Genomic DNA, 57,671 nt, shown 5'->3' with positions numbered 1-57,671 from the left:
TGATGGCCAATACGATTCAATTGGCCAAGCAACAGTGACAATAAATACAACAGCAGTAAATGATGCTCCAACACTTTCTTCAACACAGACACTTACAACAGCAGAAGATACTCTTCTTGCATTCACTCTAAATACAGGAAGTGATATTGAAGCAGATACACTGTCTTATCTCGTGGTTTCCACAACTTCAAATGGAGTTTTAACATGTACAGGAGGCACTTCAAGAGATTGTCAGTACATGCCTTCAGCGAACTTCAATGGCGTTGATACTTTCACATATAAAGTAAACGATGGAAGCCTTGATTCAAATATCGCGACCGTTACAATTACGGTTTCTTCAGAAAACGATGCGCCACTAATCGGAAGTAATCAGAGTGAAACAACAAATGAAGATACTCTTGTAAGTTTCACGCTAAATAGTGCGACAGATATTGATGTACCAGCACAAACACTTCAATACAAACTTATTACAGCTCCAACTAATGGTACTCTTTCAAACTGTATTACAAGTGGAAGCTACACAACAGATATTACTTGTGACTATACTCCGAATTTAAACTTTAATGGAACAGATACATTTACATATCGAGCTAATGACACGCTAGCAGACTCTCCAACAGAGGCAACTGTTACAATTACTATTGCCGCAGTAAATGATGCCCCAGAACTGGCCGCCACACAAAGTGTTTTAACAACAGAAGACACTCCTGTTAGTTTTGACTTAAACGCGGCAACAGATATTGAAAACGATGCCCTTACTTATACAATAGTTTCAACAACTGCTAGCGGTACACTTGTCTGCGATGAAGGAAGTTCAAGAGCATGTACTTATACTCCAAGCGTAAATTTTAACGGTCAAACTAGTTTTACATATAAAGCAAGTGATGCGGGCCTTGATTCTAACACAGCAACAGTAACAATTGATGTAACTGCTATTAATGATGCACCTGTGATGGCCTCAAACCAGAGTTTTTCAACTGATGACAACACACCACTAAGTATTACACTATCAAATGCAACGGATGTTGATGGAGATAGCTTAACTTATAAGATTACATCGATGCCGACAAACGGAACTCTAACGAATTGTATAACAACAGGAAGTTACGGGACAGATCTAACTTGTACATATACTTCTAATGTAAACTATAATGGTACAGATACTTTCTCATTTATCGCCAATGACTCAACAACAGATGCCCTTAGTTCAGCGACTGTCACAATCACAGTAGCTGACAAGACTCCTTCAGCATCACCTACTATAGCTCTGAGCTCTGCTCTTTATACGAATTCTACGAATACTAATCTTACAGTTAGCTCATGCAGTGATATAAGCTTTGTCCTAATTAATGAAGGAACTAGGCCAGCTCCAGCAGATAGCTCTTGGCAATCTTGTTCAACGGCAGCTTCGGCCATTACATATACATTGGCCAATACAAATCAAGGACTCCATACTCTTAAGGCATGGTCTAAAGATGCAAATGGCAACGTATCGACAACATCAACAGACATCTCTGTTTACTATGATACGGTGGCCCCTACAATTTCGCTTTCGACAATTGCTAATCAAGCAGGCTCAAATGGAATAACACTTTCATGGGATGTTACAGAAGATAATATTTCAGCTGCACAAACACATACAATCGACTATTGGAATGGTAGTGCTTGGGTAAATATAACTTCGACACTTAATGCAAGCGTCGGTCCATTATCAAATACAACCTTCACACAAGCATGGACAGTACCTGCCCTAGATATTGAAGACGCTAAAATAAGAATCTCTCTTAGCGACCTAGCTGGAAATACTAACACAGTAGAATCGAATACATTCTGGATTGATTCGACATCGCCACAAATTGCCCACGACACCTTTACATCATATGGACAAAGTTCAACTAAAACATTTTCATGGACATTAACTGAAAAGCATATTGATGCTGGTGCAAATGACTTCACTCTAAGATTCTTTGATGGAAATTCTTGGCAAAACCTAACGGCCGTAGCAGCGGTAACAAGTGAAAATATTTCAAAAAGCTACTCCACTGATATTACCTTAGGTAGCGAGGCCAATAATGCAGTCTTTGAAGTAAGCTTTACAGATGCAGCAGGACATAGCACGACTGTACAGAAATCTTTTGTTATCGATGGGACTGCTCCAACGATTTCATCGATTTCATTAAATGGTGGAGCAACAACTACTGGAAATAATAATGTACAAGTCGATCTCACTGCAGCTGATTCCGCTTCAGATATCACATATATCTGTCTTAAATATGATGATACAACTCAGCCGGCAAGTATTAGTGATGAATGCTTTACAACTCTACCAGAGGCAAAAAGAGCAAAAAACCTAACAATTACGAGTGCAGATAATATTTATGTAAGAATTGGTTTTGTAACTAATAGCTATAGTGTTTATGCATGGGCAGCGGATGCTGCTGGAAATATTTCGTCAAATACTCAGGTAGCTGGTGTTGATAAAGAGTCGATTAATTATATGCCGGGTACGCCACCTGAAATTTTTAATATTAGTGCAACAAATACAAATACACCGAGTTCACCTGCAACGCTAACACAGCTCCAGGCGCCAAAAGATAGCGATGTCTACGTCAAATGGAAGGCCCTTGATAACGAAGGACTCGCAACTAACCCGATTAGTATTTACTACTCATATATGGATGGGACAGAAGAAAAATACGCGCTACTACTTGATAATATTGCTAACGCGCAAGGAAGTGGTTGTACGATTTCGGCCCAAGAAACAGGCTGTATCAAGCTTACGGCCCTATCACCTACAGATGCTGTTTATAAAATTAGAGTTGTGGCACTTGATAGCGATGGTAGTGAAACCTTTATGACTTCGGCGCCTCTTAATGAGTCTAACTTTAGAATTATTGCAGGAAGTACAGAAAAAGGTGTTGGTGGAAGTGGTCGTTCAGTTATTTTTAAAGATGGAAACTCAACTTACGAAATAGACCAGTTCTCTACAGCTGTAACTGACCGTGGTGATATTTTCTACCGTGACCTTGATGCAGGCCTATTATGGGTTGACCCTGCCACAGGTATTATTAAAGAGCTATTACCTACAACAGGTACACCAAGTGGAGATGGCGGACCAATTGAAAATGCGACTATTGGTTTTGCTAGTGCCATTACACTTGACTACAACAATGGACTTCTAATTGTCGATAAGGGAAGTATTAGACGTATTGATATGAATACGACCCCTTGGCAAATATCGACTCTAATCGGAGGAGGAGCAAGTTCAAATCCAGGAACTAGTTTTGCACCAAGTGCAATCGACATTGCAAGCTTTCATCGATTTCTAGGTACACTTATCCCGTTACCAAATGGTGATCTCTACTTTAGAAGCACTTCAAGTAATACTGATCGAAATTGGTTTCACTTCGACGCAAGTGAAAATATCGTTAATCGTATACAAATCGACGGCGTTGGGATCTATTCTGATGAGACCTATAGCTGGTCAGGTAGAAGTGTTACAAATATGGCCATTGCATTTAATGCTGTAAACTCAGCACTTGAACACATGCATGTGACAGTTCACAAGCCAGTAACAGGAAATACTCATTATCGAGTGGCAAGACTAGATTATGCCTCAGGAACACCAACAACAACTTATAATGCAATTGCCCCTTATGATATCTATACAGGATATCGTTCTATCTATAAAACAGGCCTTGATGGAAAAATCTATTTTGATTATAACCACGGCCGAAACCTCATGCTCTATGATCACGTCACTAATACGTACTCAAGAGTACTAGGAACAGACTCGACATCAAGTACACCGTGTGCAGATGGTACTGCCGCCACATCATGTCCAATTGACCTTCAAGGTTATTTTGTGAACCAACAAGGAAAGATCTATTTTAATGATCATGGGCTTATTAGAACTTTAGATGACAGTGGTAATATCGTTACTCTGGCCGGTCAATTCTCATCTTCGGGAGATGGAGAAAGTGCCCTTTCAGCTCGTATATCAGCTTCATGGCAAATTGATTGGGGTAAAGATAACGGCCTAGACAACACTATTGTTGTTGGGGATTATGTTTCCGGTACATATCGTGAGTTCACAATTGGCGGAACCATCGAAACTGTTGTTGGTGGCTACTCAGCTCGATCTTACAGCTTTTCAGTTGATCGAACAACGGGAGATATTTTTGATGATGTAGGCTCAGGTGTTAATCGCTACAGCAGAACAACATTAACAAATACTCGCGTTATTGGAAGTGGTGCCACTTGGTATTTTGATGCAGGATCTGATGGCCTAGTTGGAACAGATATTAAATTTGATTGGTATAATGAGCAAATTCTTGGAGTGGCAAATGGCCAGCTTATGCTTCACAAGTCACGATATAATGGCACAACAACATCAGATGCATTTATTAAACTATATGACATGAATGATAGTTATCGTCAGTCACATTTTTCAGGGATGCCTAGTACAGAGCGAGGAAGTTTCTATAGTGCTGGAACGCCTCTAGCAACATCTCGCGTACCAACTTATGGTGGAATGGTAAATTCACACTATGACTCAACACTAGGTTGGATGTTTAAGCAAACAAGCTCTGCACGAGTCATGGTTAAAGGTGGCGATGGAAATATTGTTGACTATACAATGCTACCAAGAACGACTAACGGCTTCACTCACGTACGCCACAATTCAAAGGAATACTACTATTACTGTGCAAGTAATAAACTTTGGCAGTATAATTTTACGGATGATATTGAAACTGAATTAAGTTGGGATGCACAAGTTGATTGCTATTCATCACAGAGAAAAATTCTCTACAACCCAACTAATCATTCTGTTCACTTCTTAGTAGTTCAAAATGGCCTATTTGCAGTTGCAGAGTATTTTCTTTAGATATTTTTTTCTTTACGAATCATGGCCATGGCAACTTTAACACCATCGACGGCCGCAGATGTAATTCCACCAGCGTAACCAGCACCCTCACCACATGGATATAAACCCTTGTGAGATTCTGATTCAAATGTTGCACGACTTCTTTTTATTGTCACAGGCGCAGAAGTGCGTGTTTCAGGAGCAAGAAGAAGAGCATCGTTATTAACAAAGCCTTTCATCTTCTTATCAAAAGACTCTAAGCCTTCACGAAGGCCTTGAGCAATAAATTCAGGCAAGATCGTTGTTAAATTATGAGAGAAGATTCCAGAAGGACAAGAAGTCTTTGGAAGATCTTTTGATACTCTCCCATCAAGGAAGTCTTGGACTCTTTGAGAAGGAATTTCTTTTCCACTCGCATTTGCAACAGAAGCCTCATAGGCCTTCTTTTCAATATCACGTTGAAAGTAGTGGCCATTTAAAACATCATCTAGCCCAAAGTCCTTACCAGCGTTAACAGAGACAACAAGTGCCGAGTTTGACCACGGCGAGTTTCTAGCAAAGTTACTCATTCCGTTTACAACAATACCATCAGCATCTGTTCCTGAAGACAGAACATAGCCACCAGGACACATACAAAAAGAATATGTTCCTTTATCTACTTCTTTATTATGATAAGTAAGTTTGTAGCGAGCGGCCCCAAGATCTTCTTGAACAAAGCGGCCATATTGAAGGAAATCAACTTGCGAACGACGGTGCTCAATACGCACACCAACAGCAAAGTCCTTTGCCTCCATCGCAACTTCTTTATCTTTCAAATGATAGTAAATCTCTTTTGCTGAGTGACCTGTAGCGAGAACAACATTATTAGTCTCCAGAATTCTACCGTCACTAAGCTTTACACCTGCAACTTTCTTATCTTCTTCAAAGAGAACTTCATCAACTTTTACATTGTAGTGAATCTCACAGCCCTTATCTTTAAGATGATCAGTAATTTTCTTAATTAGGCCACGAATCTTATTTGACCCCAAGTGTGGATTAGAAACATAGGCCGTCTCAGGAGGTGCACCAAAGTCAACAAAACGATTCATTACATATTGGACGTAAGGAGACTTAATACGTGTAATTAGCTTCCCATCAGAAAATAGCCCTGCACCACCTTCTCCAAAACACACGTTATTATCATCATCAAATTCATTATAACGCCAAAAACGAGCGATATGCTTCATTCGATTATGAGCACGATCTCCCCTTTCGATAATAACTGACTTTATCCCATATTCAGCTAAGCGAAGAGCACAAAAAAGCCCCGCTGGCCCTGCACCAATAATGACAGGCGTCTGTGAAAAGTTATCGAGAAAATTGAATTGTTCACGGTAGGCCGCAAACTCTTCTCCAGGATAAATAATTTCTACTTTATAATTATAAATCGGCTTCTTACCGCGATTAGCGCCACGAGCATCAAGGGCCTTGTTATGGATTCGATAATCCGCAAAACCAGGAAAGTTCTTATTTAGATAAAACTCTAGGTCTTGATCGTAGTCTAATTTAAAATTTGTAATTTTACTCATTCGTACTCTTTCTTTCTATAAATGATAAAGTTATGTGTTAAAATAATCAGCGTATATTATAACCTATGCTTCCTAAATTAAAGGATTAACATGGCCAAAATTTCCCAAATAATCATTGGTGACGAGCTTCTAAACGCAAAAATTAATGATCTTAACTTGCAAATACTTGCAAAAGAGATCGCTCCACTTGGATTTGACTTCAAAAAGTGCACGGTACTAGGTGACAAATTTGATCAAGTAACTCAAGAAATCAAAACCCAGGCCGCTGAAAACGACTTTCTTATCATTACTGGTGGGCTTGGGCCAACAAAAGATGACTTAACAAAATCCATTGTGGCAAATAGCCTTGGGGTTGAACTTGTGGAAAACCTTGATGCAGAGAATATAGCGATTAAGCAATACGAGGCATTTGGTAGAACATTTTCACGTGAATCAAGCAATTATCATATGCTACCAAAGAATACTTCTCCAATATACAATCCATCTGGACTCGCTCCAGGAATACATGCAAAACTTGGGGACTGTGAAATCTTTTGTACTCCAGGTGTACCAAGGGAATGTGAGTCCATGATTCGAGACAGTATTGTTCCAATGCTTAAGGATCGTGCAAAAAGTGGCCACGAGTTATTCGTTTGCCGAACACACAGCATCCCAGAAGAAACTATCTTCTTTAAGCTTTGCCCAAACCTTTGGGAAGATCTAGAACAATTTGGAAAAGTAAGCTCTCTTCCAATTGTATCAGGTGTTGATATTACGATTAACCTAAAACCAGAATTTCAAAATGAAGAGTCTCGTCAAAAGATTCGCAACATCATTGAAGCAACTGAAATTAAAAACAATATTTGGACTTACGGTCTTCGCTCAATTGAAGAAGTGATTGTTGAAGAAGCAAAAGCAAAAGGACTAACAATTGGCTTTGCTGAAAGTTGTACAGGTGGGCTTGCGAGCTCAACGATCACAAATGTTTCAGGATCGTCATCAGTCTTTCTAGGTGGCGTTGTTAGTTACGCCAACTCAGTGAAAGAAAATATTATTCACGTCAAACAAGAAACTCTAAGAAGTCATGGTGCCGTAAGTATTGAGACAGCATCAGAGATGGCCCAAGGTTCAAGAGAAGCTCTAGGTGTTGATATTGCCGTTTCATATACTGGAATCGCAGGACCTGGAGGAGCAACACCAGGCAAACCAGTTGGTACTGTTTGCATCGGTGTGGCCACAAAAGAAGGTGTTTCAGCTGAAAGATTTGAATTTCGTGGAGACCGAATGCGTTTGAAAAATAAATTCTGCCAGCAGGGTTTAATCTTACTGCTTGCGAAGGTACGCGACCTTTAAGGTACGCGCCACCTTTTCAGGATTTCAACATCTTGCGATCATGAGTACTTACACTAAGAGGGATTTCAAAAACACTCCTTTTTAAAGAAGTGCTAATTATATTAGATAAGTTACTTGAAAATCTTTGTTCATAATAAGACACCTCATCTGCATACTTAAAATGTGGCCTATAGTTTAACAAGCGAGCTTCAAAGCTTGTGAAGTGTAAAGAACTATATGGATAATCAATACATCTTTCTACAATATTTACTCGAAGAGGATTTTGATAAATATAACGATATACATTTTGTAAATAATCCTGATTGGACACGATTGTCCACTTATAGCGATTACTGAATTTATGATTTATTACCCTTGCATTACGACTAATTAGTTTTGAAAGTTTAAGATTAAAATACATCATAAATCTATCAAGATTCTCATTAGGAGTTGTAACAAGTAAGTGATAATGATTATTCATTAAAACGAAACAATTTATTTCAACATTAACATTTTTCCGAGCATAAACTAATGCCTGCTTAGCTAAATCCCAAGTATGATACATTGGAAGAGGAAAAGGAACTTTATTATTAGTTCGAGATGTTACGTGATAAGGAAACTCATTTTGTCTTATTAATTTAGGTCTAGGCATTCAAACGTTCTGTCGCATCTGACATGACAAATAAATAAAAACGACATCACTTTATTTTTTTATTCAATTATGAAACATAGTACGCGCCACCTTTTCGAGATTCTAGAAAGTTATCTAACAAAAAGGAGAAATCTTCCTCAAAAAACTCACAAGAATTAAGATTACTAATATAAAAGACTTCATTCAATAATCAATACTAATGAAAGGCAACGAAGTATAAACTTTAGGCTTAAGTATAGAAGAAACTGGAGACCAAGTGATTAAAATCTCGAAAAGGTGGCGCGTACCGAAATAAGGGGGGCAGCTCAGTGAACTGCCCCTCCCCCCATCTCAGCGCTAGCTTTAGGCAGCTTTCTTAATTTCTTCCATTTCCATGATTAGGGTTGAAATTCGTTTACCTGCGCCCTGTAAACGTCCGGCCAGTAACCTTGATAGATTGAGTATCAAGAGTGAAAAGATTCGAGGATTGGTTTTGTACAGGCCGAATATGTCCGAGTAGTTCATGACGAGAACATCTGTATAATTATCTGATTGAACAGTACCATAACGTTTATTTTCTTTAAGAAGAACCATCTCACCAAAGAGGTCACCCTTCTTACAACGAGCAATTTCTTTCTCATCAACATTAAAAACTTTTGCGGAGCCACTTAGGATAAGGAATAATTCCTCTCCAATGTCACCGTGTTTGAAAACATAGTCACCTGGCTTTAGCGTGAGAACTTTACAGTGCTCACATATAGTCATAATTTCGTTGTCGTAAAGGTCGAAAAATAGCGGACAACCTTTAACGATTGATAATACACTCATTTCTCTTCTCCAAATTAAAAGTCAATTTTACTTCTTACCTAATTAGGCAACGTTCTTCTTATCAGAGTCCACTTTCTTAATTGGAGCATCTTCACGCATGTATCTTTCGATACTTTGAAGAACTTTAAGTACACCTTGCATTGTACTCTGCTCCTTAGCATTACCTCTTTGTAGGTGATACCAAAGATTCTGCATTGAAGTTTCAACCTTCTTAAAGATCTTGTAACGCTTTTCCGGAAGAGGGAAAAGAGTGTTTAGGAAAGTTAAAATTAGAGAAAAGAAAATCCCCGCAATCGAAGTCTTCATCGAGAAGGCAACGTTGATAACGAAACGAGTAAGGTTATCTGAAGATTTTTCAATATTATTAAAGTCAATGGCCGCAATTTCAGGAAGGGCCATGGCAATACCAATGAACGTCCCGAAAACCCCAAATACAATAAATAGGTTTGGAAGAATATCGATCATACGGGAAGCACCATCGATAGGAATATGTCCATATAGCTTTGTCCAATTCTTATCATCACTCATAATACGATCTGTAAGTTCAGTATAATTTGGCGGAACAGTTGATTTAAACACCGAACTCTCTCCGTGAATCGAAGCAATAAGGCCGTGTTTAGATCCGATGTACTGATTCAGTGAAATACTTGATCCATCTGAGCTATCGATTTCTTTATCAATTTCTCTTTGTTGCTGTTGCATGGCCTCTTTTCCGTCATAATGACGATTTTGAATATTGGCATTATTACTGAAACGAAGAGCATTATCTGGAAGGGCCGCATTTACACGTCCTAAAAGATTAGACATATAAGAATCGATATCATCGATTGGTATATTCTTTTGTTTGTCATCATCAATTGCCGCATCAAGCTCACGAGTAAAACGAGAGTAATAAGCATCATCATCTTTACTGTGACGATATGCTAGATAGCGGAATACTAGGGCAGACACTAGAAGCCCCATCATAAATTCGATAAGATATGTACCGAAAAATCCTAATACTAACTCAATCATACGTACCTCTTTGTTAGGTCTACCAATCCTCGACTATTGGTATTCTATTTCACTTGTGGAGACAGTTGCAGTAACCTCTCCATTGCTTTTGGATCATCTTTTAATGTAAAGCTCAGCTCAACACGTTGTGACTGTGAACAACTATACTGACCACATTTCATGTCTTCGTTTGCAAGTGGTACTGCAAAACTAGCTGGCTTTCTTTCTTCAACAATAAACCCTTTTGGTTCGATTAGTTCTGCAGCAATCGACTCACGCTGTCTCTCAATTACTGTCTCAAGAGGAATCGGTCTTGAGAAACCATAACCAATCGACTTCGTCACATTTCTCATATAGAACTTATATGGGTAGTTCATACCATCGCTATAGATATAGTTTGAAATAGCTAGGGCACGACGTGACGATAAGTTTAAGTTATAGTTATATGAGTAAGCTTCAGCCAACATTGGATCAAGTGCCTTACCAGCAAATAGTGGCGAGGCGTGACCTTCAACATTGAAGCTATCAAGTTGCTCTCTTACTGTATCATCAGCAAATAAAACTTCAGAGTACAGTGGAATAAGCGACTTAAGTTTCTTCTTAGCATGCTTACTTAGTCTTGAAGAACCTGTTTCAAATAGTAAGTTCTTATCCATTAGAAGTGTTACGTTACCTGTTTTTGGATCAACCGCTGCATCAATATTATTATTTCTAAATTTGTCAGCAAGGTTTCTCGCAATATTTGCACGTAAGTTCTTCTTCTGATCTTCAACTTTCTTAGCAATCTTCTTAACTTGTTTCATAAAGTCTTTCTTATCATTTACTTCAGCTAGACATGAATTAAGTTTCTTATTAGCACCATCAAGTCCATTACCAAGTTCAGTAACTTTCTGATTCAAGGCACTTGATCCAGTCTCACAAGCATTTAGGTCTTCACCAAGAGAGGCGATTTTACGACCAAGATTACCATTTTCATCATTCTTATTAGCAAGGGCATTTTGTAGGTCACTTACCTCTTTACCAAGACCTGCAACTTTCCCTTTTAAATCATTATTTTCTTTTCCAAGCCCGGCCAGTTCACCCTTTGCTTTTCCAAGAGCTTCTTTAAGACCACCGTTTTCTTTTCCAAGACCGGCCAGCTTACCTTGTGCTTCACCAAGTGCTTTCTTAAGACCACCGTTTTCTTTTCCAAGACCAGCTAGCTCACCGCGAGCTTTCCCAAGAGCGTCTTTAAGTCCACCGATTTCTTTACCCATACCGGCAAGTTTACCTTTGGCCTTACCTAGAGCTTCTTTAAGTCCACCGTTCTCTTTACCAAGACCAGCAAGCTCCCCCTTAGCTTTCCCAAGAGCATCTTTAAGTCCACCGATCTCTTTACCCATTCCAGCAAGTTTACCTTTTGCTTGTCCAAGAGCTTCTTTAAGTCCACCGTTCTCTTTACCAAGACCAGCTAGCTCACCGCGAGCTTTCCCAAGGGCATCTTTAAGTCCACCGATTTCTTTACCCATACCAGCAAGCTTACCTTTAGCTTGTCCAAGGGCCTCTTTAAGTCCACCGTTCTCTTTACCAAGACCAGCTAGCTCACCGCGAGCTTTCCCAAGGGCATCTTTAAGTCCACCGATCTCTTTACCCATACCGGCCATCTTACCTTTAGCTTGACCAAGGGCCTCTTTTAGACCGCCTATTTCTTTACCCATACCAGCAAGCTTACCTTTTGCCTGCCCTAGAGCTTCTTTAAGTCCACCATTTTCTTTTCCAAGACCAGCTAGCTCACCCTTCGCTTTTCCAAGAGCGTCTTTAAGTCCACCAATCTCTTTACCCATACCGGCCATTTTGCCTTTTGCTTGACCAAGAGCTTCCTTAAGTCCACCGATCTCTTTACCCATACCGGCCATTTTCCCTTTTGCCTGACCAAGTGCTTTCTTAAGGCCACCGATTTCTTCACCCATGCCTTTCATCTTGCCTTTTGCCTGACCTAGAGCTTTCTTAAGTCCACCATTTTCTTCTGACATACCTGCAAGCTTACCTTCAGCTTGACCAAGTGCCTTTTTAAGGCCACCGATCTGCTCACCCATGCCTTTCATTTTACCTTTTGCTTCACCTAGAGCTTTCTTTAGCCCTCCGTTTTCTTCGGCCATACCAGCAAGCTTCCCTTGTGCTTGACCAAGGGCCTTCTTAAGCCCTCCATTTTCTTCTGACATCCCTTTAAGCTTTCCTTCAGCTTGCCCTAGAGCATCTTTAAGTCCACCATTTTGTGCCATTAGAGACTTCTTATCACCTTCAAGTTTTCCAACCATCGCTTTTAAGCGGTCAACTTCACCAGCAAGGCCCTTATTCTTAGCATCACCTTGAGCAAGTTTAGATTGAAGGTTTTTAATATCACCTTTCAGTCCTTGATTACTCTGTTGTGAACGAGCAAGATTTGACTTAAGTCCTTTTACATCATCATTAAGTCCTGCAATCTTACCGTCACGAGCTGCAACATCTGAATTAAGTTTCTTAATTTGAGAGTCTTTTTGGGCCTTCATTGAATCCATCGCCTGCGCATGTTTTCCCTTCAGGTCTTTGATTTGATTATCATAGGCCATTTTTTGATCGGCCTTATTCTTTTCAAATTGTTTAGTTAGGTCTGTTAGCTCACGCTTGTGATCGGCATTAAGTTTGGCAATCTGCGACTGAGCGTCTTTTTTCACACCAGCAAGTTGCTTTTCTTTGGTATCAAGTTCACTTTGATATTTTTTATTTAAATCAGCGATGCGTGATTCATAACCAGCTTTTTGCTTTGCTTCTGATTTCTTATGCATCTTCTCTAAATCAGTGATCTTCTTAGCGTGGTCTGAATTTAGCTTTGCAATTGTCTCTTGAGATTTCTTGATTGTACCAGCTAATTGTTTTTCTTTAGTATCAAGCTCAGACTGATACTTCTTATTTAAATCAGCAATTCTCGTTTCATAACCTGCTTTAGTCTTTGCTTCAGTATCTTTGTGCATTTTTTCAAGATTATTAATCTTTTTAGCATGATCAGAATTTAACTTAGCAATTGTCTCTTTAGATTTTTTAATCGTACCAGCAAGTTGGGCCTCTTTTGTATCAAGCTCAGACTGATGCTTTTTATTTAAATTTGCAATTTGAGTCTCATAACCCATTTTCGTATCTTGTTCTTTCTTTTCATAAGATTTTGTCAGATCAGCGACTTTCTTAGCATGATCAGCATTCATCTTAGCGATTGTCTCTTGTGACTTTTTCTTTTGACCTGCTAATTGTTGGTCTTTGGATGTAAGTTCTGACTGGAACTTCTTATTAAGATTTGCAATTTGAGTTTCATAACCCATCTTTGTATCTTGTTGCTTCTTCTCGTAAGACTTAGTGATTGTATCCACTTTCTTAGCATGATCAGCATTAAGTTTTGCAATCGTATCCTTAGACTGTTTAATTTGTCCGTCTAACTGTTGTTGCTTAGATGTAAGTTCTGATTGGTGCTTCTTATTAAGATTTGCAATCTGAGTTTCATAACCCATTTGCGTGTCTTGTTGCTTCTTCTCATATGACTTAGTTAAGTCATCTACTTTTTTTGCGTGATCTGAATTAAGTTTAGCAATCGTTTCTTGTGACTGCTTCTTTTGACCAGCGAGTTGCTTTTCTTTAACATCAAGTTCACCTTGATACTTCTTATTAAGATTAGCAATCTTAGACTCATACCCCATTTTTGTATTTTGTTGCTGTTTCTCATAAGTCTTAGTTAAATCAGTCAGCTTTTTCTGATGATCAGAGTTAAGACGAGCTATCGTTTCTTGAGACTCTTTCTTTTGACCAGCAAGTTGCTTTGCTTTTGTATCTAGTTCAGCTTGATATTTCTTATTTAAGTCAGCGACTTTCTTCTCAAAGCCAGCTTTTTGAGTTTGCTCTTTTTTCTGAAATTGCTTTGTGATATCTGCAACTTTATTTTGGTGTTCAGCATTTAGAGTTTTAATTTCATGCTCTTTTGTAGAAATAATATTAGCGTATTTCTTATTTAAACTTTCTACTTTTAGAGTATGGTCTTGGTTAAGCTTTTGAACCTCTTGCTCTTGGGCCTTCTTTTGTTCAACAATCTCTTTTTCAAGCTTTTCTTGAGCAATAATACGCCCTTTAATCTCACGATTTGCCTTAGCAATTATTTCTTCATTCTTACGCTTTACTTGCTGAAGCTCTTGAATTTTCTTTGTGTCTTCTGTAACTTTTTGAAGAGTGTTAGCTAGTTTCGATCTAACCTTTACTATTTCATTATTAACAAGCTTATTTTCTGCCTGTTGTTCCTGAACCTTCTTTTGCTCAACTTCTAATTTTGTTTCAAGCTTAGTTTTCACCTGAGTAATCTTTTTGATATCTTGAGTTTGCTTAGTAATTTCTTGCTCTAACTCCTTAAGCTTTTTTTCTTGCTGAGTCTTTACTTGCTCAACACTTGAAAGTGTTTCTTGAATTTTCTTTTTCTGCTCTTCTACCTGCTTCTTTTTCTTATCTAGCTCACCAACTTTAGAATAAAGAATATTATTCTTATCCTGCGCCTTAGCTAGCATTGAGTCGCGTTCTTCTATTTGTTTTTCAAGATCAATTAGTGATTTCTCTTTGAATTCAAGAACAGTTTTAATTCTTTTTTGCTCTTGTTCTTGTTCTTTAATTTTCTCTTTAGTTTGCTCAAGGTTCTTAGAAAGTTTCTCGTTTTCTTGAGACTTTTGTTTCATCTGCTTAACAATTTGTTGAATTTTCTTTTGAAGCTCTTGCTCCTCTTTCTTTTGCCTCTCCATCATACGAGAAAGTTTATCAAGCTGGGCCTCTTTAGAGCGTAGGTCATCTTGATTCTTACGAATCTCTTCAAGACGCTTCTTCATCTCTTTAGCTTTTTCGTTGATTTCTTTCTTTAGTTCCGTATTTTCACGAGAGATCTTTTTTGACTTATATTTTTCTTTATCAAGTTGTTTTCCAACTTTTTCAACAATTGATTCTTTCTTTGTCTGGTTCTCAACCATCTCTTCCATGATCTTCTTATTCTTTTCAAGTTTCTCAACAAACTTAGAAAGCTCGACCATTTTCTGGTTAATCACGTTCTTATAGTCAGTAACCTCAGTGATTGATTGCTCAATCTCATTCTTGGCCTTCATTTCTTTGATTTTCTGCTCTTTGGATACCATTCCTTCAAGCTGCTGCTCGTGCTTCTTCTTCTCCTGCGCTTGCTGAAGTGACTTAACACCAACTTTAATCATGGCAAAAACGAACATTACAAGGAATACAACAGCAACGGTTGTAAACATATCTGAGTATGAACTCCAGATTGACCCGTCGTCTTTTCTTTCTTCTCTTTTCATAATCCTACCCTCGAACAGCTCATAGGATAGCGATTCCTAGAGTTTATTAAAGGCAATGGCCTCTAGGTCTTTGGATTATCTGAATAACTTAAATATTTACACGAACTTAACAGTACTAGAGAGCATTTTTGGGGCCAAAAACCAACTTGCAAGTTGAACACCAAAAGTGGCAAATATTGTGGCCAACGTAAATAATATTGGCCACTGCCTAATATCTGAGCCATACGCTCAGGATAAAACCAATGGATTTATACTGTAACCACCTAATAACTCATTTTACTTCGTTTTTACTGCGGCATATTTTAACCTTACTTTATATTAATCTTAAGTAGTTACGTGATTGAGACGATAACTATTTGGGATAGTAAATGAAGAAATACACGGAACAGTTTAAATTCATTCTGATGTTTACGCTATTGCTTATGATGGCAAGCTCATGCGTACCTCAGGCAGCTAATAATCGCTCTACATCAAGCAGTGACAGCGATGGTGTAGAAACAGAGATCAACGATCCAAGCTTCGATGACTCAAGGGCCTATATTCAATATGCAGGAAATGCTTATGATTCTGTATTTGAAATGGATAATTACTTTGATGACAAACTTACACTAAGAGGGCGTGGGATTCACAACTATGTGAAAGAGAATCTCAATAAAACGTACTGTGCAGTCGTAAACTTCCCTAGTATTGAAAATGGTACTCCACTTGTTGCAGTAGGCTTCCCTCAGTACACAATCAATGTCTCTGAGAACTCAAAAGAATATTTCTTAAGATTTACATATCGAACAATTGATAAGTCAATTACACAAAGTTATTGTGACAATCTTGATGTTCAATCATTTATCGTAGGTAAGGCCTTAAATTCAACAAAAGTAAAATATGATGTCGACGATGTTTGTCCAACATGTTCAAATATCACGACAACATCAAGCTCACTTCTTTTAACAACAAGTGCAGGAGATGACCTCACAACAGCACTTGGTAATAGCATTTCATTCAAGCTATTCTTCACTTATATCGGAACACCAGATAATGGAAACCTTTGCTCGCAAGACTCACAATGTACAAGTAACGGAAGTGATTACTGCTGTCTAAACGGACAATGCGTTCAAGATTTATCTGCAAAGACAGAAAATATCCCAAGTACAATTTTAAATGAGATTGATCTGAATCCATCAGCAATCTACAACTATCCTAATTACTATAATATTTGTACAACAGGTTCAGTTCCTGGAACAGATCCTGGTGATGAATACACTCCTGATGAAGAAGCAGCGATTCGCTTTAACCGATTAAAACAACTTTATCAGTGTACGACTCCATTTGATGGTGAACGAGGTATTTGTACAACAATCTATGAAGGTGCTCGCACTGATCTAGAAGAAAATTACGAAACTAATATTGATGACACAAATTTTGCTACAATATACAAGGGAACAAAACCTTTTGCTAACTCTATCCATGAAGTACGCTATCAAAATGGTGTTATCTATAAAGAAGGTGCACCTATTGTTGCTGGAACAGTGAGTATTTCTGGGGAAAACGATAATTTAACAGATACAACTAAACTTAAGATCACAACACCATATAGTGAAACGAATAAGTACAAAAATCTTGAGATTGATGCCTACACTGATGTTTCATGTAAGCGTATTAATAATTTCCAGGCCCAATGTTATAAAGTCTATAAGCAAGGACAAAATGAAGGGATGGCCACGGACCACTATCCAGGAACACAACGCTTCCAAATTCCTTATTACGCAAATCTAAGCAATAAACTAGTAGTTGAAGTCGATGAAGTAACAAGAACACAAAATACTTCATGGACCCTTTCTGTTGGAGCAATTAATGAAGTTGTCTTCGGAAATAACTACATTGTTCAGGATTCGCAAACAGTTAAGATAATCTTCTATGTAAACTTAACGACGTATCCGACAATCCTGACATCGAAAGAAGCTGCTCAACAAGAAATCGCTACATATTGTAAGTGTTCACTAACACAATGTGCGCTTGAAGAAGTTAGAGATACAAATGACGTGGTTGTTAATTACCAATGTTACCTAGTTTCAAATCAGCCGGAAGCTCCTCTACAACAATCATTTTATCTATCGGCCAAAACGGCACCGCAGAGGTACTTTGATAGTAATGGTGTCTCTAAGAAAGACTTAACATTAACAGATGTAATTCTTGAGCCAAATCTTGCGCAAGAAGGGACAGCATTTGCTTATACGAGTGGAGATAAGTCAAAACCTAATAACTTAAATGATTATGTTGGTTTTAATGAAATCTATGGAAGCTTTGATCTGACAAGTACTGCAGCAAAGGCAGCAAAAGAGATTTCAGTTAATGAAGGGACAACATATGATATCTTCGTATCAGGTGGTAACTATTCGAGTTGTTCATCTTGTGGAAATGATTACTACGCTTCAAGCTTGAAGTATCTATCAAACGAATTCACAAATGGCCCAGCTGGTTACCAACCAGACCTAACAACATCATCTAGAAAGAAGACAACAAAGTATCGTTCAGATGACTTCTTATTTGGCCGTGCATGTTTTGTTCCAGCAACAATGCTTGCTTGGACTCACCAACCTTACGAAGACCAACAAGACCAAAGACTAAACCGTCTGAAGGCCCAACACTTTATGGTTGCCAATGGCTATGATCGCGACTGGTATGGATTCAACTATGGATCTGTTATTGGATCATTTGACGGTGTTAAATGGTTTGCGGTTGGTTCAAAAAGAAGAATCAAAGCAACTAGCAATAAGCTCTTTCTAGCAATTAATGCAAAGTTTTCTGATCAAACAGTAGAAAATAGTTATTCAGTTACAGTACAAGACTCTGTCATTAATGGAAGTACAAATATTCCGACAACGGACTACGCAACAGATGGTGCAACTTGCCAGCAAATTCACTCTTGTAACACAGATAATGAATGTGTTTCAGCACTAGGGTGGGATTATGCATGTGAGAATATTTCAACACTTTCATCTCCCTTTCCAAATTTTGATGTCAACGGAAATGAAATTCCACAAGAAAGCGATATTGATCGACTACTTTCTCTAACAGGTACATTTTCAGGTGGAGTTAAAAGATGTGTTTACCGAGGGCGTGGTGCAGCTTGTCTTCCAGAATATAACACTGTTAACAACTCTTCACAGTCTTACACAACAGTTGGTTCAAAGAGGCTACATGGTTGTTCATTTAACAATCACTGTCAGCCACTTGAAGGTGCCAATAATGATAAGTTCAACAATAGAATTTCACGTAAAGCAACTTCACTGGCCTTCCAAAATGGACAAGTTGATACAGATGAAGATCTAGTCTCAACAGTTGGACTAGAAGCTCCGGCCCTTGGTCGCCCGTTCAGCTATATTGGTAATGAAGTTCCAAACTCAAACGCAAAGAAAAACCTACTACTAAATAATGTACAAGGACTCTGCTTACCAGGACGCGATGCAAACTTAGAAGATGTTGTGGTTTCAATGGATCGTGAATCTGTTCTTGTTCCAGACTTCATTGGTAATATGGGAAATACTGTTACTGATCTACAAAATAATGTGAACCCTAACACATTCCTAAGTTGCCCTACTTTTGATACGACTGGCGACTATATTGCCTTTGATCGAATAAATGATGTAACAACAAGAACAAGTGATCTTCAACTACTATCAAGATCACAAAACCTGAGCACGTATTTCTTAGAAATCTTTGAAGGGTTGACTAATAATGAGCTTCTAAAAGATCTTGAAGACGAAAATGCACCATATGTTGATTCGCAAGCTCTTCCTGTTAATGCATGTCTTAGAGCTCCTGGCTCAACATGTTTTACAGACCTTGATTGCTCAGCATCTAAATTTGTCACTGATAATACAAAAGGTGTCTCAATCGATGATCTTATTACGGCAACAAGTCAGTATGAGCTTTCTTTCTGGCAAACGCAGCAAGTTTGTTCACAACCAGCACGTGTTGGCGATGATGACTATGACATCAGAAATAATCGCTGTTGTACAGAGATGGGAAATACATTTAAAGTCCCTACTCTTGATATCTTTGGGAACCCAATTTCAAATGACTCAACAATCACTAATAGCGATGGTGTTGATTTAACAAGAGTTCCAGGTGCAGAGATTGGGGCCAAGACAGCAACTCGTTTTTCAGGAAATGTTCTGACAGAGTACGAAAGACAAACAGATGGTATCAACACAATGACAATGGCAACTAAGGATGCCGGAATCCCAGAAGCAAGTGCCTACTCTCAGTTTAAGGCCCTATCAACATATGGAAAGAAAATGTGTTGTAGCGAGAACTGGGTTCGAAGCTTTAACAAAGAAGTGAATGGTGGTGGCCATGAGTGGGGACCAAGCAAAATGCAGGCACATGGCCAAGACTCACTTGAAGACTTTAAATGTTACAACTATGCTGACCAATCAAAGCAAAACTGTAGCGCTAATGAAGCTCAAAATACATCAAGCTGTTCTCTCGTTGATATTCCAGATGCAATTGGAGAAGATATCACAAAGTGGCTTGGTTATTTTGAATTAACAGGAATTCCAAATATTGTTATCAAAGATCATATCTCAGGTGTTGTTGATATGACTGATAATAAGTGTAGTAAACCGATTTACCGAGATGATACAGCAACTCCAGAATATGGTGTCGATGGCTACATGCTTGCAGACTCTGCGGACTATGAGCCATTATCAAAAGCAAATGAATTCAAGCCAGTATTTGAAAGTGATGAATTTGCTTGTTGTATGCCAGCGGGAACTCAAATGCAGGCCGGTGATGATGCGAATCTTTGTTGCACTGGTTATATCAACCCGCAAAATAATAAATGTCAGTTAAAGAATTATGCTAACGTTTCTGCTTATACGAATCGTTATGTATCAAGCGAGCTTCAAAACCTTCCTGACTCAGACTTTGAACCAATGACTGGTCATATGAAAGATCGTGAAAAACTTGCAATCGTAGCATGTCAGCAGAGTATGTGTGCTGACGGATATGTCGGGTTTGGTTTAGCACATGGACAATATGGCCTACCTGAAGAAACTCTTGCCGATGCCGATGCAGCAGGAGTTGGTAACGTTAAGCGTTTTATGCAAAATACTGATAACGATAATGAATTAGGACGTGTGGATTACTTTCTAGAAGGTCTAAAGTGGAATGCTCACGTTTACTGTCTTCCGGCCAATGTTGCTAGTGAGCTTCAAGGTTCAACACCGGCCGTTCAAGTTCTTAACTGTAATTAAATTTAATATCATCAATAATCTTATTGAGGAGTGCCTTGGCCACTCCTCTATTATCCTTAGCGATATAAGGATGAATTTTCATGCTAAGGCTTAGTTGTCCATTAAATTCCATGGCAACAATACCAACGGGAAAATTCTTTGATCCAGGAGTTGTGGCAAACCAAACCTCATCTTTTCCAAGAGACTTATAGCTTTCATCCTCAACATTCCAAGCACCAATATTTGAGAATGTCCCAAGCCAAAAATTCTTTGATGCAGAATTTTTAGAAAGTTTTGCCATATAGTTTCTACCAAATAGTACACCTATATGGTGGACCCACCAAAGCCCAATATGGTTGAGAGTTTTAACTTTTTCAGAAAAGCTATTTCTAATTTCACTATAATCAGAATTTGCATTTAGGCGCAGCTGAACAAATGAAGTGTGATTTTCGTAAGGATTATGCTTATTAACAATCCCTCTAATATTGATAGGAAGTAGCCACGAGTAGCGCTCATTTTGACATTCATCTTTGATGAGAGAGAAAACATGAAGATTAATAAGTTCTAAAAGTACAACATTTTGAGAGAGCTTATTTTCCTTTAGAAAGTTATTAAACGCCGTTGTTTCTTCATGATTGAGTACTCCTATCTCAAATTCATAATTATCTTTGGGCCTAATATCATTTTGCTCTTTCCACTGAGGAGGCTCAGCAGGAGAAATATCAGTGGCCTTTAAGGCAAGTTTCACATGCTGCCAAAATGAAATCTTCTTCTTGTAATTTGAATAAATCGGCCCTCTTTTGGCGCCGAGCTGAGTAAGATAATATGGAATAGAAGCACTTCCATCCATCAAAGAGTGGGAGTACTCGAAATACTCAGGTGACAAGAGACTTCCCTCGTGCCACTTTGCCCGACCAATAACACATTGATCATTTTCTCCCCTTTCTTTTAATAATTCATACCAAACACCGACCCAGTCACGACTAAAGTAGCGTTTTGATATAATATTAAAAGGCCAGATCACAGAAGACTTCCTTCAAAGCGAAATGATCTCTTGGGCCACAGTCCCTGATTTTCATCACTGTGGATTTCAAACATGTGACCTGTATTCTCCACAACGACCCCATCAATTAATGGTGAGAACTCAATTGCATCCTGTCCCGTGTAGAGATTACAAATATGATACTGTTTTAAAATCTTAGTCTCTTTTAAATATTTAATAATCGCGGAAACGATATCTTTTTTTGCGTCATTACTCATTTGTGACTGAAAACAAAGGTATTGAATTTCTAATGTTTTCAAAACTCCATTATCGACCTTAGGTCTCCCCATCATTTCAACAATATTAGTTAAAAACTTCTTAGCGAGTTTTAAATTATATAATTTATATGAGCGGCCAAGATCTCGATTAGAAATCATGAAGATAGATAAGAGATTTCCACCATCAAAAACACCATAGTAAGCATTTCCTTCGACGTCATCAACCTCTTCCATTAGGTCTAAGTCATGGGCCTCTTGGGTATAGAACTTTGAGAAATCAGAAAAAGGAATTTCTCTGACATCATAAAACGTTGGATTAAAAATAGCAGGAATCACTACGGAATAGACATGGTAGTTGTTGATATAACGATAGTTATAACCACGCCCTCCTTTTGTTAAGGAAGCAATGGCCTTTTCATTGTCTGAAAGAATAGCAGTATAGGCCAACTCACAGCGTCGATCATCTGAAAGCTTTGGCAAAGCAGCAATAACATCAGCAAAACACTTTCTCCACTGAACTTTTGCTCGACGTCCCCCCTGAGGAGAGACTCTTAGGTCACAAAAATAGGCCACTGGACGATAGTCACCGTCAACATAGCGTAAGTGTCTTACAATTGTTCCGACACCACAAATGCTTAAGTCCTCATTTAGAAATAAGAAAGTCCAAAAGTGATTGCCTTTTCTTTCATAAAACTTGAAGAAGTCATTGCCACGATCAAATGACAATGCTTCATCTCCGGTTTCCATATGAATATCTTTATAGAAATTTAAGATCCCTTCGTTATCTTCTTTAGTCGCAAGCCTTATGTGTGAGTAAGGGGCAACGACCTCTTCCAAGGTCAACATACAAACGCTCCTTGCTAGCGAGACTAGCTATAAGATTTAACTTTTTTAATTGAGCGAGCTTTTAGTAATCTCTTTAAAAGGAACATTACAATGCGACCAAAAGAAAGGTGTACATTCATCATTGTTCCATACTCAATCACTTCATCATCAGGCTCACTCATACCAGGTAGCATTTTAGTGTAGCCTTTATAAAGTCTAAACGGGCGTATTGTATTATAGATCTCACCAAGCTTTGGCTTGGCACTTGAGTAAGCATAAATATAAAAATTACGTCCCATGCGTGATGCTTCAATATACATCATTAGCCAGAAGTAAACTCCTAGCAGACGACAACGCTGGTAACGTGACATCCAAAGCGCAGTTGCTTCAAACAAATCATTTTCGAAATCAGGAACGTCTTTTTGTAATTTCGCTAAGGCTTCATCAGGTAAACTTTTAACAACACGAGAGTCACTTCCCAACGCAAAAGTAAAACCACCACACATTAGCCCGTGTTTATTAAACAGTGCAAATGTCTTATTTCTAGCAAGAAAGTCTAAAGGAAATTTAACACCAATTCTTTGGTATGCGAGTTGTTGAAACTCTTGTAATTCATCGAGCTCATTAATACACCTAAGCTCCGATCGATAAATACGCTTAACACGACGCCCCGTCCCAACAATAACACCTGGCAATACAGCTAATTGTCTAATCATTACTCTCTCCTGTTAGAGTTTTTGATGGGGACATCTTAGAAATAAGCTTAAGCATAAGTAAAATTACAAAAGATTATTAAAATTTCCCCAATTTCATCCTGCGAACTAATAATACCTATAAATTTGCACCCTTAGAAAGGGCCTAGTGAAATCTTATTCAATTTCTAACAACAGTTTTGGGAAATTCCGTCAAAAGAATAATATTTACAATAATTATTAGTGCCATTGTGCCACCTTGCGAATATGTCCAACGATGAATAATTTCAGTATTTAATGCTAAGGGACATGACTTGTATCAGCACGATTGTTAGATTTCCCAATTCACAAAAGGAGCAAAATGAAGACGATAATGTCCTTACTACTATTAAGTTTCATGGCCGTTTCTAGCTATGGAGCACAAATCAATAAATCAGCATTTTCTGGCAAGAATTTTTGGTATATCGATCAAATCGATCGAGTTGAGATTATTACAGATCTATATAAACAGACAAAAGCTGAATACGCCCTATGGGAAGTAAAGAAGAAGCGCATCGGTGTTGACGGTGACAAGATATTTAATGAAGCAATTGAAGCTGAAAAGGCCATCGCTGATGTTGATGATGCTCTTTCACAGTCTAGAAGCAACATGGAATTCTATGACCGTGCAAGAAAGCTAATTGCAAACTTTCAAGATACTCACTTTGGACTAAGCACTCATATTGCTCCTCCTTGGATCGTATCAGGTTTTAATACAAAACTAGTTGAAGATAGCGGAAAAGTTATCTTCGTATCTAAATATTCAAAAGTAATTGAGAAGTCGGTTATTGAAACACAAAACTACTACCTTAATAAGATCGAATTAGGTGATGAGCTTATTAGTGTAGACGGTGTAAAAGTAAGTGATGCAATTGATGCCCTTATTCCATACATTGATGCTTCAAGCCCAGCGTTTGCAAAATCACGTGCAGCTGCAATGTTAATTGAACGCTACTTCCTATACCCAACTAAACCATACTTTGACATTGAGTTTAAAAGTGCAAAAACAAAAGAAACTCATAAAGTTCGTCTACCTTTATACTATTCAGGTGACACAAGTATTGTAAGAAAGAAAGATATCTCTTTCTACCTAGATCAAAAAGGTTTCTTAAAACTTAAAGAACTACGCTTTAAATGGGATAACCAAAAGAGAGAATTCGTTAAAGATACGAGCCTAAAAGTAGAAACTCTCCCAGAGGGTCTACCAGCAGGAGCAATAGAGCTAGAAAACTGGACATCTGCAAATGGTGGCGGAAGTCCAATCGTTCGCTCTGCTCTAATTCTTAAAGAAGCAAAAGCTTATGCTTATATGCAAGTAAACTCTTTTTCAGTATCAACTGTGTACTTTAAGGGAGAGAAGCTATCTTTCATTGAAGCTCTAAGGAAGAATGTAAAGTTCTTTAAAGCTCAAAACCTAAACCTAATTTTAGATATTAGAAATAATGGTGGCGGAAACGGTGGCTATCCTGCTCAACTTCTATCGATGCTAACAGAGCAAGGCCAATCATACCCTAACGCAACTTGGGCCTCAGCTGTTACTCGTTATATGAGACAACTTATCGAGTACTATGGTGTAGAAGAAATTTTCAAAGACATTGATGGTAGTGATTGGACAATGCAGTCAGATGCTTTCTTTGAAGCAGCAAGTGAAGGAAGAATGCTTTCACGCGCGACACAAAACTATGATATTACGGCAGACCCACAAGTTGGTGGATTTGATGGTAAAATCGTTGCCCTAGTTTCACCAAATTGTATTTCAGCATGTGATATCACAAGCATCTTATTACAAGGCTCAAAAAGAGCGAAATTAATCGGAACTCATGCGAACGGCACAGGTGCAGGCTACCGCTCAAATGACGTGTATAATACGCAATTTAAGGACCGCTACAACGTATTTTCGACTCAGATTCCAAATATGCTATTTGGCTATGGAGTTCAAGGCCATCAATTTGGTGATCTTTTAGGAATTGACTCTGCCTATGAGTTAAATTCTGAAAACGTTCCAGTTCAAGCAGATGTAAATTATGTTGAGACAAAAGAAGACTTAACTAACTACATGTCAGGTTGGATTGAAAAAGCAATTGAAGTTTTAAACGCTGAATAATTAAAATATCAAGGCCACGTTACTTGCGTGGCCTTATAAACATTCCAATTTCTCTACGGTGTGAAGGAAGATGACAGACAGATACTTCATACTTCTCATCATCAGTAAATACCTTGATCCATTCATCAACCTTTTTAAGATCGTTGATAACAGGTGTCTTAATCGTTAAGAAAGCACCCTTAATATTCTTGTAAAAGTCCATAATACGACGTGACTGATTTGTATTGAGGTCACCATTGAGGTTTAAGTCAGAAATGAGCCAATCACAATGCTTTGGTAATTGGGCCCTCGTGACATCAAAGACACTCTTTTTAATATGTGAGAATTGCTCACCAAATTTTGATTCGATAAGTGGTGACATCAGAGCGGGATCAACAGAAACAAGTTTTGCACCTTTTTCAAGGACGTAATATGAAATCCCACCTGGCGCACTTCCTATTTCAATAACTTGGTTATCAGAAGTTATCTCCTCTTCAAATAGACGAAAAGCCTGACAGGCCTTATGATAGGCCCTGGCCGGAACCTCTTCACTGATTTCACACTCCTCTAGAAAGAATGTATCGATTGGCGTCTTGATCGTTTCAAAGTGCCAAAACTGGTTTTCTCCAACACTAGTATACTCGCCTTCAGCTGGTTCTTGATTGTATTTTTCAATGAATGTGGCCTGCCTACGAGCAAAAATAACAGGTCGATTTACAAGCTGTGATTCATAATCGCTAGGGCCCTTCATACTCACAAACTCTTTATTCGAAAAGCTTAGATGAAGCTCTGGATGCTTTAGCTTAATTTCTTCTAAAAGAAGGTCCTTAAGCTTTGGATGGTAGAAGAATAGATAAAATGCGTTCATGGAAGAAATATTAACATGAATGACCGTAATGGGATACAACAACCAAATTCTTAATAAAATTCTAATAAATAGAGCTAATTTACACTTTGGAAAAATACGAGAAATCTGCCAAGAATATAAGACGCCCACTCAAAGGGCGTCTAGATATTTATCTAACTATAGTGATGCCGGTGATCTAAGATTTTCTTTAATTTGAAATTGCGTAAAGATATTTTCCTTATTGGAACCTTCAGAGTAAAAGTTTTGATAAGGGATATCCCCATTAAGATTTGCACTAACACTTCCCTTATTTGGGTGAGCTCCAAAAAGACGTGTCAGTAGGTAGTCATTTTTAATCTGGTTATTAACGTTATAAGCAATATCTTTAAAACGCCATAGAGGTAGCTCATGCTTGTACTTTGCAAATAGTTGCTTAGAGCCTATTTCCATACAAGCAGCAATCATTGATCTTCTCTTTGATGGCCTAAAAATATACTTCCAACGATACTTCTTCTCACACTTCTTTTTAATCTCAGAAGTATAATTTCCTGTTGACCATTCTTTTAAGAAGTTTGCATATGACTTATAAAGCTTGTGACGACAGCTACTAAATAGTGATCGAAGTCTGACAAAGAAATTCTTGGACTTGCCACCACAGGCCTCTTTAAATACTCCGTAGATTTCATCAGAGTTACGATTTAAGAAGTTAGCGATATTTGCGTTATCCATAGTGATCGTCGAAGTAAACTCAGCTGGAGCGCGAACTTGGTAATGATCAAACATTGTTGCAAAATTCCCATAGCTATTTGTACGAGCTCTTACAAGATCCTTCATCTTGTCTTCAGTCTTTGATACTGCCCAACTATAGTCCTTATTGACCTTACTTTGTTGATCAAAAGTCATAGTAAAAACATTATTGCTAAAAATATCAAAGTCACGTCTGGCATGAATTAGCTCTTCTTCAGACTGATAATTGATATTAACTTTCTTTGATTCAACGCGATCATTAGAAACTAATTGGTCATAACCAATAAGCTTACCTAAGACGGCACCAAGAAGTTTTGAAAAGATATTTTGTGTATACGATAATCTTTCATAACGATGAGAGAAGAATTTATAAACTCGCCCGTCCTTTACAACTTCTGTTGATTCAGTTTGTGAGTTCTTTACTCCACCAATAATGAAAGCAAGATACTTTGACTCCTTAAGTTCCTTTTTACGATTTTCATAAGAAGTGATATTATCGGCAAGTGTTGAGTAATTGAATTTACCAAAACGAACAACACCCTTAAGCTCATTTAATTTATCGCTATTTCTAAGATCATCGACATATAAAGACATATATGCCTTATATGACTTTTCAAAGCTGTAATTAAAATCATAACGAAATAAAGTTAATCTGATTAGATTTAGGAAGTCTGCCATTAAAGTCACATTCGCACCGGCAGAAATTAATTTAGAATCCTCCGCACTTAAACGAATAATCTCATTGGCCTTAGCATTATCAGCTGGCCCTAGACGTTGGATTTCAACCGTCGACTTTCTTTCATACTTGGCCAGCGCACCAGCAGCAACACCAATCCCACTATATGAAGCAGTCGCGGCAGCGCCTGCAGCAAAAGTTAGAGCATCTTCTTTTTTAATAAAATCATAATCGCCAAGCTTAGAAAAATTTTCTGGCCTTAGATACTTATACATAAAAAAGAGACGATCAAATTTTGTCTGAAGTGCATCTTCCACATTATTTGCAAAGTGGTTAAACCTCATTGTTCTTTTGAGTGAAAGATTACTATAAGATTTAAGCACAGACGGAGAAATGTTAATAATTCCCTTCGCTTGAAGTGCTCCAAGGAAGTTTCGAGCAGAAATTTCAATAATCATTTCATCATTAACGAGATAGCGATCTTCATCAAATAAAGATGGGGCCGCACTACGATTAAAAAGAACTTTAAATCCATGAAAGTCTCCAGCGTGTCGCCAACCGACAAGGTTAACTCCACCAAAGAACCCATTGGCATCATGACTTAGACGATCACCGATTGCCTGATAATTGGCCTGGTAATTATCATAGATTTGACGATAGATCGGAGAAATATCCGCCAGGTCAGTATCTGAAAACTCAGACTCTAACTTGTGATTATCGACTGAGAAATTAGAAAATGTAACAGGTTCAACGACATCTTCTTGAGCGAAGACATTCGTTGCTCTTGCTTGAAATAGAAATGTGAAAATTAAGAGAATAAGTGTTTTCTTCACTCTTTCCTCTGTATTACTTAAAAAGTTCACCACGTCCCCCTTTAGTGATCACCCAATACCCAAGGCTCACTAGCGGAAAAGAAACGGGAACGAACGTGCAATACAGATTCTTTTAGCCTAAAAGGGATTCTACGTTCATTATTCGACACAATGCAAGATTTTCTTATTATTTATTGTCATTTATTAAGTTTTGAATAGTTACCCAAAAATATTGATAGATTTTACTTATCTCAAGTTAATATTAATTTAATGGATTTATTAGGCCAGGCCGACGATAATGAATACAAGACAAATGAGGTGACTAATTGAAATGGTCAACTTAAGCTAACTAAATAAAATCAAGGAGAATTATAATGGCATTTGAAAGTATTGATGGAAAACAAGTCCCTAAGACATCTTTTAAAATTTTTAAAGACGGTGGATTAGTTGATTTAACATATGATGAAGTATTTAAGGGTAAACGAGTTGTGGTTTTCTCACTTCCTGGTGCTTATACACCAACATGTTCATCGACTCACCTTCCACGCTACAATGAACTTGCTGGCGCAATTAAGAAAGAAGGAGTTGATGCAATTTACGTCCTATCGGTAAACGATGCTTTTGTTATGGACGCTTGGATCCAGGATCAACACGCTGATGAAATCGGTGTTCTTCCAGATGGAAATGGTGAATTTTCAAAGGGAATGGGTCTACTAGTTGATAAGTCTGATATCGGTTTTGGTGCAAGAACTTGGCGCTACTCAATGGTTGTTAACGATGGAGTTGTTGAAAAGTCATTTATTGAGCCAGATAAACCAGGTGACCCATTTGAGGTTTCAGATGCAGACACAATGCTTAATTACCTAAACCCAGAAGCAAAGAAACCAGAGGCAATTGCAATTATCACACGCCCAGGTTGTCCTCACTGTCACCGTGCCAAGGAGCTATTGACTGAGAAAGGACATAAATATAATGAAATCATTCTAGGCCAACATACATCTAATCAATCTCTATTTGCCATCACAGGGCAAACAAAGGTTCCTCAAATCTTTATCAATGGAGAAAGAATTGGTGGGCGAGATAAATTAGAAGAATTAAACGAGCAAGGGAAACTTTAAATAAAGAGGCCGCCTTTTTGGCGGCCTTCTACATTATTAAATCAAAAATAACATTTCAAAATAAGTTGGCACAGGCCATAGATCATCAGGAATAATACTTTCTAAACGGCCACAGTGATCTGCGATCATTTCACTAATTGGCATTAAATCATATGCTAATGAATGAGCTACTTTCTCCTCATCGTGTACATCAGCAAGTCCAGCAAGTGCATTCTTCAAGTTTCTATTTTGTTCAAAAACAGCTTCTAAAGAGAATTGAAGATCTTTTAAAATTTCAATCTCCACTGACGCTTCAACTTTAATGGCCTTTGATGCCGCAATAGAAGAAGTAAGTTTGGCCTTATAATTAAGTGCAGCTGGAATAACGAGCTGATTAACCATATTTGAAAGAGTATTAAACTCAATATTACGCTTTGTAATATAAGTTTCAAGTAGAACATTGTAGCGAGTATCAAGCTCTGATTCACGGTAAATTCCATGCTTCGTTAAAAATGCTGTTTCTTCCCTATCCACAAGAACATTTAAACTATCGGCCGTTGTCTTAAGATTTGGAAGTCCTCTCTTTTGTGCTTCTTCAAGCCATGCTTGAGAATAACCATCACCATTGAAGATAATATCCCAAGATTCATTAATGAAAGTATGGCAAATATCAAGAAGGGCCTGATCAATTGAGACACCATCGCGAATTTTAGTTTCAAGTAAATTATTGGCCTCATCTAAAACGGCCGTGACTGCACCATTAAGAATGGTTAATGGAAAACCAATAGATTGATCTGAACCACATGCACGGAATTCAAATTTATTTCCAGTAAAGGCAAATGGGGACGTTCTATTTCTGTCTGTATTATCTTTAGGAAGTTTAGCAAGTGCACCTGCTCCAAGGTCGAGAATTGTTTGAGACTCAGGAGAAAATTCTTCACCTTCCTTAATGGCCTTAAAGATTCTTTCAATCGTTGAACCAGTAAAAACTGAAATGATCGAAGGAGGTGCTTCATTAGCACCAAGACGATGATCATTACTATGAGAAGCGATTGAGGCCCTTAAAAGTTTAGCGTGGCGATGTACTGCTGCGATAACAACCGAAGTAAAGGCCAAGAAACGATAGTTTTGATGTGGCTCACTTCCAGGGTCGAGAAGGTTAATTCCAGTATCACTTGCTAGAGACCAGTTTAAGTGTTTACCTGAACCATTAATCCCAGCAAATGGTTTCTCATGTAAAAGAGCGACGAAGCCATGACGGATGGCAACGTTCTCAATCATGGCCATAACCATATGGTTATTATCTGCTGAAACGTTTGCATCTCTAAAGATTTGCGCAAGCTCAAATTGCCCTGGGGCAACTTCATTGTGACGAGTCTTAGCAGGAATCCCTAATTTATGAAGCTCATAATCAAGCTCTTCCATAAATGCTAAGACGCGCTCATTTATAGCACCAAAATAGTGGTCATCTAATTGTTGGTTCTTAGTTGAAGGCGCACCAAAAAGCGTACGTCCAGTCATAACCAAATCTTCTCTTAAGTTATAATAGCTCTTATCAACGAGGAAATACTCCTGCTCTGCCCCACACGTTACAATCACGCGATCAACATTCGTCTCTCCAGTCAGTTGAAAAAATTTCTTTGCACTTTCTCCAAGAGTAGAAACTGAACGAAGAAGTGGAGTCTTAATATCAAGGGCCTCACCGTGGTATGAAACAAAGGCCGTTGGAATACAAAGAGTTTTTGACTCTCCAGTTCCAATTAAGAACATTGGTGAAGTTAGGTCCCATGCTGTATAACCACGGGCCTCAAATGTAGAGCGTGATCCACCATTTGGAAATGATGAAGCATCAGGCTCCCCCTGGATTAGCTGGCTTGCAGATAATTTCTCAATAGGTCTTCCTGTTGAGTAATCGAAATCTAAGAAAGCATCGTGTTTTTCAGCAGTCGAGCCTGTTAGTGGCTGAAACCAGTGGCAAAAGTGAGTAGCGCCTTTATCTAGGGCCCACTTTGTTACGGCCTTAGCAACGATCTCTGCCTGTGCCTTAGAGATATGAGAGTTTGAGTGAATTGCCTCGTTAATTTCTTCCTTAATTGAGTCAGGTATTTCTTCGGCCGTTTGAATATCAAACGTATTTTCACCGTAGTAATCTGTTACTTTTTGATGCTTACCTGATTTATCTCTGGGACGTAGAAAATTTAAACCTTCAATTAGATTATTTGGGACACTCATTTACTTCCTCTCCGTGGCAGTATAGATGGATAACTCCCTATATTATAAGGAGTAAAGAGGATTTGTGTCCAATGAAAATTTATTTTTGTATCGAGATGACCTGAGTTTCAAACACCTGATTATGATCGATTTCAGCTGCTTTAATTTTGGACATACAAAGTACACATCCTGCCATTAAAACAAAGATCATTTTTACGATTGCTTCATATGCATCCGGTGGTAACATTGCTAACTCCAAAAGTTTAGGCTAATTTAATTGACTAAATATTAGAGCATAATGGCAAAAGAAATGCTGATGAGCAATAAAAAATTCATGCGTAGTACATTTTTATACCTAGGCCAAAGCGAGCTTCCAGAGGGCTTTATGGCCGACAAGCGCAATGACTTCAGACTAAGTCGCTTCTGCTTATCTTCACTAACAGGCCTTAAAGATATATCTATTATCAACCACTTATATTTAGAAAGTGACAAGAGCAAGCTGGTATCAATAAGCCACACCAAGGAGCTTGCAGCTTGTGCGCTATGCACAAACAAAGACGTTAAATCTGTCGGTATCGATATTGAGTGGTCCGATCGTAAGATGCGAGAGGGTACATTCAAATATTTTGTCTCTCATGAAAGAGAGCTTAAGCTCCATACGCCACTTGAGATCTGGTGTATTAAAGAAGCGGCCTTTAAGGCCTACTCACCTTTCCATGATGATGAAAAAGAAAAGGTTCTTGTTCTAACTGACTTTGAAATTACCGAACAAGGTATTTTACAAGGGCCAAATGACAGTAAGCTTATCTACGAAATTATCGAAGAAGAATATCAGGGCAGGCCATTTAAGCTTGCCCTGACAGAGTATTAATTTTTTATTTTAAAAAACTTTCTAACTTCTTTTCATCTTCAATTTTTATTTCTTTTATCTCTTTTAACCCATTTCCAAGCGTCACTCTCAGAGTCATAAGCTTTCCTGTGCGAGCGATTAAGAAATCTATCTGATCATTTTCCTTATACATCTCCGCAATTGAATCATATGCCTTCTTATCAAGCCTTAAAGAATTGATGGCGATAAGTTCATCTCCGGCATTAAGTCCGCCCTTATATCCACAACTGTCTTGGCGAATAGACTTAACAATAAGCTTACCACCTTCTTCAGCGATATTTGCACCAATATCTAATTTAGGAGTTGTCCACTCAACACTTGCACCCATGCGCTTTAGATAATCTTCAAAATCAATTTCTTCCACACCTTCGACAAGGAGTCTAAACTCATCACTTACTTTCTTAGAAACGAGACCTTCTAAAATTTCAAAGAAGCCTTCTTTTGTTAAACCAACAGCAGGTCTTTCTTTATAATCTGCCCATAGTGCACGAACAAGATCATTTATGCCCTTTCCTTCAATTTTCATCAGTGTATTTAGAATAAAGAAAACGAGTCCACCCTTTAGGTAATAACTAACTGATGAGTTCTTAAAGTTTTCACCAGCACGGTAAAGCTTTATCCACGCATTGAATGAAGAGTCTTCAAGAGAGTGATAACCACGTCCAGGAGTTCCAAGGTAATTATTAATATTCTTTTTCATACACCCTAAGTATTCTTCTAGAGAATAGAAGCCACTACGGTAAGTGATTAGCTGATCAATAAAGCTTGTCATTCCTTCCGTTAACCAATGCATACGAGTGTAATTTTCATTCTTATAATCAAATGGCCCAAGTTCAACAGGACGAATTCTTTTTACATTCCACAGATGGAAGTATTCGTGAGCAACAAGCTCCATATATTCTTTATAACCCTTCTCTTTTGCTAAGTGATAAGGACAAAATTGAAGAACAGTCGAGTCTAAGTGCTCAAGTCCACCAAAGCCACTTGGACTTAAGTGAGTGATAAAATAGTAATGATCATATGGAAGCTCATCACCAACGATCTTTGCCGTCTCTTCAACGATTGTCTTAATATCGTCATTAAGCTTGTCCATCACTTTGTGTGAGGACTGCGCATGAGCAAAGTCGCCGTAGAAGGCAATATGGTGTTCCTTTTCTTGGTGCATGAAACCATAAGTTTCATGGCAGCCAATTTCAATTGGAGTATCCAGTAGTTCATCAAAGTCAGCCGCTTCATAAATAAAGTGGTCTCTTTTCTCAGAGATATCTTTCAGTGCCGTAGTCACCTTTGACCACAGAGGATTAATTTTAATTTCAACCTGAGAGCTTCCTGTCTCCCCTTCAATACCAATAAAGACACTAGGTCCGTGTAAGAAAGCATGAGTGTTATCGACATGAGATGTACGAACAGTTAACTCATGACAATAGATCGTATAAGCTATTCTAATTTTTCCATCTTCAGTAAATGAAGCAGACTGAAAACTTGGGTGAGCAAGATCGACTCTCCACTCATTCTTTGAAATTTGTTCATGAAAAAGACGGTTTCCTTTTGAGTCCTCGACTTTGATTTCTTTGATATTTCGAGCGTACTCTCTCATTAAATATGAGCCAGGAGACCAAGATGGCATGTAAAAGCGCACCTCGTTCGTCTTTTTATCAAGCACAGCGTCTAAAGAAATATTAACTAAGTGAGTCTGGGGATTTGGAATATCGATTATATATTTAAGCATTTAACGCTCCTTTTATAAGCTTTGTTATACCACCAATTTATTTCAAGAAAAACCTCTTGAAAAGGATTCGTTTACTTGCTAAAAGCCCTCTAACAACACAATTTAATGGAAACTCTTAATGGAAAATCAATCTGACAACGTACAGCAGTCTGCGCATTATAACATTGAGCGCTCGAAAATCATTCTCCCGCAACTGACTTTCACTCAAGTAGCACAAGATCAACTTAATCTTATGCTTGAAAATGATTTCACACTACAAGGGAAGTACTTAAGAATTCTTATTAGCGGTAAAGGATGTGATGGATTCAAATACTCAATTGGATTCCACAACTTAAATGACGATGACTTTCTTATTCCTGTACCAAGCATGGATATTGAAGTGATTATCGATCCATTTACAGCTTTCTACCTAGGTGAAACTCTCATTGATTATCAATTTAATTATATCAACGACGAAGAAGGCTTTATTGTCACTAATAAGCAACAAGAGGAATTTCAAGGTAAGTTTTGGCGAAAAGACAAAACAAAAATTCCTCCAAAGGCCGAGGTTCTCTAAATAATGGACTATCGTTACCTTAGGGCGTTTACACTTACTGCAAAATACTTAAGCTTTTCAAAAGCGGCCGCAGAGCTGAAAATTGCACAGTCAGCAGTGTCAAGACAAGTTAAACTCCTTGAAGAGTCCATGAATGAAGAACTTATCATTCGTTCGAGTAAGAAGGTCATTCTTACGAAGAAGGCGAAACAACTTCTTAAGTCTATTGACCAATTTGAAGATAGCTTAGGAAATATTTTTGAAACGACCCAGGAGCGCCCAGTACATATTGGGATTCTCGACGGGCTTCTAGTTAATTGGTTTAACCCGATTCTTGCAAAGTATGCAAAAAATTATAAGAGAGATATCTTCATTCACGTGGCCGACAGCCCTGCCTTAAGACGTGGAATAGAAGATGGTGTATACGATATCATCTTCTCAACAGATAACTTTCAATCAGACCTCACATCTTCTTTAAAACTTTTTGAAGAGAAGTTCGTCATCATTTCAAATGAAGCAATTAATAAGAGAAAGCTTCACGAGCATACGTGGATTGTTTTCAGTGAGCTTGATCATCTACACAAGCTATCGACAAAGGCACCACCAAAGAAGATTATTGTGGACTCACTAGAGAGTATCAAGGCCCTCGTCAAGCACGGTGTTGGAATCGCTGTTGTCCCAGACCACACGCTTTCTAAGCACGATAATTTTGTGACAGAGCCTGTTAGCGGACTTAAGAATATGAATATCTATATGACCACTTTGAGCTATAAGAATAGGCCTGCATTTTTAAAAGAATTTATTAAGATTTTAGAAACGAAATAAAAAAGGCGAACAGTGTTCGCCTTTTTTTTATTTTCTTTTGATGTCCTTGATACCAACAATACCAATTAGGAATACTTTATTTGAGATAAAGTGAAGAGTCTTAGCTCTTTTATTTTCAAAGTTAAAAAGCCAGTCCTCTCCAACTCTTTCAACAGATGCCGAATACCTCTTACGGCTATCATTAACACCACTATAAAGTGTATCAATTTCAATATCACCACCGTCTGATGGATTTAGGTTGCTAACAGTAATCCTAACAACATCACGATCGCTTCTTCTAACAAGGACCACTCCTCTCATTACTTGCTCTAATGAATAAGTGTCTGTTCCAATGATTTCTCCCTTATCTGAGAATTCCTTTTTATAGACTGATGTAACCTCTCCGATTTCTTCATCAACATTTACACCTAAGTGATAGAAGCTCTTATCTTCATCATTTGTAATATGAACAAGTTTAACCTGCGCTGCCATAAGTGAAGTCGTGGTAACAACGGTTAAAAGAAGTAATTTCATCAATGATTTCATATTCATCTCCCTCTCAATTTGATAAGGCATATTGCCATTAATCACATGCTAATGGGAGAGAAAATTTTACAACTATGTAAGAAACACATGTATTCAAACATTAGCTAAAGCTAATACCTGAAATTAGCCTAGCTTAACGTGTTAAAAATAATAGGCCCACCAACGTGTTTGAATTCATCATCACGTAGATCGGCGAACTCATAACCCGATAAATGGTCATGTAATATTTTCAGGATATACTCGTTAATATTTTCAATCTGATCAAGGCCGAAGGTTTGAGCAAAGCCGGCCACCTTTTGCGTAATATAATCATTCTTGAAAATACCAGAGCTTAAATTAGATTTCTTAGAGAACTCTCTAAACTCTTCAATTGAGACACCCATCTTGCGAGAGTCATCCTTGTCAAATTTATCAAGGCTATAGTTGATAAGGGTAGAAAGAATAATGGCCTCAAAGTCAATTGAGTTAATATCGTAATTCAGATAGAAATTATCAGAAAGCATGCCATCATCTTTAAGAGATAGATAAGTTTCTTTTAATGTCTTAATGAAAGGCATCAGCTCAATGAGAAGCTTGCACTTACTTTGTAGCTTCTTCCAAACCTCAACATTATTTACCACAACGATTTTATTATCATTGTCTCGATACTTCACAAGGTCACTAAAGAAGTCATCTAGGAATAGATCAAATGAAGCACCTAAGAAGTTCTCTTCAGAATCCTCAAAAAGGTGATTTCGAAGGGCCTTCTTCACATCCTTTTGTAGAATACGAATTAGTGAGTTTCCGATTTTATAAATATCAGTGAAATCAAAGTACTCGAAAATACTTTCGTCATCGAAGCTTCGAATATCTTTGATATAAGACATACCAAGAAGAATAAGCTCACGATTTTGATTACCTATACGAGTCATAGCAACAGGGCCATCTTTTAATACACCATAATATTCCATGCTAGCATTGAGCATACGAATGAAGTTGAAATGTAGGTAGCTAAAGCGCTTCTCATCCTCCACCTTATTGAGCTCATCATGGATACTTCCAGCATTCTTTTCAAAGGCAATAATCGAATTCTGGTGCAGAGTTTGCATCTTTCCCTTAGTCGAAATATTTCCAGTTAGTGGCTGCTTCTTACTGATAAAGAGGTCGATATGGCCAATTGATGGAAATGGATTGACCACTTGTAGGGCCTCAAAATAGTCAACGAAACCGTAGTCTCTAAGCCTCTCTTTCTTATCTTGGTACTGATTCTCATTATAGATCATATAATCTTCAGAGATCATCTTAAAGAGGTGTTGGTAAGCGGCCTCAACACCAACTTCGGTATAGAGGTCTTTGATGAGCTGTCGAACCTCATCAACAATATCGCAATCTTCATCGAATTCAAAAAGCAGAAGATTGTCTTCTGTTAAGAAGTAGTTGTCGTGATCATCTGGATAAAGAGGATCTTCAACATCAAAGGTCCAAACATTAAAGCGACCTTTAAGAAAAAGAATGAACTGGTCTGATTTTACAAATTCATAGCGGATATCTTCATCTGGACACTTGGCAACAGTGCTAACCCACGATGTAAATTCATTGATATCGAGTTCATCTTTTGTCCAAAGGTCGATATCGTAAAATGTTTCTCTTTGCTCCTTAGAAAGTAATTTTAGAGCATGAGACTTAACTTCGATTGGCAGGGCCTTTACAGAGACATAAAGAGGTTGAACAGGAAGTTTCTCAAGGCTTTCTCCCTTTGAGATATAGCTATTTACAAGCTCCATTGAAGTGTAGGCCTTAGATTCCTTAAGAATTAAAGAGATAACATCTGTTGCTGGTAATTTATCTTCGTGTTTTTTGTCGCTCATATATCCGCCATTATATCAAATAAGCCTTTAATTTAAGCTATTTAACATAAGTTGTTAACCTAAATCTAAAGTTTGTACTGCATGACAGTAAATAACTAAAAATATTAAGAAGAAAAAGCACTTCTAACATGAAAACATGATATTCGTCATATTATTTCCCCTATAACTTATTTAATTTAGATATATGAAGTGATAAGATGGATTTAACCAAGAAAAGGTATAGATTATGGAAAAGAGACAGTGTGTAGATTGCCCATCAAGAGAGTTAGGAATCTTCTGTGGGTTATCAAATGATGAAGCCGCTAAAGTATCACTTACAGCTTCTTCTCTAAAATTTAAACGTGGTGAAAAGCTATTTTCTCAGGGGAATCGCCCTGCGGGAATCTACTGTGTTCAGTCAGGTAATATTAAGCTGACAAAGACAGGCGCTGATGGAAAAGAGACAATTGTAAGAATTGCTCAACATGGAGATGTCATCGGTCACAGGTCACTGTTTACTGCTCAAGATTTCAATGGGACGGCAACGGCCATTGATAATGTTTCTGTATGCTTTATTGATAAACCAAGCTTATTAAAATTAATTAATGATAAACCGGCAATTGCTCTTGAGCTAATTAATAAATTAAGTCGCGATATGGGAATTGCTGAAGAGCGCTCAAGTGCTTTTCACCAAAAGAATGTTCGCGAGAGAATTGCTAGACTTCTCCTCGACCTTGCTAAGACTCACGGTAACACTCTTATCAATGGCGAAGTTCAAATCGAACTAAAGCTAACAAGAGAAGAGATGGCCACGATGATTGGAACGGCCAACGAAACACTAATTCGCATAATTTCTGAATACAGAAAGGATGGACTAATTGACCAGAACGGTAAGTTAATCATCATCAAAGACGCTGCTGAATTAGAAAAAAGAGCAGAAGGTGTTTATTAAAGTTTTACTATTTTAAGTTTATAAAAAAAAAATAACTAACAAGAATAAAGAGATGGATATCCAAAGTATCACAAGCAAGAGTCAGTCTTGCGAGGCACAAGTGTGTCTTCACTGCTCTGAAGAAATTGCCCCTGGTGAGCTGATCACTAATGAAAGAGATGGCAAATTGGAAAAGTTTTGTTGCTATGGGTGTATGAGTGTCCACTCTCTTCTTCTTAGTAATAACCTTGAAGACTTTTACCGTTATCAAAATGAGCAGGGCTCTCAAGCGAATAGCTTAAAAGAGCGACCTAGTAACTCGACAAGTAAATTTGAATATATGGATAGCGAAGCCTTCATTCGTGAGTACGTCACAATCGAAGGAGATAAGCTTAAGGTTCACTTCTTACTAGAGGGTGTCCACTGCTTTGCTTGTATCTGGCTCATTGAAAGAATTTCAAAATTAGAAAACTCGGTCATCGAGGCCCAGGTTAATATTGGAAACAACTTAGGTAGCTTCACAATTGATACAAAGAGGCCCTACTCGATTGCAAAGCTTGCAGCAACACTTGCGCAACTTGGCTACACTCCTCACCCATTTAATATTGAAAAAGATCAGGAAAAGAAACTAAGTGATCGTCGCGACATTCTGCAAATTGGAGTCGCTGCTTCGGCCATGAGTAATATCATGATCTATGCAGTATCCAACTATGCAGGGGCAACAGGTGATTACGTTAAGTTATTTGATGGAATCAGTTTTGCTTTTTGTCTTCCTGTCATTCTTTACAGTGCCAAACCAATTCTAGTTAATAGTGTCAGTGCTATTAGACTTAGAAGTACGAATGTTGATATTCCTTTAGCAATGGCCATTGTCTTTGGCTTCCTACTGTCTGCAATTAACTTCTTTAGAGAGTCAGGCCCAGTTTACTTTGATTCAATTACAACACTTGTCTTTCTAATTCTTCTTTCTCGCTACTTTGTGAAGATGCTGACTCAAAAGTCCATGTCAACAAAGGGAATCTCTTCACTCTTTCTAAACACAGGTGTGAAGAAGGTTGAAGGCGATGAAATTAAGCATGTTTTTTCTAATGAGGTAGAGGTTGGAGACCATGTTGTCTTTGAAGAAGATGAAAGAATTATCTATGACGGAAAACTTGCTAGTGAGAAGGCCCTTATTCTTAACTCAATCAACACTGGGGAGAGCCGCCCATTAGTAGTCAATAAAGGTGACTTTATTGCAGCGGGAGCAGTAAGCTTAAGCAATGACCTAGCACTTGAAATTAGTGCCATTGGTACACAAACCAAACTAGGTAAGAACCTTTCAGCTATTGAAAATAATACGATTGTTAAAAATCCGGCAAATGTATGGGCACAAAAAATCTCACGCTATTTTACAATTGGAATTATCATTCTAAGTATTGTGGCACTTATACAAGGCCTAATGACAGGAAATCTCTCAAGATCATTTGAGGTCATTTTAGCGATATTAATTGTTGGTTGCCCATGTGCATTTGCCATGGCCACACCAATAGTTGTTGCAACTCGAATAAACAAGCTTAAGTCTTATGGAATCTACGTTAAAAATGAATTAAGCCTTGAAGAGTTAAATAATGCCAAGAATATCATCTTTGATAAGACAGGAACTCTGACAAAAGGAAAATTTGCAGTAAGTAGCTTCACTAATCACTCAGACTTAAGTGATCAAGAGATTCTTGCCTTAACGTTTACTCTAGAACGAGCTGCCCAACACCCTATTGCTTTTGCTTTAAAGAAGTATTCAAAACAAAAACTATCGAATACTGATCTTTCAAAATATGCCGATATTGTTGCTGAAGTCTTAACAGGAAAAGGTGTTAAAGCACAAATCGAGAATACAACTTACTTTATTGGAAAGGGTGTTCTTGATGGTGAGATTGCACTTTATGCAAACGACGAAATCATTGCAACTTTCAAGATCGAAGATAGTATCAGACCTGAATCAAGAGATCTTGTAGGCTTCTTACAACAAAGAAATATTGATATTCACCTCTCAACAGGTGATGCCTCTGAGATGGCCAAAAAGATCGCAAGTGAAGCCGGCATTAATGAGTCTAGCCTTTATATCGAACAAAGCCCAGAACAGAAGCTAGAGCTTGCTGATAAGCTAGAAAATGTTGTCTTTGTTGGTGATGGCGACAATGATGCTCTGGCCATGATTAAGTCCAATGTATCCATTGCCATTGGTGCACAAGCTGATATTGCTCTTAGAAGCTGTGATATCTATCTGCCACAAGAAGATCTAAATTTGATAAAAGTCTTATTTAAAGTTGCACGTAATGTGAAAGGTACACTACGCCGAAATATTATGTTTGCAGTTACTTATAATATCGTGGGAATCACATTGGCGCTAATGCATATTATTACACCACTGCACGCAGCGATTTTGATGCCAATCAGTTCATTAACAGTTCTACTATCGAGCACTCTTCCATTAATCGGATTTGATAAGAGAATGTTAAAAAATAAAGGAAAAAGCTGATGGAAGTCATTATCGTTCTATTACCGATTGCAATATTCTTAGCAGTAGGATTCCTATTGATTTTTATTTGGGCAACTAAGTCAGGTCAATATGATGACTTGGATACGCCATCCATTAGAGTTTTATTTGAAGAAGAGAATAATAATATTGTTCACAACCAAAAAAAGGAAGAATGATTATGAGCATGAGTACGAATGCCAATCTAGAAGAGTTCTCGTATAACGATAAGATATCGAAAGCTTTTCTAATGGCGACAGTTTTCTGGGGGGCGATTGCACTATTTATGGGTGTTTTCATCGCTTTTCAATTGGCCTATTGGAAACTTAACCTAGGTATAGAATGGACAACATTTGGCCGTCTAAGACCACTTCACACAAATGCTGCGATTTTTGCATTTGTTGGAAACGGGATGTTTCTAGGGGTTTACTATTCAACTCAAAGGTTATGTAAGGCGAGAATCTTTTCAGATTTCTTATCTTGGGTACACTTTTGGGGATGGCAGCTGATTATTGTTTCAGCAGCACTAACACTACCACTGGGTATTACAACAGGGAAAGAGTATGCCGAACTAGAATGGCCAATTGATATTGCCATTGCAGTTATTTGGGTCGTCTTTGCTGTAAACTTCATTGGTACACTAATTAAGAGACGTGAACGTCATATGTATGTGGCCCTTTGGTTCTACATTGCAACAATTGTAACAATTGCTGTACTTCACATCTTCAACTCTCTTTCTGTACCAGTTAGCTTTTTAAAGTCTTATCCTGTTTACGCTGGTGTTCAAGATGCGATTGTTCAATGGTGGTATGGGCACAACGCTGTTGCCTTCTTCCTAACAACTCCGTTCTTAGGAATCATCTACTACTTCTTACCAAAAACAGCTAATCGTCCGATCTATTCATATAGACTTTCGATTATCCACTATTGGTCTCTAGTATTTATTTATATTTGGGCAGGTCCTCACCACCTTCTATACTCATCTGTTCCAGACTGGGTACAGACACTTGGTATGACTTTTTCAATTATCCTATGGATGCCTTCTTGGGGTGGGATGATCAACTTCCTTCTAACACTAAGAGGTGTTTGGGATAGAGTTAGAACTGAACCAATCTTAAAGTACTTTGCTACTGCTGTAACATTCTACGGTATGGCAACATTTGAAGGACCACTACTTTCGATTAAATCAGTAAACTACATCGGTCACTTCACTGACTGGGTTGTAGGTCACGTTCACGCTGGTACAATCGGTTGGAACTATATGCTAATCGTTGGTGTCCTATATTACTGTGTCGAAAAACTTTGGAAGACAGAGCTATACTCTAAGAAAATTGCAAACGCACAATTCTGGTTAGCAACAATCGGTCTTCTACTTTATATGATGTCAATGTGGGTTGCTGGTATTACTCAAGGTCTAATGTGGCGTGCAGTAGATGCGACAGGAAAACTTGTTTACCCTAACTTTATTGAAACAGTTATTAAAGTTATTCCAATGTACTGGGTACGTGCATTTGGTGGTGTATTTGTTCTACTTGGTTTCTTCTTAATGATCTTCAACCTATGGATGACTTATAAGAAAGCTAAGTATGCAAACAAAGACAAAGAAGAATCGCAAGAAGTGTTTAAAGCGGCACCTATTTCAGCTCACCCTGAAGATGCAAATGCTGAAACTCACAGAAAGCTTGAGGGGCTTCCTGTAACTTTTACTGTTCTAACTTTAATTGCAATCATTGTTGGTGGAGCAATTGAAATTATTCCTTCAATGCTTTCAAATAAATTTGTCGAAGTAGATCCAAGAGTTAAACCATACACTCCTCTAGAGCTTATGGGACGAGATATCTTCGTTAAAGAAGGATGTTACGTATGTCACTCTCAACAAATTCGTCCAACAGTTGCCGAGAAACTTCGTTACGGAAACCCTTCAACTGCTGCGGAATCTGTATACGATAGGCCATTCCAATGGGGATCACGTCGTATTGGACCAGATCTAGCTCGCGTTGGTGGAAAATACAATGATATGTGGCACTACCGTCACATGATCAACCCACGTGAAGTGACAGCTGGATCAATCATGCCTAATTATGATTGGCTAACTAAGAAAAAAGTTAACTTCAAAATGCTTCCGAAGAAAATGGACGTTATGGTTGCCCTAGGTACTCCATATAGCGAAGATGAAGTAACAAATGCAATTGATCTTGCAATGGAGCAAGCAACTCAAATCACTAAGGGATTAAATGAGTTTGGTGTTCCAATGAAAATGCAAGATAAGGAAATCATCGCACTAATTGCGTATCTACAAAGACTTGGAATCGATACAAAAGAATCGAAGTCAGAGGAATAGAGATGAAATCTGAAGTAATGCAAAATATGCCGTGGGAATGGATGCCAGCAGTGTCGCTATTCATTTTCGCGGCCATCTTCTTGGGCGCCTTCTTCTGGTCGATGAGACCGGGCTCAAAAGAGCTTTATGAAGAAGTTGCCAACAATGCACTTTCTGACGGCGAGGCAGTCGTTAATGAAAACAAAGGAAGCAACAATGACTAACGAAAATAACAAATCGAAGCAAGAAAATATCGTACTTGAAGATGAGAAAGATCTTGTTATGGATCATGAATACGATGGTATTCAGGAGCTTAACCACCCTCTACCTAGCTGGTGGACAGGAGTTTGGGCACTTTCATTTATCTTCTCTATCCCATACTTTATGTACTACGTCCTAATGGACGGGCCAACTCTGATGGATACATACAAAATGGATATGGCACAAATGCAAAAGATCATCGATGCTGAAGCAGCTAATACTGCTAACTTTGATATCCAAGCATACGATAGCTATGTAGCAACACCTGCTGCAAAAGAACTTGGTAACACTGTCTTCATTGAAAACTGTGCCGCTTGCCACTTAGACGATGGTGGTGGGGATATCGGTCCAAACTTAACAGATAAGCACTGGATTAATATTACAAAACTTGATCCAGAACAAATCTATAAGTTTGTTGTTCATGGTAATGAAGATATGGGGATGCCTGCTTGGGGAGACATCCTAAGCAAGGAAGACATCATGGCCGTTACTGACCATGTAATAGCACTGCAAGGAACAACTCCTGCAAAAGCTAAAGAGCCACAAGGTGAGCTACTTAGCGAATAAGAAATAAAAGAGAAAGAAATGGCAAAGAAATCACAATTTGAATTACACGAATCAAGACTAGGTACAACTGATGATAGTGGACACCGCGTCTTCCTGTTCCCAGAAGAAGTAAAAGGCATCTGGAAAACCAGGCGTGAGATATTCTATTGGTTTCTGATTTTTGTCTATCTCGTCTTGCCGTGGATATATATTCAAGGAGAACAAATGATTCTCCTTAATATCCCGGCCAGAGAATTTTCATTCTTTACATACAAATTTTATGCCCACAATGCGCCTATTTTAATATTTGTGATACTCGGTTTTTTATTTTTCATCGGGTTTATCACAAGTATTTTTGGGCGCGTTTGGTGTGGTTGGGCATGTCCTCAAACAGTTTTTATCTCCTCTATTTTCCTCAAGCTTGAGGCCCTTATTGAAGGGAAACCAAGAGCGAGAAAGAAACTAGCTGAAGGGCCATGGACGAAAGAGAAAGTTATCAAGAAATCACTTAAGTGGATTGCCTTTCTTGCCGTCTCTCTACATATCTCACATACGTTTTTGGGATATTTTGTAGGAACACATCACCTACTCTCTGTCAGTTTTCAAAATCCAGCAGAAAACTTTACACTATTTACAATCATGCTCCTTATCACAACGATTGTCCTTTTAGACTTTGGTTGGTTTAGAGAGCAGTTTTGTATTATTGCTTGTCCTTACGGAAGAATGCAGTCTGTAATCATGGATGAGAACTCACTGGCTATTCTTTACGATGAAAAGCGTGGTGAACCAAGACGTCAGCCTGGAATGAAACCGGAAGAGCATGGTGATTGTATCAACTGCTATGCGTGTGTTAAGGCCTGTCCAACAGGAATTGACATCAGACGTGGTGTGCAACTTGAATGTATCGCTTGCACAAATTGTATCGATGCATGTGACGACATCATGTTAAAAACGAATCGACCTAAGGGGCTAATTCGTTACGACACTCAAAGTAATATAGAAGGTAAAGGCCGCCATATTCTCTCGATTAGAAATATCGGCTATCTTGTTGTCCTTATAGGTCTAGTTATCGGATTTATTTATAGTCTGTCTTTATCACAAGGAATCACAACAACAGTCCTTAGAGGACCAGGAGTACCGTTTACTGTAAGTACACCGACAACAACGAGAAACCACTTTCATATCGTCATTGAACAAAGTGGTGAAATTGTCGAAAGAAATATCGAAGTTGCAGTCCAAGGTATAAAAGAAGGCTCTTACGAGTTAAAGATGCCAAGAAACCCTTTCGTTTTCAAATCGAATCACGAAAGAAAAATTGTCTTCATTGTCTTTAACAATGAAGTGCTAACTAATGGAAGCTTAAAATTTAATTTTATCATAAGAGATCTCGACACAAATGAAGAGATCATAAAAGAGGCGGTACTCGTTGGACCAGCTAAGTAGTCTACAGGGAATCTCACCATACGTTATCATAAGCGCAGGTCTTACAATGGGACTTGTTGCTAATTTCCACTGCGTGGGAATGTGTGGTGGAATTACCATGGCCGTCTCTAAGTCCTTTAGTCAAAACATGTCCTACCAAGTAGGAAGACTCTTGGGCTACATGGCCACAGCACTGGTTATTCCAGTGCTTGGCTTTACAATCTTAGATATCAAATCAAACCCTTACCTCATGCTATTTTCTGGTTTGAGTATTGGTTTGATCTTAATCTGGATGGGACTTAAAAGGCTTTTTAAATTTTCAAATTTTAAATTTGCTCAAATAGTTTCACAAAAATTACACAACTTGAATGCCAAGCTTTGGCCAAAGATTTCAAAGAAAGTCGGAAATAAACCTCACCTCTTTAATTTCTCAATTGGGAGTATCAGTGTTCTTCTTCCATGTGGGCTTCTATGGGCGATGTTAGCACTAGCGATAAGTGCGGCCTCACCTGCACTAGCGGCACTCTTTGTTTTCTTCTTTTGGCTAGGAACACTTCCTGGGCTGGTCCTTGGGCCAAGTGCCATTAGGAAGATAAAATTCCCAAGCAGAATTCAAGCTGGTGTCCCTTACCTATTTTTAATTATTGGAACTGCTACAATCGTCTACCGCGTGTATATGATGTGGAGTCCAGCGCCAGGAGCGCCAACATGTCACTAAAGAAAATGATAACTAAATTTTTTCAAGATCCAGAGTTCTATGCATTTAACTTTTTGCTCTTTACTGTGATCATCCTCTTTCCATGCCTACTTGTTGCTTTAACTGTTAAGTACTGGTCTTGGTAAGAGGGTGCCATGCACCTTTGGTTTCGCACCTGCTAAATACGAAAGTACAAAGAGATTATTTAGCAGGTGCGAAACCAAAGGTGCATGGCACGCTTATGGAATAACTGTATAATCAACGCTTCCGACTCCTCCATCGCGACTAGCATCGGCACCAAGTCCACCAGAGGCATCAGCAAGTCCAAGCCAATTATTCGTTCCACAATTTACGTGAATACGGCCACCACCGCCACCTGATCCGCGATAACCTGTCGTATTTGACCCACCAATTGTCGAAATATTTCCACTACCATCACAAGTAAGACCTTTTACATAAACCGAACCACCAGCTCCAGAGCCACCTGTTGCACCAGAGAAATTTCCATTAACACCATTTGAATCGACTGCAGCGGAAATATTAACATTAGCATCTGAAACTAACCAGATGACACCACCACCAGCACCACCACTGTAATCACCCGAGTCATCACTTCCACCACCAGATCCTGGCGTATTTGGCTCAGTTGCACTACCATATGTAATTCCACTATTTGTACAATAACCATTACCACCGGCTCCAGCGTGTCCACCCGCTCCAGCTGGATTATTTCCACCTGAACAGGCAAGTCCACCTGCCACTCCATATCCATTATGACCAATTCGGCCAGGAAGCTCCCCTTTACCAAGAGAAGAAATAGAAGCATTTACATTAATATCACCGATTGCATACACATCAGGAAGCCCAGCTTCAACAGCTCCATCAAAAGTGACAACACCACCTGAATGGATTTGAGTAATATCTTTACTTGCAGAAATTAAACTAGAAGTTTCTGTTGAGAAATTCCCACTAATATCAAAACCTACATCAGTATTATTCCCATAAGTTCTAAGGGTCATAGCTGTATCAAGAATAAAGTTTCCGGCACCAGTAAAGCTTTGCACCCCACCTAGAGTTAGATCATTACTAACTGTACAGGTCGTTGCGAAGTCACCTGTTGTACAAATTGAATCCTGATCCATTAATGATACATAGAATGAACCCTCATCAATACCATGATCGTTATTTTTCATATCAATTGTTCCACCATATTGATATACACCACTAATATCTGTCATCGTGATTGCAATTCGCCCCGCGCCACCATGACCACTATATGATCCAGTTGCAGAACCACCTTGAGCGGCCATTGATCCATTTCCAGTAATTGAACCAGTATTAATCCATATTGAACCACCAGAGCCACCTGAACCATAGTTACCTGATATATAAGTACCATTTCCACCATTAGATAAAATTGATCCTGTAAAATTTGTTAAGTTTGAAATAGAAAACTTAACGGCACCACCACCTTCACCACCGGCAGCATGTGCATGGCGTCCACCACCAGAACCGAAATCAGTTGGCGCAGTTTCATCACCATAAAGATTTCCCCAAGTATTGGCACTATAACCTTGCCCACCAATACTTCCATAACTAGCTCCACCGCCATGATTATTTCCACCACTAGAGTCTTTACCTCCACCAGGGCCTGTCGTACTCGTATAACCTCTTTGTGAAACATCAACTGTTCCGGCAAGATCGAGATTTGTAGCAATAAAGTCAGCAAGGTTAACTTTCATCGTTGCCCCCGCTTCAATCGTAGCATTTCCAGAAATATCGAATGTGTACTTATCACGATTTTGTGACTGAATCGTTGCTCCAGATTTCACAAGTAGATCACCAGTAACGTTAATATTTGTAGCGCTATCATAGAGATAAATATCATTATTTATTGTTAAGTTACCAGCAAAGAGATCACTCGGTAGCCACTTAGCATTGTTAATTTCACAAGTCGTTCCACTTGTTCCAACATCACAGAATTGATCTAATGTTGAGTAAGCTAGATATAAAGTTCCAAAATCTCCTGGATGAGTTGAAGAACCAGGCCCATAGTCGAACATTCCAGAAAATGTATTAGTTGAAGTTGTAAAATCAACTGATAATCGGCCGCCTGATCCTGAACCAGCACCACGTCCACCAGAGTTACCACCTTTGGCCTGAATATTTCCTGTACCAGTAAAACTTGTGTTAGCAGTAATCCAAATGGAACCACCAGCACCACCACCCGCAGCGTAAATACTTGCACCTGCACCAGCATTGGCATCGGCCTTAATCTCACCATCAACATTTACTGTATCAGCAATAATTTTAATGGCACCACCACCATTACCACCTCGGTAATTTCCAGATGAACCACCACCTGAACCAAAAGTGATAGGAGCAGTTAAGCTACCATATGGACTATTTCCACCTGCAGTCGATGTTGCGTTTTCACCATTACCACCATTTCCACCGTGGGCCCCGCCCCCAGCTTCATCATTACTATTAGTGAGTCCAGGAGAAGGCCCAAAACCTTCTTCAAGACGATTTCTAGAACCGTAGTACCCAAGTCCGACAGCACTTATTAGGCCACCAGATTGAAGATCAAAAGCAGACGTTTCAAGAAGAGATAGGTTCGCATTAATTGATGATCCATTCTCAATTGTGATGGCCGTGTCGGCCGCAATTGAAATCGATCGAAGATATTCTGTATAAGTGATACTTGAGCCAGCTTGAAGGCTTAGGCTTCCTGTTAAATCAATTGAGAAATTTCCATTGTGACCAGAAATTGCAAGTCCTGCACTTGGAGATAGAATAAGATTCGCACCAGTAAGAACAATATTATTTCCTAATGGTTTAGTTGAAGCAATTGTACAAGTAGTTGCAAAATTACCACTATCACAAATAGCATCGTTAGTTGAAAGTCCTAAATGAAATGTTCCAGGGCCCCCGTGCTTACTACTAGAGCCACCATTAGTATTAACAATACCTGTTAAGTTATAATTACTACCTGCAAGTTCAATTGAGAGCCTTCCACCAGAACCACTACCACTTCCGTAGTAATACAATTTACCTTCGCCACCAGAAACAAGAATATTTCCACTTCCAATAATTGAATTGGCCGCTTGAATCCAAACAGAACCTCCGGCACCACCACCTGAAGCATAAATAGAAGTAGTCGCTCCGTCATTTCCTTGTGCTAGAATACTCCCATTTAGAATAATATCGTTGGCCACAATCTTAATGGCGCCTCCACCATTACCACCAGAAATATTCTTAGAAGCTCCTCCACCTGAACCATAGTCAACAGGATTGGTTGCACTACCATATGGAGATTGACCACCTAGAGTCGAAGCATTTTCTCCATTACCACCAGCAGATGCGTGAGCACCGCCACCGGCTTCATCTGTATTATTTGAAAGTCCAGGAGAGATCCCAAAACCATCTTGACGGCCAAGACCGGCCCCAAGATATCCAAGCCCTTTTGCGTTGAGGCTTGATCCTGTTTGGAGCTCAAGTGTTTGGGCCTCAAGATTTGTGAGATTAGCTAGAATCGTTGCATTTGTTTCTAATGTTACATTTCCATCTGCGAGCAGTTCAATACCACGAGCATTGGCAGGATATGAGATACTTGAGTTAGGCTTAAGAGTTAAGTTACCAGTTAGGTCAACTGCAATACCCGGATTAAGGCCATCAATAGACAGAGAAACACTATCTGCAATTTCTAAGTTATTTGCATTGATTGTATAATTTGCACCAATTGTTTTACTTTGATTAATAAAGCAAGTTGAAACGAGATCACCACTATCACAAATCGCTGAAGGATTTGATAGAGCTAAATAAAACGTTCCATCTCCGGCCCTTTTCTTTCCAAGGCCACCTGTCGTTAAAACATTTCCAGAGAAGCCATATGAAGCACCATTAAACTCAATAGCAATACGGCCCCCAGAACCACTCCCTGCTCCGTAGGTATATGTCATACCTGCACCACCTTTTGCTGTAATTAATCCTGTACCAGAAAATGAATTGTTAACCTGTAGCCAAATTGATCCACCAGCTCCACCACCAGCTGCATAAATAGAGCTAGATGCCCCATCAGTACCATTAGCAGTTAAGGAACCATTAACAATTAAGTCATCTGTAATGATTTTAATGGCACCTCCACCATCTCCACCATCTCGCCCATTTGAAGAGCCAGCACTTGATCCGTATTCAATTGGAGCGCTGGCAACACCATAAGTAACGCTACCACCTGTAGTTGATCCACCTTCTCCATTTGCACCAGGAGATGCGTGTCCAGCACCACCAGATTCATCAGTACCATTTCCTAAACCTGGAGAAGGGCCTTTTCCATCGGCACCACCATCTCGTCCTCCAGTGTAACCACGGCCATTAAGATTAATGGCACCACCAGACTGAATATCAATATTTGTCGCATTAAGTTCAGTTATATTCGCCGCAAGTGTTGCGCCAGATTCAATCACAAGATTACTACCAATATTAAGCTCTATACTAGTTGCATCTGGTGTTTGTACAAGAGCGCCACTTTGAAGAGTTAAATTTCCTAAAATGGTATAAGTAACATTGGCCATTAATGTTTGTGTGTCATTGATATAACAAGTAGTAAGGACATCTCCACCACCACTACAAATTGGATAAATATTTGGGATGTTTACATAAGCAGTTCCCTCAGCAACACCACGTCCAGCAAGATGACTAACCCCTGCACTAACAGTTGCTTGGTTCGCGATAATAGAGATTCTACCTCCTGCTCCGTTTCCGCCTGAATTCGTGTGACCAGAAGTCCCACCTGTTGCTGTAAGAGTTGCTGCCAAAATTAAGTTGTCAGCTGAAAGCCAAATTGAGCCTCCGGCACCACCACCTGAGATATCACTACTTTCTTGGCCATTGCCACCATTGGCAGAGATTGAACCTGAAATATCTAAAGTATTTGTCACACTTAACTTAACGGCACCACCGCCGCTTCCACCAATACGTGAACCACCAGCACCTCCACCTGAACCGTAATCAACAGGAGCACTAATTGAACCATATGCAGGAGCTCCGGCCGTCCCAGCATTACCATTAAAGCCATCAGTTGCGTGGCCACCGCCACCACCATTATCATCAGTTCCTATACCACCAGCAGGTCCACCACCGTTGCCCATCGCACGGCCACCAAAGTAACCCTTATTATTGGCGTTTATAGAACCAGAGATCGTTGCGTTTGAAATCGTTGAATCTGAAATATTAGCATTTAACGTACCGGCCATGTTGAAATTATTTGCAACAATATTGCTAATGGCCGTCATTGCATCCATTGATAAGACACCACCTGATGCAATCGTAAAATTACCTGCAGCATTGTTAAAGGCAAAGTCGGAATCAAGGCCCTTAATACTTAGGTTTCCTGTTGTATCAATTGTTAAGTTTCCGCTTGTAATATTCGTATCACCACCGATGACTTTGGCAGTATTGATAGTACATGTTGAAGAAAAGTTTCCACTATCACAAAGTTGATCATTACTTGCAAGCCCTAAATAGAAGCTACCATCAGAAGCACGTGTTCCGACACTTCCACCTGAAACACCAATCGTCCCATTAAATGTATAGACTCCAGAGTTTTGATAGATTGCAAGACGTCCAGCTGATCCAGCACCAGTTCCCTGAGAACCATCAATGGCACCAGCATTCCCACCATTAACAGAGATCGTTCCACTTCCCGTAATTGTGGTTTGAGAAGTAATCCACAGTGACCCGCCAGAGCCACCGGCACCTTGGTCACAACAAGTCTGAACACCTGTTCCACCTTGAGCAAGAATATTTCCATCGATATTTATATTTGTCGCAATAATCTTTACGGCACCACCACCGGCCCCACCGGCTTGAGCATCACCAGCACCACCACCAGAACCAAAGTCAACAGGTTCAGTTCTTGAACCATAGACAGTTGTTCCACCACTAGAGCGGCCATCACCACCAGGGCCAGCATGTCCAGCTCCACCAGGATCAGCACTTGAACCAGAAAAACCAAAACCACCAGAAGGACCTGTTCCATTGGCCGCCCCACTGGCTCCTCCTGCATAACCTTTACTTGAAACATCAATACTTGCACCCGTCTGGATATCAAGAGTTGTGGTACTTAAAAGAGTTAGGTTAGCAGAGATCTTCCCACCAGATTCAATCGTCGTGCTTCCATCAACTTGCATAATTATTTTTTCAACTGCATTTGAAGAGATGTCTCCACCACTTTGAATCACAAGATTACCAGGAATATAAATGACTGTTGCATCGGCCATGGTTTGAAGATCATTTACATAGCAAGTTGTATTAACATCTCCACCACCAGAACAAGTTAAGCTTGTTCCCGAAGATGCAATTGCTGCCGTTGTAAACGTTGTGCTTTGTTGTCCAATCGTATTACTTGAAGTATCGATATAACAAACTGTTAGGCTATATTGAGTTGAAGGATCAAGGGAAGAAATCGATTGCGTGAGATTAGTATTTCCAAAATCAACACCTGCGCTACAATCACTTGGTGCCGTAGTACCTGTTACAATTTGATACTTATATGCTTGAAGATTTGTTGTGTTAATGACTGCGTAACTTAGAGCAATATCGTAGCTATTAATTGTATCGATATTTAGAGAGTGTAAGTAGCTTGAAGTTTTTGAGAAGTTTTTTGATTCAGGACTAGATATATTTCCAGCATTATCTGTAACTGTCGCACTTACAGTTACTGCACCATCTGCCTGGGAGCTGAAATCAAATGAATCACTCCAATTTCCTCCCGTACACACTGTTGATTTTGTCACTACGTTTCCACTTAAAGTAACATTACCATCTTCAGAACAAGTTCCAGATAAAGTTGCACTAGGGCCAAAGACCTCACCAGCAGTATTTGTCATGGTCACACTTGGAATCGAAGTATCGTAATTAACTGTGGCACTGATAGGGTTATCACTAATATGGCCACCAGTTGTGGCCGTCCAAATATAAACCGTTCTTGATCCATCAGCTCCAGCTGAAAAAGTGAAATCAGTCGGCTCAGTCGTCACCCAACTTCCACCTGCACAAGTTGAAGTGTCGGCCGGTTTTGTAGCTTGAGTTTCAGATAAACACCACATGGTTGCATAAGTATCATTTCCAACACTAAGCCCTACTGTTAAATCATTTGAGTCACTAGAAGACATGACAAGTGTTGGATCAGGCATCGAAACATTCTTTGTAAGAGTAATCGTTTCTTGAACTGAAGAGTTTCCTGCGCTATCAGTATAGACAACATCAAAGTCGAGGCTACCATTTGGAATTGCTGCAGTATCCACATCAACATTCCAGACACCACCAGAGCATGTTGTCGTTGCATTTGTTGCATTTGATATTTGAACTTCACCGTCGTCTTCACTACAACTTCCACTAAGAGTAAAACTTGTTTGATTTGATTCATCAATAACGGTAGCGGGAGGAGTTGTGATGGCCGTTGTTGGTGCAACGGTATCAACTTCAATTGTTCCAACAATTGGGTCTTCAGAAATATGATCAGCGCTATCTGCTGTCCAAACATAGAGATCACGACTTCCTTCACCAGGTGTGAAAGTATAAGTTGCTGGAGGAGTTGCCGTCCAGGTCCCACCATTACAAGTGGCCGTGTCTGTCGGTTGAGTTGTTTGCGTTTCAGAAATACAAAATTTTGTCGCACCATCTGTATTTGCGACACTAATACCAACTGTTAAGTCATTACTGAACTCCTCACTACTAGAGTCTGAGTCTAGAAGAGAGACTGTCGGAATAGAAATGCCACCACTACCAACGCTAATGTACTTAATCTTCGAACAGGAGCTAAAAGCTATTGCTATTAGAAAGAGAAAAACGTGCATCGATATCAAACCTGTTAAATAATTTTCATCACTCAAACAAGTTTATCGACATAAAGTAAATTTTCTTAACAATTTTTAGTATTTAGCATAGCTAGCTTAAGAAAGTGTTCACAGAAACTAATAATATTGCACACTTGCAAACCAATTCTGTTGTGATATCAAAATCTGGCCATGGCCCTGATTTAATATCACAGATTTACAAACTGCCAACCCTAGCTGCCATTTAGGTGCATGGCACGCTTACTTACAATCTCGCATCCTCTGAAGTAGTTCGCTATCCTGTTCTTGAATTCGAGGCCTTAGGTACTCAACAATAGAAGAGTTTTCTTGTAGGATACGAACTAAGCGGCATAGAAAGACATTATCCTCGGCACTTTCAACAATCGACCAACCATCAACGACATTATTTGTCTCGTAGAAGAATTTAAAGAAGAGCTCTTTATATTCAAGTTTTACATTCTTACCGGCCTGAGCAACTAGCTGCTCACCTAGTGCCTTATCGTGAACAGAGAATCCCCAAGTAAGCCTGTCTCCACTACCTAGATCAAGTGTTCCCTCATATGTTTTAAAGAAGACACCTTTCTTCGTAATTCGCACTAGTTTTCCAGAGCGAGTCCCATCTGATTTAGGGTAATTTAAAATCCCCCAACCCATAAGAGCTGCAATAATGGCGAGAATAAAAAGTGTGAAATAGATTTTCTTCTTCAAATGAACAACCTCGTTAAATAATTGATACTTCTATTGTAGTCATTTCCATCATTAGTTGTAAAAAACTTAATCTAATTAAGGCATCTTTATACCTCTTAAGTTTGATGGAGCGTCCGTCTGCGTTAAATTTCAACAAAGCCAAAGAGCGAGGTTAGATGTGTTCGACTTCATCGATTTAACAGATACCCAGGCCGTTATTCCAATTCTAGGCCTGTGCCTTTTGCTATGCCTGGTGGTAGCGCGATTCACTAAAATCATTGGTATCCCCAAAGTAAGTGGCTTTATTATGCTTGGGATTGTTTTAGGTCCCTATGTCACAGGAATAATCACTCACGAATTTCTTGAAAAAACAAATTATCTGTCAGACCTGGCCCTAGGGCTAATTCTCTTTAATATTGGTGGGGAGTTTAATAAATACCTTTTGCGGCGACTAAGTAACGAGCTCATTAAAGAGACTCATTATAAGGTCTTTCTCATGTTTCTTATCAGTAGCATCCTCTTTGCCACTTGCCTGCTGATATTTACCGGACTCTCCGCGGCCAATATATTTATCATTTCGGTCATGCTTGGAATTATAAGTATTGAAGCAGCACCACCTACCACAGTACTCGTCATGAAGGAGTATAATACTCATGGGCCAATTACCGATGCCATCATGATCCACCTAGCAGTCGTAACAGGTCTAACTATCGTTGGTAGCCTATTCTTTACTTCAGTATTCCAGGCAACAGGTCTTTGGCCCTCATCAGTTTCTTCCTATCAGGCGATCCTTTCCATGGCCAAAGAGGTCATTGGATCAATTGCTGTAGGAGTTGCCCTTGGCCTACTTTTAACATGGCTTGAGAATTTTGAGAATAAGATCGGTAACTTCCTCTTCTCAATCCTTACCATGATTCTCTTTTCTCAGACCTTGGCCTATTTTTTGAACTTAAATGTTCTCTTGATTTCTCTCGTTCTTGGATTTACTGTGACTCAGGCCTCTTCAAAAGGAAGGTTGATTCACACAACGGTAAGAGATATTGGAAGTTCACTTTATGCAATTTTCTTCGTCTACGCTGGTACTCATATAAATATTGCAGGACTAATTTCGGAAAATGCGCTCTTTGTGATCATGTACATTGTCATACGGACCCTTTCTGTTTATTTTGCTCATCGTCTCTTTGCCAAGCGTGTAACATCTAATGATTACAGTATGTTAGGTCATTGTCTCTACTCTCACGCTGGGACAGCAATTGCCGTTGCCATGGCCATTCAAAAAATCCCTCACGTTACAAGCGACATAATTTTTCATACCATAATCTCCAGTATTTTCATCTTTGAAATAGCAGGTCCACTAATCCTCAAAGAAGCACTAAAACGCAGTGGAGAGGTCTCTCTGGAGTCTCTAAATGATGGGCAATTTAGCTATGGACAAGATCGCCGTTCAATTTTCAAAATTACCAAAGATTTTATCGCGAACAGCCTCTCTGGACTAAAAAAATAGTTTTGTCAGGATTAACAACCTGAGTTAAGATGCCTATATGGATACGACTATTTCAAATAATGAAAATAACGATGTGGAAACATCGAATAAAGATATAACTGAACAAGTTTCACAAGAAGAAAACGAAACAAAAGAAGAGATTACGAAGACAAGAAAAGACCTACATATGCCACGTAGGATCTTCCACTTCTCGATGGGCCTTATTGCGGGGATGATTTATAAGCATTTTCTAACTCACGCTCAGGCCGTCCATATTCTTGGTATTGCCACATGTGTTTTCTATATTCTTGAACAGATTAGAATTAACTACCCAGAAAACCGCTTAATGAAATTAGGTAGTCGCTACCTTTTACGTGCTGAAGAGCAACTGAAAGAATCGGCCTCAATGCCGTATCTAATGGGACTGCTTCTAACGATCTTAACATTTCCAAAAACTATTACACTTGTTGCTGTTTTCACACTTGCAGTTTGTGATCCTTTAAGTGCCATTATTGGCATTCGCTTTGGAAAGACAAAGTTAAAAGATAACCGCTCTCT

General features: G+C 38.9%; 36 protein-coding genes (2 of these 36 running past the window's edge). 19 read left to right on the top strand and 17 right to left on the bottom strand.

What is annotated here, in order from left to right; translation table 11 throughout:
• Positions 1-4,888: the 3' portion of a tandem-95 repeat protein gene (locus tag ACRXC1_RS06565; protein WP_433657445.1), read on the top strand. It extends 1,892 nt beyond the left edge of the window; the window shows 4,888 of its 6,780 coding nt (coding positions 1,893-6,780); its start codon lies beyond the left edge, outside the window; its stop codon occupies positions 4,886-4,888.
• Here the strand turns inward: ACRXC1_RS06565 and ACRXC1_RS06560 are convergent.
• Positions 4,885-6,435, bottom strand: a complete 1,551-nt coding sequence (locus ACRXC1_RS06560; RefSeq protein WP_392907938.1) for an NAD(P)/FAD-dependent oxidoreductase — start codon at positions 6,433-6,435, stop codon at positions 4,885-4,887. The genes ACRXC1_RS06565 and ACRXC1_RS06560 overlap by 4 nt on opposite strands.
• Positions 6,436-6,525: 90 nt before the next feature.
• Between ACRXC1_RS06560 and ACRXC1_RS06555 the strand changes: the two genes are divergently transcribed.
• Positions 6,526-7,767, top strand: a complete 1,242-nt coding sequence (locus ACRXC1_RS06555) for a CinA family nicotinamide mononucleotide deamidase-related protein (RefSeq protein WP_433657443.1) — start codon at positions 6,526-6,528, stop codon at positions 7,765-7,767.
• A 16-nt stretch (positions 7,768-7,783) separates the two neighbouring features.
• Here the strand turns inward: ACRXC1_RS06555 and ACRXC1_RS06550 are convergent, their stop codons facing one another.
• From ACRXC1_RS06550 to ACRXC1_RS06535, 4 genes are all read right to left on the bottom strand, one after another.
• Complete coding sequence (locus ACRXC1_RS06550) at positions 7,784-8,398, bottom strand: transposase (RefSeq protein WP_433657441.1); 615 nt, start codon at positions 8,396-8,398, stop codon at positions 7,784-7,786.
• Positions 8,399-8,740: 342 nt separating this feature from the next.
• Positions 8,741-9,205 (bottom strand): cyclic nucleotide-binding domain-containing protein, encoded by a 465-nt coding sequence (locus ACRXC1_RS06545; RefSeq protein WP_392907934.1) that lies wholly within the window; start codon positions 9,203-9,205, stop codon positions 8,741-8,743.
• 42 nt (positions 9,206-9,247) lie between these two features.
• Positions 9,248-10,219: a hypothetical protein gene (locus ACRXC1_RS06540; protein WP_433657439.1), complete on the bottom strand. Its 972-nt coding sequence runs from the start codon at positions 10,217-10,219 to the stop codon at positions 9,248-9,250.
• Positions 10,220-10,263: 44 nt separating this feature from the next.
• On the bottom strand, positions 10,264-15,540 hold the full coding sequence (locus ACRXC1_RS06535; protein WP_433657437.1) for a hypothetical protein: 5,277 nt from the start codon (positions 15,538-15,540) through the stop codon (positions 10,264-10,266).
• Positions 15,541-15,908: 368 nt separating this feature from the next.
• Between ACRXC1_RS06535 and ACRXC1_RS06530 the strand changes: the two genes are divergently transcribed.
• The gene (locus tag ACRXC1_RS06530; RefSeq protein WP_433657435.1) at positions 15,909-20,795 is read left to right on the top strand and encodes a hypothetical protein; all 4,887 of its coding nucleotides are present in this window, start codon (positions 15,909-15,911) and stop codon (positions 20,793-20,795) included.
• Here ACRXC1_RS06530 and ACRXC1_RS06525 read toward each other — a convergent pair.
• Genes ACRXC1_RS06525 through ACRXC1_RS06515 form a run of 3 tightly spaced genes read right to left on the bottom strand, consistent with a single transcriptional unit; the run spans position 20,782 to position 23,575 of the window.
• Positions 20,782-21,798 carry a hypothetical protein gene (locus ACRXC1_RS06525; protein ID WP_433657433.1) on the bottom strand — a complete coding sequence of 339 codons (1,017 nt, stop codon included), beginning with the start codon at positions 21,796-21,798 and terminating at the stop codon, positions 20,782-20,784. The genes ACRXC1_RS06530 and ACRXC1_RS06525 overlap by 14 nt on opposite strands.
• Entirely contained in the window at positions 21,795-22,880 is a 1,086-nt protein-coding gene (locus ACRXC1_RS06520; protein WP_433657431.1) for a hypothetical protein, read from the bottom strand. The genes ACRXC1_RS06525 and ACRXC1_RS06520 overlap by 4 nt, the downstream gene beginning before the upstream one ends.
• Before the next feature lie 23 nt (positions 22,881-22,903).
• Positions 22,904-23,575 (bottom strand): hypothetical protein, encoded by a 672-nt coding sequence (locus tag ACRXC1_RS06515; RefSeq protein WP_392855848.1) that lies wholly within the window; start codon positions 23,573-23,575, stop codon positions 22,904-22,906.
• 337 nt (positions 23,576-23,912) lie between these two features.
• Here ACRXC1_RS06515 and ACRXC1_RS06510 point away from each other — a divergent pair, with 337 nt between their 5' ends.
• The gene (locus ACRXC1_RS06510) at positions 23,913-25,694 is read left to right on the top strand and encodes a S41 family peptidase (RefSeq protein WP_433657429.1); all 1,782 of its coding nucleotides are present in this window, start codon (positions 23,913-23,915) and stop codon (positions 25,692-25,694) included.
• Positions 25,695-25,713: 19 nt separating this feature from the next.
• Here ACRXC1_RS06510 and ACRXC1_RS06505 read toward each other — a convergent pair whose 3' ends face one another.
• Positions 25,714-26,541 carry an SAM-dependent methyltransferase gene (locus tag ACRXC1_RS06505; protein ID WP_433657427.1) on the bottom strand — a complete coding sequence of 276 codons (828 nt, stop codon included), beginning with the start codon at positions 26,539-26,541 and terminating at the stop codon, positions 25,714-25,716.
• A 156-nt stretch (positions 26,542-26,697) separates the two neighbouring features.
• Entirely contained in the window at positions 26,698-28,806 is a 2,109-nt protein-coding gene (locus tag ACRXC1_RS06500) for a hypothetical protein (protein WP_433657425.1), read from the bottom strand.
• Positions 28,807-29,129: 323 nt separating this feature from the next.
• Between ACRXC1_RS06500 and ACRXC1_RS06495 the strand changes: the two genes are divergently transcribed.
• Positions 29,130-29,873 (top strand): glutathione peroxidase, encoded by a 744-nt coding sequence (locus ACRXC1_RS06495; protein ID WP_393061167.1) that lies wholly within the window; start codon positions 29,130-29,132, stop codon positions 29,871-29,873.
• 36 nt (positions 29,874-29,909) lie between these two features.
• Here ACRXC1_RS06495 and ACRXC1_RS06490 read toward each other — a convergent pair whose 3' ends face one another.
• Both ACRXC1_RS06490 and ACRXC1_RS06485 read right to left on the bottom strand, forming a co-directional pair.
• Complete coding sequence (locus ACRXC1_RS06490; protein ID WP_433657423.1) at positions 29,910-32,084, bottom strand: glutamine synthetase III; 2,175 nt, start codon at positions 32,082-32,084, stop codon at positions 29,910-29,912.
• 79 nt (positions 32,085-32,163) lie between these two features.
• Positions 32,164-32,310, bottom strand: a complete 147-nt coding sequence (locus ACRXC1_RS06485) for a hypothetical protein (protein ID WP_433657421.1) — start codon at positions 32,308-32,310, stop codon at positions 32,164-32,166.
• 51 nt (positions 32,311-32,361) lie between these two features.
• Here ACRXC1_RS06485 and ACRXC1_RS06480 point away from each other — a divergent pair, with 51 nt between their 5' ends.
• Positions 32,362-32,934, top strand: coding sequence for a 4'-phosphopantetheinyl transferase family protein (locus ACRXC1_RS06480; RefSeq protein WP_433657419.1), 573 nt, complete (start codon positions 32,362-32,364; stop codon positions 32,932-32,934).
• Positions 32,935-32,938: 4 nt separating this feature from the next.
• Here the strand turns inward: ACRXC1_RS06480 and ACRXC1_RS06475 are convergent, their stop codons facing one another.
• Positions 32,939-34,681 carry a M61 family metallopeptidase gene (locus ACRXC1_RS06475; RefSeq protein WP_433657417.1) on the bottom strand — a complete coding sequence of 581 codons (1,743 nt, stop codon included), beginning with the start codon at positions 34,679-34,681 and terminating at the stop codon, positions 32,939-32,941.
• Positions 34,682-34,799: 118 nt separating this feature from the next.
• Between ACRXC1_RS06475 and ACRXC1_RS06470 the strand changes: the two genes are divergently transcribed.
• Entirely contained in the window at positions 34,800-35,237 is a 438-nt protein-coding gene (locus tag ACRXC1_RS06470; protein WP_433657415.1) for a HesB/IscA family protein, read from the top strand.
• A 3-nt stretch (positions 35,238-35,240) separates the two neighbouring features.
• Complete coding sequence (locus ACRXC1_RS06465; RefSeq protein ID WP_433657413.1) at positions 35,241-36,041, top strand: LysR family transcriptional regulator; 801 nt, start codon at positions 35,241-35,243, stop codon at positions 36,039-36,041.
• A 27-nt stretch (positions 36,042-36,068) separates the two neighbouring features.
• On the opposite strand, the gene ACRXC1_RS06460 is transcribed toward ACRXC1_RS06465, so the two are convergent.
• Both ACRXC1_RS06460 and ACRXC1_RS06455 read right to left on the bottom strand, forming a co-directional pair.
• The gene (locus ACRXC1_RS06460) at positions 36,069-36,566 is read right to left on the bottom strand and encodes a hypothetical protein (RefSeq protein WP_433657411.1); all 498 of its coding nucleotides are present in this window, start codon (positions 36,564-36,566) and stop codon (positions 36,069-36,071) included.
• A gap of 128 nt (positions 36,567-36,694) precedes the next feature.
• On the bottom strand, positions 36,695-38,413 hold the full coding sequence (locus ACRXC1_RS06455) for a DUF6178 family protein (protein ID WP_433657409.1): 1,719 nt from the start codon (positions 38,411-38,413) through the stop codon (positions 36,695-36,697).
• 226 nt (positions 38,414-38,639) lie between these two features.
• On the opposite strand from ACRXC1_RS06455, the gene ACRXC1_RS06450 reads away from it, so the two are divergent.
• Genes ACRXC1_RS06450 through ACRXC1_RS06410 form a run of 9 tightly spaced genes read left to right on the top strand, consistent with a single transcriptional unit; the run spans position 38,640 to position 47,230 of the window.
• Entirely contained in the window at positions 38,640-39,344 is a 705-nt protein-coding gene (locus ACRXC1_RS06450; protein ID WP_392907891.1) for a Crp/Fnr family transcriptional regulator, read from the top strand.
• A gap of 52 nt (positions 39,345-39,396) precedes the next feature.
• Positions 39,397-41,841: a heavy metal translocating P-type ATPase gene (locus ACRXC1_RS06445; RefSeq protein ID WP_433657407.1), complete on the top strand. Its 2,445-nt coding sequence runs from the start codon at positions 39,397-39,399 to the stop codon at positions 41,839-41,841.
• Positions 41,841-42,017 carry a cbb3-type cytochrome oxidase assembly protein CcoS gene (gene ccoS, locus ACRXC1_RS06440; RefSeq protein ID WP_392855879.1) on the top strand — a complete coding sequence of 59 codons (177 nt, stop codon included), beginning with the start codon at positions 41,841-41,843 and terminating at the stop codon, positions 42,015-42,017. Before ACRXC1_RS06445 ends, ccoS begins: the two co-directional genes overlap by 1 nt.
• An 8-nt stretch (positions 42,018-42,025) precedes the next feature.
• The gene (gene ccoN / locus ACRXC1_RS06435) at positions 42,026-44,179 is read left to right on the top strand and encodes a cytochrome-c oxidase, cbb3-type subunit I (protein ID WP_433659900.1); all 2,154 of its coding nucleotides are present in this window, start codon (positions 42,026-42,028) and stop codon (positions 44,177-44,179) included.
• 2 nt (positions 44,180-44,181) lie between these two features.
• Positions 44,182-44,382 carry a cbb3-type cytochrome c oxidase subunit 3 gene (locus tag ACRXC1_RS06430; protein ID WP_021267131.1) on the top strand — a complete coding sequence of 67 codons (201 nt, stop codon included), beginning with the start codon at positions 44,182-44,184 and terminating at the stop codon, positions 44,380-44,382.
• On the top strand, positions 44,375-44,986 hold the full coding sequence (locus ACRXC1_RS06425) for a cbb3-type cytochrome c oxidase N-terminal domain-containing protein (RefSeq protein ID WP_433657404.1): 612 nt from the start codon (positions 44,375-44,377) through the stop codon (positions 44,984-44,986). The genes ACRXC1_RS06430 and ACRXC1_RS06425 overlap by 8 nt, the downstream gene beginning before the upstream one ends.
• Before the next feature lie 18 nt (positions 44,987-45,004).
• Positions 45,005-46,408, top strand: coding sequence for a cytochrome c oxidase accessory protein CcoG (ccoG, locus tag ACRXC1_RS06420; RefSeq protein WP_433657402.1), 1,404 nt, complete (start codon positions 45,005-45,007; stop codon positions 46,406-46,408).
• A complete protein-coding gene (locus ACRXC1_RS06415; protein ID WP_433657400.1) occupies positions 46,392-47,105 on the top strand; it encodes a sulfite exporter TauE/SafE family protein in 714 nt (237 codons plus the stop codon). The genes ccoG and ACRXC1_RS06415 overlap by 17 nt, the downstream gene beginning before the upstream one ends.
• A complete protein-coding gene (locus ACRXC1_RS06410) occupies positions 47,096-47,230 on the top strand; it encodes a hypothetical protein (RefSeq protein ID WP_021266605.1) in 135 nt (44 codons plus the stop codon). Before ACRXC1_RS06415 ends, ACRXC1_RS06410 begins: the two co-directional genes overlap by 10 nt.
• 93 nt (positions 47,231-47,323) lie before the next feature.
• On the opposite strand, the gene ACRXC1_RS06405 is transcribed toward ACRXC1_RS06410, so the two are convergent.
• A complete protein-coding gene (locus tag ACRXC1_RS06405) occupies positions 47,324-54,979 on the bottom strand; it encodes a beta strand repeat-containing protein (protein WP_433657398.1) in 7,656 nt (2,551 codons plus the stop codon).
• Positions 54,980-55,183: 204 nt separating this feature from the next.
• Positions 55,184-55,651, bottom strand: a complete 468-nt coding sequence (locus ACRXC1_RS06400) for a hypothetical protein (protein WP_392907873.1) — start codon at positions 55,649-55,651, stop codon at positions 55,184-55,186.
• Between the two features lie 157 nt (positions 55,652-55,808).
• Here ACRXC1_RS06400 and ACRXC1_RS06395 point away from each other — a divergent pair, with 157 nt between their 5' ends.
• Complete coding sequence (locus tag ACRXC1_RS06395) at positions 55,809-57,134, top strand: cation:proton antiporter (RefSeq protein WP_433657395.1); 1,326 nt, start codon at positions 55,809-55,811, stop codon at positions 57,132-57,134.
• Positions 57,135-57,171: 37 nt separating this feature from the next.
• Positions 57,172-57,671, top strand: partial view of a diacylglycerol/polyprenol kinase family protein gene (locus tag ACRXC1_RS06390; protein WP_392907868.1) — the 5' portion only. Its footprint extends 217 nt past the window's final position; the window shows 500 of its 717 coding nt (coding positions 1-500); it begins with the start codon at positions 57,172-57,174; the stop codon falls past the right edge of the window.

Origin of the sequence: Halobacteriovorax sp. GFR8, from assembly GCF_050955245.1 — a bacterium.
Lineage (GTDB): Bacteria > Bdellovibrionota > Bacteriovoracia > Bacteriovoracales > Bacteriovoracaceae > Halobacteriovorax_A.
Note: the sequence above shows the minus strand (reverse complement) of the source record. Positions and strands in the feature narration are given on the sequence as shown.

Excerpts from the sequence above, each read along its gene's own strand:
- ACRXC1_RS06560 (WP_392907938.1), bottom strand. The coding sequence starts at position 6,435 with ATGAGTAAAATTACAAATTTTAAATTAGACTACGATCAAGACCTAGAG.
- ACRXC1_RS06555 (WP_433657443.1), top strand. The coding sequence starts at position 6,526 with ATGGCCAAAATTTCCCAAATAATCATTGGTGACGAGCTTCTAAACGCA.
- ACRXC1_RS06550 (WP_433657441.1), bottom strand. The coding sequence starts at position 8,398 with ATGCCTAGACCTAAATTAATAAGACAAAATGAGTTTCCTTATCACGTA.
- ACRXC1_RS06545 (WP_392907934.1), bottom strand. The coding sequence starts at position 9,205 with ATGAGTGTATTATCAATCGTTAAAGGTTGTCCGCTATTTTTCGACCTT.
- ACRXC1_RS06540 (WP_433657439.1), bottom strand. The coding sequence starts at position 10,219 with ATGATTGAGTTAGTATTAGGATTTTTCGGTACATATCTTATCGAATTT.
- ACRXC1_RS06535 (WP_433657437.1), bottom strand. The coding sequence starts at position 15,540 with ATGAAAAGAGAAGAAAGAAAAGACGACGGGTCAATCTGGAGTTCATAC.
- ACRXC1_RS06530 (WP_433657435.1), top strand. The coding sequence starts at position 15,909 with ATGAAGAAATACACGGAACAGTTTAAATTCATTCTGATGTTTACGCTA.
- ACRXC1_RS06520 (WP_433657431.1), bottom strand. The coding sequence starts at position 22,880 with ATGTTGACCTTGGAAGAGGTCGTTGCCCCTTACTCACACATAAGGCTT.
- ACRXC1_RS06515 (WP_392855848.1), bottom strand. The coding sequence starts at position 23,575 with ATGATTAGACAATTAGCTGTATTGCCAGGTGTTATTGTTGGGACGGGG.
- ACRXC1_RS06510 (WP_433657429.1), top strand. The coding sequence starts at position 23,913 with ATGAAGACGATAATGTCCTTACTACTATTAAGTTTCATGGCCGTTTCT.
- ACRXC1_RS06505 (WP_433657427.1), bottom strand. The coding sequence starts at position 26,541 with ATGAACGCATTTTATCTATTCTTCTACCATCCAAAGCTTAAGGACCTT.
- ACRXC1_RS06495 (WP_393061167.1), top strand. The coding sequence starts at position 29,130 with ATGGCATTTGAAAGTATTGATGGAAAACAAGTCCCTAAGACATCTTTT.
- ACRXC1_RS06490 (WP_433657423.1), bottom strand. The coding sequence starts at position 32,084 with ATGAGTGTCCCAAATAATCTAATTGAAGGTTTAAATTTTCTACGTCCC.
- ACRXC1_RS06485 (WP_433657421.1), bottom strand. The coding sequence starts at position 32,310 with ATGTTACCACCGGATGCATATGAAGCAATCGTAAAAATGATCTTTGTT.
- ACRXC1_RS06480 (WP_433657419.1), top strand. The coding sequence starts at position 32,362 with ATGGCAAAAGAAATGCTGATGAGCAATAAAAAATTCATGCGTAGTACA.
- ACRXC1_RS06475 (WP_433657417.1), bottom strand. The coding sequence starts at position 34,681 with ATGCTTAAATATATAATCGATATTCCAAATCCCCAGACTCACTTAGTT.
- ACRXC1_RS06470 (WP_433657415.1), top strand. The coding sequence starts at position 34,800 with ATGGAAAATCAATCTGACAACGTACAGCAGTCTGCGCATTATAACATT.
- ACRXC1_RS06465 (WP_433657413.1), top strand. The coding sequence starts at position 35,241 with ATGGACTATCGTTACCTTAGGGCGTTTACACTTACTGCAAAATACTTA.
- ACRXC1_RS06460 (WP_433657411.1), bottom strand. The coding sequence starts at position 36,566 with ATGAAATCATTGATGAAATTACTTCTTTTAACCGTTGTTACCACGACT.
- ACRXC1_RS06455 (WP_433657409.1), bottom strand. The coding sequence starts at position 38,413 with ATGAGCGACAAAAAACACGAAGATAAATTACCAGCAACAGATGTTATC.
- ACRXC1_RS06450 (WP_392907891.1), top strand. The coding sequence starts at position 38,640 with ATGGAAAAGAGACAGTGTGTAGATTGCCCATCAAGAGAGTTAGGAATC.
- ACRXC1_RS06445 (WP_433657407.1), top strand. The coding sequence starts at position 39,397 with ATGGATATCCAAAGTATCACAAGCAAGAGTCAGTCTTGCGAGGCACAA.
- ccoS (WP_392855879.1), top strand. The coding sequence starts at position 41,841 with ATGGAAGTCATTATCGTTCTATTACCGATTGCAATATTCTTAGCAGTA.
- ccoN (WP_433659900.1), top strand. The coding sequence starts at position 42,026 with ATGAGTACGAATGCCAATCTAGAAGAGTTCTCGTATAACGATAAGATA.
- ACRXC1_RS06430 (WP_021267131.1), top strand. The coding sequence starts at position 44,182 with ATGAAATCTGAAGTAATGCAAAATATGCCGTGGGAATGGATGCCAGCA.
- ACRXC1_RS06425 (WP_433657404.1), top strand. The coding sequence starts at position 44,375 with ATGACTAACGAAAATAACAAATCGAAGCAAGAAAATATCGTACTTGAA.
- ccoG (WP_433657402.1), top strand. The coding sequence starts at position 45,005 with ATGGCAAAGAAATCACAATTTGAATTACACGAATCAAGACTAGGTACA.
- ACRXC1_RS06410 (WP_021266605.1), top strand. The coding sequence starts at position 47,096 with ATGTCACTAAAGAAAATGATAACTAAATTTTTTCAAGATCCAGAGTTC.